At 24.1% G+C, this 57,671-nt stretch carries 54 protein-coding genes and 3 tRNA genes (2 of these 57 cut by a window edge); 20 read left to right on the top strand and 37 right to left on the bottom strand.

All coding sequences use genetic code 11. The annotated features are described in order from the left end of the window. Positions 1–515, top strand: the 3' portion of a protein-coding gene (locus tag RJT32_RS01875) for a DEAD/DEAH family ATP-dependent RNA helicase (RefSeq protein WP_343154063.1). The gene continues 1,255 nt to the left of window position 1, outside the view; the window shows 515 of its 1,770 coding nt (coding positions 1,256–1,770); its start codon lies beyond the left edge, outside the window; it ends in the stop codon at positions 513–515. 53 nt (positions 516–568) lie between these two features. Here RJT32_RS01875 and RJT32_RS01870 read toward each other — a convergent pair whose 3' ends face one another. The 4 genes from RJT32_RS01870 to argF all read right to left on the bottom strand — a co-directional run bounded on the left by RJT32_RS01870 (position 569) and on the right by argF (position 3,517). After that, positions 569–961 (bottom strand): Rid family detoxifying hydrolase, encoded by a 393-nt coding sequence (locus tag RJT32_RS01870; protein WP_343154062.1) that lies wholly within the window; start codon positions 959–961, stop codon positions 569–571. Positions 962–1,002: 41 nt separating this feature from the next. Continuing rightward, positions 1,003–1,458, bottom strand: a complete 456-nt coding sequence (gene pyrI / locus RJT32_RS01865) for an aspartate carbamoyltransferase regulatory subunit (protein ID WP_343154061.1) — start codon at positions 1,456–1,458, stop codon at positions 1,003–1,005. A gap of 12 nt (positions 1,459–1,470) precedes the next feature. Then, complete coding sequence (gene pyrB / locus RJT32_RS01860; RefSeq protein WP_343154060.1) at positions 1,471–2,403, bottom strand: aspartate carbamoyltransferase; 933 nt, start codon at positions 2,401–2,403, stop codon at positions 1,471–1,473. A 97-nt stretch (positions 2,404–2,500) separates the two neighbouring features. Continuing rightward, positions 2,501–3,517 (bottom strand): ornithine carbamoyltransferase, encoded by a 1,017-nt coding sequence (argF, locus tag RJT32_RS01855; RefSeq protein WP_343154059.1) that lies wholly within the window; start codon positions 3,515–3,517, stop codon positions 2,501–2,503. A gap of 225 nt (positions 3,518–3,742) precedes the next feature. Here argF and RJT32_RS01850 point away from each other — a divergent pair, with 225 nt between their 5' ends. From RJT32_RS01850 to RJT32_RS01840, 3 genes are read left to right on the top strand one after another with little or no spacing between them, the layout of a single operon-like run. Beyond that, positions 3,743–5,239: a leucyl aminopeptidase gene (locus tag RJT32_RS01850; RefSeq protein ID WP_343154058.1), complete on the top strand. Its 1,497-nt coding sequence runs from the start codon at positions 3,743–3,745 to the stop codon at positions 5,237–5,239. 59 nt (positions 5,240–5,298) lie between these two features. Beyond that, positions 5,299–8,172, top strand: a complete 2,874-nt coding sequence (locus tag RJT32_RS01845; RefSeq protein ID WP_343154057.1) for a valine--tRNA ligase — start codon at positions 5,299–5,301, stop codon at positions 8,170–8,172. A gap of 56 nt (positions 8,173–8,228) precedes the next feature. Next, a complete protein-coding gene (locus tag RJT32_RS01840) occupies positions 8,229–9,170 on the top strand; it encodes a rhodanese-related sulfurtransferase (RefSeq protein ID WP_343154056.1) in 942 nt (313 codons plus the stop codon). 6 nt (positions 9,171–9,176) lie between these two features. Here RJT32_RS01840 and RJT32_RS01835 read toward each other — a convergent pair whose 3' ends face one another. From RJT32_RS01835 to pyrD, 3 genes are all read right to left on the bottom strand, one after another. Then, the gene (locus RJT32_RS01835) at positions 9,177–10,943 is read right to left on the bottom strand and encodes an ATP-binding cassette domain-containing protein (RefSeq protein ID WP_343154055.1); all 1,767 of its coding nucleotides are present in this window, start codon (positions 10,941–10,943) and stop codon (positions 9,177–9,179) included. A 22-nt stretch (positions 10,944–10,965) separates the two neighbouring features. Beyond that, the gene (gene rlmKL / locus RJT32_RS01830) at positions 10,966–13,062 is read right to left on the bottom strand and encodes a bifunctional 23S rRNA (guanine(2069)-N(7))-methyltransferase RlmK/23S rRNA (guanine(2445)-N(2))-methyltransferase RlmL (protein WP_343154054.1); all 2,097 of its coding nucleotides are present in this window, start codon (positions 13,060–13,062) and stop codon (positions 10,966–10,968) included. 88 nt (positions 13,063–13,150) lie between these two features. Then, on the bottom strand, positions 13,151–14,161 hold the full coding sequence (pyrD, locus tag RJT32_RS01825) for a quinone-dependent dihydroorotate dehydrogenase (RefSeq protein WP_343154053.1): 1,011 nt from the start codon (positions 14,159–14,161) through the stop codon (positions 13,151–13,153). Positions 14,162–14,375: 214 nt separating this feature from the next. Between pyrD and pncB the strand changes: the two genes are divergently transcribed. The 3 genes from pncB (at position 14,376) to RJT32_RS01810 (ending at position 18,232) form a co-directional block, all read left to right on the top strand. Next, positions 14,376–15,578, top strand: coding sequence for a nicotinate phosphoribosyltransferase (gene pncB / locus RJT32_RS01820; RefSeq protein ID WP_343154052.1), 1,203 nt, complete (start codon positions 14,376–14,378; stop codon positions 15,576–15,578). 69 nt (positions 15,579–15,647) lie between these two features. Further along, positions 15,648–17,048: an asparagine--tRNA ligase gene (gene asnS, locus RJT32_RS01815; protein ID WP_343154051.1), complete on the top strand. Its 1,401-nt coding sequence runs from the start codon at positions 15,648–15,650 to the stop codon at positions 17,046–17,048. A 77-nt stretch (positions 17,049–17,125) separates the two neighbouring features. Beyond that, a complete protein-coding gene (locus tag RJT32_RS01810) occupies positions 17,126–18,232 on the top strand; it encodes a porin (protein ID WP_343154050.1) in 1,107 nt (368 codons plus the stop codon). 187 nt (positions 18,233–18,419) lie between these two features. Here the strand turns inward: RJT32_RS01810 and RJT32_RS01805 are convergent, their stop codons facing one another. From RJT32_RS01805 to rluC, 11 genes are all read right to left on the bottom strand, one after another. Continuing rightward, positions 18,420–18,887, bottom strand: coding sequence for a hypothetical protein (locus RJT32_RS01805; protein WP_343154049.1), 468 nt, complete (start codon positions 18,885–18,887; stop codon positions 18,420–18,422). Between the two features lie 107 nt (positions 18,888–18,994). Next, a complete protein-coding gene (locus RJT32_RS01800) occupies positions 18,995–19,339 on the bottom strand; it encodes a histidine triad nucleotide-binding protein (RefSeq protein WP_343154048.1) in 345 nt (114 codons plus the stop codon). A gap of 79 nt (positions 19,340–19,418) precedes the next feature. Further along, positions 19,419–20,852 carry a PTS glucose transporter subunit IIBC gene (gene ptsG / locus RJT32_RS01795; protein ID WP_343154047.1) on the bottom strand — a complete coding sequence of 478 codons (1,434 nt, stop codon included), beginning with the start codon at positions 20,850–20,852 and terminating at the stop codon, positions 19,419–19,421. A 49-nt stretch (positions 20,853–20,901) separates the two neighbouring features. Next, positions 20,902–21,675, bottom strand: a complete 774-nt coding sequence (locus RJT32_RS01790) for a TatD family hydrolase (protein ID WP_343154046.1) — start codon at positions 21,673–21,675, stop codon at positions 20,902–20,904. Positions 21,676–21,716: 41 nt separating this feature from the next. Continuing rightward, a complete protein-coding gene (locus tag RJT32_RS01785; RefSeq protein ID WP_343154045.1) occupies positions 21,717–22,700 on the bottom strand; it encodes a DNA polymerase III subunit delta' C-terminal domain-containing protein in 984 nt (327 codons plus the stop codon). Continuing rightward, a complete protein-coding gene (gene tmk / locus RJT32_RS01780) occupies positions 22,697–23,332 on the bottom strand; it encodes a dTMP kinase (protein WP_343154044.1) in 636 nt (211 codons plus the stop codon). The genes RJT32_RS01785 and tmk overlap by 4 nt, the downstream gene beginning before the upstream one ends. Before the next feature lie 34 nt (positions 23,333–23,366). Then, a complete protein-coding gene (gene acpP / locus RJT32_RS01775; protein WP_343154043.1) occupies positions 23,367–23,609 on the bottom strand; it encodes an acyl carrier protein in 243 nt (80 codons plus the stop codon). Positions 23,610–23,664: 55 nt separating this feature from the next. Next, a complete protein-coding gene (gene fabG / locus RJT32_RS01770) occupies positions 23,665–24,396 on the bottom strand; it encodes a 3-oxoacyl-ACP reductase FabG (RefSeq protein ID WP_343154042.1) in 732 nt (243 codons plus the stop codon). After that, the gene (fabD, locus tag RJT32_RS01765; protein WP_343154041.1) at positions 24,393–25,328 is read right to left on the bottom strand and encodes an ACP S-malonyltransferase; all 936 of its coding nucleotides are present in this window, start codon (positions 25,326–25,328) and stop codon (positions 24,393–24,395) included. Before fabD ends, fabG begins: the two co-directional genes overlap by 4 nt. Positions 25,329–25,435: 107 nt before the next feature. After that, positions 25,436–25,600 carry a 50S ribosomal protein L32 gene (gene rpmF / locus RJT32_RS01760; RefSeq protein ID WP_343154040.1) on the bottom strand — a complete coding sequence of 55 codons (165 nt, stop codon included), beginning with the start codon at positions 25,598–25,600 and terminating at the stop codon, positions 25,436–25,438. Positions 25,601–25,655: 55 nt separating this feature from the next. Then, a complete protein-coding gene (rluC, locus tag RJT32_RS01755) occupies positions 25,656–26,600 on the bottom strand; it encodes a 23S rRNA pseudouridine(955/2504/2580) synthase RluC (protein ID WP_343154039.1) in 945 nt (314 codons plus the stop codon). Between the two features lie 299 nt (positions 26,601–26,899). Here rluC and rne point away from each other — a divergent pair, with 299 nt between their 5' ends. Further along, positions 26,900–29,644: a ribonuclease E gene (gene rne / locus RJT32_RS01750; RefSeq protein ID WP_343154038.1), complete on the top strand. Its 2,745-nt coding sequence runs from the start codon at positions 26,900–26,902 to the stop codon at positions 29,642–29,644. 134 nt (positions 29,645–29,778) lie between these two features. Here the strand turns inward: rne and RJT32_RS01745 are convergent, their stop codons facing one another. The 10 genes from RJT32_RS01745 to flgB form a co-directional block, all read right to left on the bottom strand. Then, a complete protein-coding gene (locus RJT32_RS01745; protein WP_343154036.1) occupies positions 29,779–31,410 on the bottom strand; it encodes a FlgK family flagellar hook-associated protein in 1,632 nt (543 codons plus the stop codon). Positions 31,411–31,439: 29 nt separating this feature from the next. Continuing rightward, positions 31,440–31,754, bottom strand: a complete 315-nt coding sequence (locus RJT32_RS01740; protein WP_343154035.1) for a rod-binding protein — start codon at positions 31,752–31,754, stop codon at positions 31,440–31,442. Beyond that, on the bottom strand, positions 31,754–32,857 hold the full coding sequence (locus tag RJT32_RS01735) for a flagellar basal body P-ring protein FlgI (RefSeq protein WP_343154034.1): 1,104 nt from the start codon (positions 32,855–32,857) through the stop codon (positions 31,754–31,756). Before RJT32_RS01735 ends, RJT32_RS01740 begins: the two co-directional genes overlap by 1 nt. 191 nt (positions 32,858–33,048) lie before the next feature. Further along, positions 33,049–33,765, bottom strand: a complete 717-nt coding sequence (locus tag RJT32_RS01730; RefSeq protein WP_343154032.1) for a flagellar basal body L-ring protein FlgH — start codon at positions 33,763–33,765, stop codon at positions 33,049–33,051. Positions 33,766–33,836: 71 nt separating this feature from the next. Further along, entirely contained in the window at positions 33,837–34,619 is a 783-nt protein-coding gene (gene flgG, locus RJT32_RS01725; protein ID WP_343154031.1) for a flagellar basal-body rod protein FlgG, read from the bottom strand. Between the two features lie 11 nt (positions 34,620–34,630). Then, positions 34,631–35,371 carry a flagellar basal-body rod protein FlgF gene (gene flgF / locus RJT32_RS01720; RefSeq protein WP_343154030.1) on the bottom strand — a complete coding sequence of 247 codons (741 nt, stop codon included), beginning with the start codon at positions 35,369–35,371 and terminating at the stop codon, positions 34,631–34,633. A 20-nt stretch (positions 35,372–35,391) separates the two neighbouring features. After that, positions 35,392–36,603, bottom strand: coding sequence for a flagellar hook protein FlgE (locus RJT32_RS01715; protein WP_343154028.1), 1,212 nt, complete (start codon positions 36,601–36,603; stop codon positions 35,392–35,394). Positions 36,604–36,654: 51 nt separating this feature from the next. Then, positions 36,655–37,335, bottom strand: a complete 681-nt coding sequence (locus RJT32_RS01710) for a flagellar hook assembly protein FlgD (protein ID WP_343154027.1) — start codon at positions 37,333–37,335, stop codon at positions 36,655–36,657. A gap of 10 nt (positions 37,336–37,345) precedes the next feature. Next, positions 37,346–37,756, bottom strand: coding sequence for a flagellar basal body rod protein FlgC (flgC, locus tag RJT32_RS01705; protein ID WP_343154026.1), 411 nt, complete (start codon positions 37,754–37,756; stop codon positions 37,346–37,348). A 4-nt stretch (positions 37,757–37,760) separates the two neighbouring features. Continuing rightward, on the bottom strand, positions 37,761–38,174 hold the full coding sequence (gene flgB / locus RJT32_RS01700) for a flagellar basal body rod protein FlgB (protein ID WP_343154025.1): 414 nt from the start codon (positions 38,172–38,174) through the stop codon (positions 37,761–37,763). Positions 38,175–38,454: 280 nt separating this feature from the next. Here flgB and flgA point away from each other — a divergent pair, with 280 nt between their 5' ends. Both flgA and flgN read left to right on the top strand, forming a co-directional pair. Beyond that, positions 38,455–39,117, top strand: a complete 663-nt coding sequence (gene flgA / locus RJT32_RS01695; protein WP_343154024.1) for a flagellar basal body P-ring formation chaperone FlgA — start codon at positions 38,455–38,457, stop codon at positions 39,115–39,117. A 57-nt stretch (positions 39,118–39,174) separates the two neighbouring features. Beyond that, a complete protein-coding gene (gene flgN, locus RJT32_RS01690; RefSeq protein WP_343154023.1) occupies positions 39,175–39,573 on the top strand; it encodes a flagellar export chaperone FlgN in 399 nt (132 codons plus the stop codon). 63 nt (positions 39,574–39,636) lie between these two features. Here flgN and pyrC read toward each other — a convergent pair whose 3' ends face one another. Beyond that, positions 39,637–40,677 (bottom strand): dihydroorotase, encoded by a 1,041-nt coding sequence (pyrC, locus tag RJT32_RS01685; protein ID WP_343154022.1) that lies wholly within the window; start codon positions 40,675–40,677, stop codon positions 39,637–39,639. Positions 40,678–40,824: 147 nt separating this feature from the next. Between pyrC and murJ the strand changes: the two genes are divergently transcribed. Together murJ and RJT32_RS01675 are read left to right on the top strand one after the other, a co-directional pair. Then, positions 40,825–42,366: a murein biosynthesis integral membrane protein MurJ gene (gene murJ, locus RJT32_RS01680; RefSeq protein ID WP_343154021.1), complete on the top strand. Its 1,542-nt coding sequence runs from the start codon at positions 40,825–40,827 to the stop codon at positions 42,364–42,366. 171 nt (positions 42,367–42,537) lie between these two features. Next, positions 42,538–43,563 carry an OmpA family protein gene (locus RJT32_RS01675; RefSeq protein ID WP_343154020.1) on the top strand — a complete coding sequence of 342 codons (1,026 nt, stop codon included), beginning with the start codon at positions 42,538–42,540 and terminating at the stop codon, positions 43,561–43,563. Between the two features lie 60 nt (positions 43,564–43,623). Here the strand turns inward: RJT32_RS01675 and RJT32_RS01670 are convergent. Then, positions 43,624–43,708 (bottom strand) — tRNA-Ser (locus RJT32_RS01670). A 213-nt stretch (positions 43,709–43,921) separates the two neighbouring features. Between RJT32_RS01670 and RJT32_RS01665 the strand changes: the two genes are divergently transcribed. Both RJT32_RS01665 and RJT32_RS01660 read left to right on the top strand, forming a co-directional pair. Further along, a tRNA-Cys gene (locus RJT32_RS01665) sits at positions 43,922–43,992 on the top strand. A 9-nt stretch (positions 43,993–44,001) separates the two neighbouring features. Continuing rightward, positions 44,002–44,089: transfer RNA gene (locus tag RJT32_RS01660), tRNA-Leu, on the top strand. Here the strand turns inward: RJT32_RS01660 and rsmC are convergent. Further along, complete coding sequence (gene rsmC, locus RJT32_RS01655) at positions 44,090–45,106, bottom strand: 16S rRNA (guanine(1207)-N(2))-methyltransferase RsmC (RefSeq protein WP_343154019.1); 1,017 nt, start codon at positions 45,104–45,106, stop codon at positions 44,090–44,092. Between the two features lie 260 nt (positions 45,107–45,366). On the opposite strand from rsmC, the gene minC reads away from it, so the two are divergent. The 3 genes from minC to minE are packed head-to-tail and all read left to right on the top strand — an operon-like array spanning position 45,367 to position 47,206. After that, the gene (gene minC, locus RJT32_RS01650) at positions 45,367–46,116 is read left to right on the top strand and encodes a septum site-determining protein MinC (RefSeq protein ID WP_343154018.1); all 750 of its coding nucleotides are present in this window, start codon (positions 45,367–45,369) and stop codon (positions 46,114–46,116) included. Positions 46,117–46,139: 23 nt separating this feature from the next. Continuing rightward, positions 46,140–46,952 carry a septum site-determining protein MinD gene (minD, locus tag RJT32_RS01645; RefSeq protein ID WP_343154017.1) on the top strand — a complete coding sequence of 271 codons (813 nt, stop codon included), beginning with the start codon at positions 46,140–46,142 and terminating at the stop codon, positions 46,950–46,952. A gap of 2 nt (positions 46,953–46,954) precedes the next feature. Next, positions 46,955–47,206, top strand: a complete 252-nt coding sequence (minE, locus tag RJT32_RS01640) for a cell division topological specificity factor MinE (RefSeq protein WP_343154016.1) — start codon at positions 46,955–46,957, stop codon at positions 47,204–47,206. Between the two features lie 133 nt (positions 47,207–47,339). Here the strand turns inward: minE and tsaB are convergent, their stop codons facing one another. The 5 genes from tsaB to zwf all read right to left on the bottom strand — a co-directional run bounded on the left by tsaB (position 47,340) and on the right by zwf (position 52,966). Further along, a complete protein-coding gene (gene tsaB, locus RJT32_RS01635; protein ID WP_343154015.1) occupies positions 47,340–48,014 on the bottom strand; it encodes a tRNA (adenosine(37)-N6)-threonylcarbamoyltransferase complex dimerization subunit type 1 TsaB in 675 nt (224 codons plus the stop codon). Positions 48,015–48,092: 78 nt separating this feature from the next. Next, positions 48,093–49,658: a TerC family protein gene (locus RJT32_RS01630; RefSeq protein WP_343154014.1), complete on the bottom strand. Its 1,566-nt coding sequence runs from the start codon at positions 49,656–49,658 to the stop codon at positions 48,093–48,095. Positions 49,659–49,954: 296 nt separating this feature from the next. Next, positions 49,955–50,164: a transcription antiterminator/RNA stability regulator CspE gene (cspE, locus tag RJT32_RS01625; protein ID WP_158340076.1), complete on the bottom strand. Its 210-nt coding sequence runs from the start codon at positions 50,162–50,164 to the stop codon at positions 49,955–49,957. 296 nt (positions 50,165–50,460) lie between these two features. Further along, a complete protein-coding gene (gene htpX / locus RJT32_RS01620; protein WP_343154013.1) occupies positions 50,461–51,345 on the bottom strand; it encodes a protease HtpX in 885 nt (294 codons plus the stop codon). Between the two features lie 145 nt (positions 51,346–51,490). After that, positions 51,491–52,966, bottom strand: a complete 1,476-nt coding sequence (gene zwf / locus RJT32_RS01615; RefSeq protein WP_343154012.1) for a glucose-6-phosphate dehydrogenase — start codon at positions 52,964–52,966, stop codon at positions 51,491–51,493. Positions 52,967–53,247: 281 nt separating this feature from the next. Between zwf and pyk the strand changes: the two genes are divergently transcribed. Further along, positions 53,248–54,693 (top strand): pyruvate kinase, encoded by a 1,446-nt coding sequence (gene pyk / locus RJT32_RS01610; protein WP_343154011.1) that lies wholly within the window; start codon positions 53,248–53,250, stop codon positions 54,691–54,693. A gap of 34 nt (positions 54,694–54,727) precedes the next feature. On the opposite strand, the gene RJT32_RS01605 is transcribed toward pyk, so the two are convergent. Continuing rightward, positions 54,728–55,822, bottom strand: a complete 1,095-nt coding sequence (locus tag RJT32_RS01605; RefSeq protein WP_343154010.1) for a peptidoglycan DD-metalloendopeptidase family protein — start codon at positions 55,820–55,822, stop codon at positions 54,728–54,730. A gap of 594 nt (positions 55,823–56,416) precedes the next feature. On the opposite strand from RJT32_RS01605, the gene znuC reads away from it, so the two are divergent. Beyond that, on the top strand, positions 56,417–57,133 hold the full coding sequence (znuC, locus tag RJT32_RS01600) for a zinc ABC transporter ATP-binding protein ZnuC (protein WP_343154009.1): 717 nt from the start codon (positions 56,417–56,419) through the stop codon (positions 57,131–57,133). 31 nt (positions 57,134–57,164) lie between these two features. Beyond that, on the top strand, positions 57,165–57,671 hold the 5' portion of the coding sequence (gene znuB, locus RJT32_RS01595; protein WP_343154008.1) for a zinc ABC transporter permease subunit ZnuB. Its footprint extends 291 nt past the window's final position; only the first 507 of its 798 coding nucleotides appear in the window; the start codon lies at positions 57,165–57,167; its stop codon lies off the right edge, out of view.

Here is a 57,671-nt window from a genome sequence, read left to right as displayed (position 1 = left end):
CTCTTGCAGCAGCTTTGTTGAAGATGGCTCAAGGCGGTCGTCCTTTAATTGTTAAAAAAGATTTATTAAAACGACCTATTCGAGAAAATTTTTTTAAAGATGATCGTAGACGTGAAGACAATAGAAATTATCGATATCGTCGTGATCGAAAAGATATCAAAGATATAGATGTATATCGTATTGAAATTGGTCGTAATGATGGGATTGAAGTTCGTCATATAGTCGGTGCTATTGCTAATGAAGGAAATATAAATAGTCGAAATATTGGAAATATAAAGTTATTTTCTTCATATTCTACTATTGAATTACCTAAAGGATTATCTAAAGAATTATTACAACATCTTACAAAAACTAGAATTTTAAATAAATCGACAAATATAAAATTATTAAAAGATTTTAAACATTATCAGAATAGATTGTATAATAATCGGCGATTTTCTGAAAATCGTTTGAATAAATCTCATTCGATTAAAAATGAAATAAAATCATCTTTTCCACGTCGTAAAAATGTTTAATTTTTTATGCCGCTTCGCGGCATATTGAATTTTTATAAATTATTGAAATAATTTTAATTTTTATTTTTTTTATATGCAATCGCTTCTATTTCAATTTTAACATTTTTTGGTAATGCTTGTACTTCTACACAAGATCTTGCAGGAAAAGAGGATTTATTTTCTAAAAAAAAATTCTTATATATCTCATTAATAATTTGAATGTTTTTTAAGTTAATTGTAAAAATTGTTATTTTTATGATATCTTTTATTTCATATTTTGATTCTTGAAGAATACATTTAATATTTTTTAATGCTATAAATGTTTGCTTATCAATATTATCTGGTATCATTCCAGATTTTATGTCAATTGGTATTTGTCCAGATGTAATTAAAAAATTATCGAATTGTATAGCTTGTGAATATGGTCCAATGGGATAAGGAGCATTTTTTGTATTAATAATCTTCATAAGTGCACCATGATTTGAATAAAATTTTATTATTACGTTGACTATGATAAAACTATGTTTTTAGAAAATTCTTTTTCACAATATTGGCATTTTAAATTCATGCTATTTAATTTTTTTATAAAAATAAAACTAGAATTAATGCTATTGTTATGACTAACACAATTACTATTTGGACATACTAAAATACGATCTATTTTTTTCGGTAACTTTGGAAATATTTTACCTACTAAATTATATTGATCAATATAGTTTACTGTAGCACAAGGTGAATATATAGCCAATTGATTAATTTGATCTGCACTTAAAAAAGTATTTTCAATTTTAATAATGTCTTTCTTACCTAATTTTTGAGAAGGCAAGTTTAATCCGATAGTAATTCGATTTTCTGTTTCTGTAAATCTAAATAAAGATAAAAGCTTAAAACCTATTTGAGAAGGAATATGATCAATCACGCTTCCACATTTTATAGCTTCTACTTGAAGCTTATTTATTTGCATATTTTTTCTTATTTAAAAATGATTTTCTATTAACACTAATGATAGTATTGCTTGACGTGCATAAATACCATTTGCAGCTTGCTTAAAATACCAAGCATAAGGTGTTTTATCAACATCATAATCAATTTCATCTATGCGAGGAAGAGGATGTAATATTTTTAAATTATTACGAGCATTTTTTAAGGTTTTGGTATGTAATATAAATTTTGATTTCGAATTTGCATATTCAGTAGATTCAAGTCTTTCTTTTTGAACACGTGTCATGTAAAGAATATCAATTTCAGAAATAATTTCTTCTATATTTTGACATCTTGTACAGCTAATTTGATTTTCTAAAAGCATATCATTAATATAACTTGGCATAGTTAATGCATCAGGTGAAATAAAAAAAAACTTGTTTTTTTTATATTTTGCTAATGCTTGCGTTAAAGAATGTACTGTTCTTCCATATTTTAAATCACCTACCATTGCAATATTTAATTCATTAAGTCGATTTTGTGTTTCCTTAATGGTAAATAAGTCTAATAATGTTTGAGTGGGATGTTGATTTGATCCATCTCCAGCATTAAATATTGGTATACTATTAGAAAATTCTGCAGCTAAACGAGCAGAACCTTCTTGTGGATGTCGAATAATAATAGCGTCTACATATGAACTAATTACTGAAATAGTATCTTCTAATGACTCTCCTTTCTGTGATAAAGATATATTGTTTCCATCAGAAAAACCTATTATTGAAGCACCTAGCCGATAAATGGCAGTTTCAAACGATAAACGTGTACGAGTAGATGCTTCAAAAAAACAGCTAGCAATAATTTTATTTTTTAATAAGCCAGGTTCTGGTTTTTTTTTCAGAATAGCAGATTTTTTTAAAACTAATTCTAATTCGTCACGTTTAAGATCATTAATTGAAATTATATTTTTTTTATATAAAGAGTTTCTCAACTTCTAAATTCCTTGATTATAGATAAAAAAGTAGTTGGCATGATTTTTATAAATAAGATGAGAAACAGTTAACAAAGAATTTTGTATAAATCATATTTTATTTTAAATTAATTTTTTTAATAAGACTAGATATAAGAATAGCTTTTATAGTATGCAATCTATTTTCTGCTTGCTCAAAAATAATTTGTTCATTTTTTTGAAAAATATTATCTGTGATTTCTATTCCATCTTGTAAATTATATTCTTTTAATATTGATTTTGCTAGAGTGTTTTTTTTATCGTGTAAAGCAGGTAAACAATGTAATACTTTTACATTTGGATTATTGGTCATATTTATCATATTTTGGTTCACTTGATAATTTTTTAATAATACTATTTTTTCTTTCCACGTTGTTTCTGGTTCTCCCATAGAAACCCAAACATCTGTGTAAATAAAATCTACATCTTTTACACCTTCTTTAATATTCTCAGTGCATGTTATTTTGCTCGTGTTTTTTGCTTTATTTTGACATTCATTTAAAATGTTTTTTTCTGGCCAATATGGTTTAGGAGAAATTAAACGTAAATCTATTCCTAAAATAGATGCAGCTTCTAATAAAGTATTTGCTATATTATTATGAGAGTCTCCTATATATGCACATTTTATTTCAAAAAATTGTTTTTTTTTGAAAACTTCTTTCATTGTCAATAAATCCGCAATTATTTGAGTGGGATGAAATTTGTCTGTCAATCCATTCCATACAGGTACATTAGAGTGTTTTGATAAGGTTTCTATAACACTATGATCATGACCTCTATATTCAATTCCATCATATAATCTAGAAAGCACTTTGGCTGTATCTTCAATTGATTCTTTTGTTCCAAAATGAGTACTACCTGGTCCAAGGTAAGTAACATGTGCACCTTGATCAAAAGCAGCTACTTCAAAAGAACATCTTGTACGAGTTGATTCTTTTTCAAAAATTAAAGCAATATTTTTTTTTTTCAACAATTGAATTTCTTGATTATTTTTTTTTATTTTTTTTAATTTTTCAGATAATATAATAATATTTTCTAATTCTGTATTAGAAAAGTCTAGTAATCTTAAAAAATGACGTTTATAAAGATGCTTCATAACTTAAATTCTCTTTCAAATTAGATAAAAATTTATATATAAATATGATATTAATATAAATTATATTAATATAAATAAAAAAGATATCATGAATATGATTACAATTTAAGACATTAATAGCAAATAGTATATAATATTTGATTATTTTTAAGATTTTTATTTTATTTTTATAAAATTATTTATATTATACACTTTCAAAAAAAAATAAAATTATTGAGATATATTATGAAATTTTTTATTAAAAGTATTGATTTACCGAAAGAAAAAACAGATTGTATAATTTCTGGTATTTTTGAATGTGATCAATTAACAGTTTCTTCTAAAAATTTAGATAATTATAGTAATGGTTATATTAGTAAATTAATTACTCAAGGAGATATTAGTGGAGAAATAGGAAAAACTTTATTATTATATGATGTTCCAAACATTATATCCAAAAGAATATTATTAATAGGATGCGGGAAAAAAAGTAGTTTTAATTCAAATTCTATTAGTGCAATTCTACGAAACAGTATTAAAACACTAAATAAGCGATCTATTAAAAATATTATTTTTTCTTTCACTGAATTAAATTCTTGTAATAATAGTACATATTGGTTTATTCGAAAAATAATCAGTTGTATTAAAAAAGAAATTTTTACAATAAATACGTTTTTAAAAAAAAAGGTATATTTACATTCTATTACGTTTAATATAACAGATAAAAATTTTTTTTCATCAGCTCAAATTGCTCTAAAACACTCTTTAGCTATTGATTTAGGTTTAACTGCTTCAAAAAAAATTGGTAATTTACCTCCTAATATTTGCAATCCATTGTACTTGTCTTTACAAGCGAAAGAACTATCTAATAGTTATAAAAATAATATTAGTGTGAATATTGTTGATATAAATGAAATGAGAAATTTAGGAATGCATGCCTATTTAGCAGTAGGTTCTTCATCTAAAAACAAACCATATATGTCTGTAATTCGATATTCTAGAAAAAATATTGTTGATAAGAAAACTATTGTGTTAGTGGGAAAGGGATTAACATTTGATTCTGGAGGGATTTCTCTTAAGCCATCAAAAAAAATGCATGAAATGAAATATGATATGTGTGGTGCTGCGGCTGTATATGGAACTTTAATTATGGCTGCCGAATTAAATTTACCTTTAAATATTATTGGTGTTTTAGCTGGATGTGAAAATATGCCAGGAAGTTCTGCTTTTAGACCAGGGGATATTTTAACTACTATGTCTGGTAAAACAGTAGAAGTTTTGGATACAGATGCTGAAGGACGTTTAGTTTTATGTGATGTTTTCAAGTATATTGAACGTTTTTCGCCCGATATAGTGATTGATATTGCCACTTTAACTGGTGCATGCGTTGCAGCATTAGGACATTATGTAACTGGGTTATTTTCAAACAATAAAGATTTAGTTGATAATTTAGAAAAAGCTTCTAAAGAAACAAATGATAAAGTATGGAGATTACCTTTATTTCAAGAATACGAAAAAAATATTAATTCTAATGTTGCTGATTTTTCAAATATTGGTAGTGGAGGCGCTGGCGCAATAACAGCCGCTTGTTTTTTATCACAATTTACAAAAAAATACCATTGGGCTCATTTAGATATTGCTGGAACTGCTTGGGAATCTGGTATAAACAAAGGATCTACAGGTCGTCCCGTAGAGCTTTTATCTCAATTTTTATTAAATATATCAAATTATAATAAATATTAAATAATATAAAAATCATTTAACGAGAAATATTACTTTTACATAAAAAGTGATTAAATAAAATGGAAAAAACTTATAACCCTAGAGATATTGAAGAGCCTTTATATAATTTTTGGGAAAAAAATGGATATTTTAAACCTAATAACGATGTAACTAAACCATCGTTTTGTATTATGATGCCACCTCCTAATATTACTGGAAACTTGCATATGGGGCATGCATTTCAACAAACTATTATGGATATATTAATTCGTTACCACAGAATGCAAGGAGAAAATACACTGTGGCAAGTCGGAACAGATCATGCTGGAATTGCAACACAAATTCTAGTTGAACGGCAAATATATCTCGAAGAGCACAAAACTAAAAAAGATTATAAAAGAGATGAATTTATTCAAAAAATATGGTCTTGGAAAAATAAATATAATTTAATTGTTACCAATCAAATAAGACGTTTAGGTAATTCTGTTGATTGGGATCGTGAAAAATTTACTTTAGATCCTGATATCTGTAAATCTGTTAAAGAAGCTTTTATTATTTTTTATAAGAATAATTTAATATATCAAAAAAAAAGATTAGTACATTGGGATTCAGAACTAGAAACAGTTATTTCAGACTTAGAGGTAGAACATCGACCAATAAAAAGTAAAAAATGGTTTATAAGATATCCTATTATTTGTGATCACGAAAAAAATAATAATCAAGTTAAATATTTAATAGTTTCTACTACTCGACCTGAAACTTTATTAGGAGATACAGCGATCGCTGTTAATCCAAAAGATAAAAATTACAATAAGCTTATTGGTCAATTTGCCATATGTCCCTTGGTTGATAGAATTATACCTATTATTGGAGATAAATATGCCGATATAGAAAAAGGAACAGGTTGTGTAAAAATTACACCAGCACATGATTTTAATGATTATAAAGTAGGTTTAACCCATCGATTGCCAATGATAAATATTTTTACTTTTAGTGGAAAAATTAAAATTAATTTTGATGTTTATGATTATGAAGGAAATAAATCAAATATTTATAATTCATTAGTGCCAACTAAATTTCAAAATTTAGATATTCTTTCTGCAAGAATTAAAATTGTGAATGAAATAAAAAAAATAGGACTTTTGGACAAAGTTGAAGAATGTGAGGTAATTACGCCTCATAGTGATCGAAGTGGTGTTATAATTCAACCTATGTTAACTAATCAATGGTATTTAAAAACCTCAAAATTAGCTAATTTAGCAATTTCTGCAGTTAAAGATAAAAGAATTAATTTTATTCCTTCCCAATATGAAACTATGTATTTATCTTGGATGAATAATATTGAAGATTGGTGTATATCACGTCAATTATGGTGGGGACATCGTATTCCAGTTTGGTATGATAATCAAAAAAATATATATGTTGGATATGATGAAGAAAGAATACGAAAAGAATACAATATACCAAATGATGTCATATTGACTCAAGAGCAAGATGTTTTAGATACTTGGTTTTCTTCTGGTTTATGGACTTTTTCTACATTAGGATGGCCTAAAAAAACAGCATTTTTAAAAGTTTTTCATTCTACTAATGTTTTAGTGAGTGGTTTTGATATCATTTTTTTTTGGATTGCTAGAATGATAATGTTAACTATGTCTCTCGTTAAAGACAAATCTGGCGTATCTCAAGTGCCTTTTAAAAATGTTTATATTACAGGTTTAATACGTGATGAAGAAGGTCAAAAAATGTCAAAATCCAAAGGTAATGTAATTGATCCTTTAGATATGATAGATGGTATTTCATTGGCTGAACTAATTAAAAAAAGAACAAATAATTTATTACAACCAAAATTATTAAAAGAAATAAAAGAACGTACTATAAAACAATTCCCTAACGGTATTAGTCCAACAGGTACAGATGCACTACGTTTTACATTTTGCGCTTTAGCTTCTAATACACGTGATATTAAATGGGACATGGGGAGATTAAAAGGATATAGAAATTTTTGTAATAAACTTTGGAATGCTAGTCGATTTGTTTTAATGAATACAAAAAATCATCATTTTTTTGATTTCTCAATAAATAGCAATATGTTATTTATTAATAAATGGATTTTAATAGAGTTTAATAATACAGTAAAATTATACAGAGATGCTTTAGATAGTTATAGATTTGATATTTCAGCAAATATTTTATATGATTTTACATGGAATACTTTTTGTGATTGGTATTTGGAATTTGTTAAATTAATTATTAAATTTGGTTCATTTCAAGATTCATATTTTACAAAAAATGTTTTAATCTATATTTTAGAAAATCTTTTAAAATTATTACATCCAATTATTCCTTTTATTACTGAAACTATTTGGCAACGAGTAAAAAAAATTAAAAATATTAAAGAAAAAACAATTATGCTTCAGTCTTTTCCGGAATATAATGATTCGTTATATGATGAAGCAGTTTTATTTTATATGAGTTGGATAAAAAAAATTATTATTTTTATAAGAAATATTAGATCTGAAATGAATATTAATTCTAAAAAATGTTTATCGTTATTTTTAAAAAATGTTTCTTTAGATCAGAAAAAAATTATTCAAGAAAATTTTTTGTTTTTTAAAAACATGCTGTATTTAGATAAGATTCAAATTGTTTCTAAAGAATATAAAGAACCTTTATTATCGATAAAAAAAATAATTGATAAAGTAGAAGTATTTATTCCTTTAACTAAAGTGATAGATAAACGAACTGAATTAAAAAGATTAAATAAAGAAATAAAACATATAAAGTTGCAAATTTTATTTGTAAAAGAAAAAATTTTAAATAAAAATTTTTTGCGTTATGCTCCCCAACATATTGTACAAAAAGAAAAAGAAAAACTAAAAAATTTAAATTCAATTTATTTAAAATTATTCGATCAAATCAAAATTTTTAATCATTCACTTGATGAGTATTAATAATGATTTATTTGTTATTTAAATATTTTTTTCCCTTAAAATAGTATAGGTTTATTATGTCAATGTTATATAATTGTTTTTCAAAAAAAGAACTAAAAAAAAATATATTATTAACAAACCAACCTCGTTTAATTCTTTCATTTTATAAATATTTTTGTATTCAAAATCTTAAAGAATTTAGAGATAAAATTTATAAAAGTTTTTCTCAATATAATATACTAGGTAGAGTATATATATCGCATGAAGGAATGAATGCTCAAATTAGTATTCCAACTAATATGTATTTAATATTTAAAAAATTTTTATATCAATTGCATCCATTATTAAATAATTTATACATTAATAAAACATTTAATGTTAACAACACAAGTGCATTTTGGCTTCTTTCTGTAAAAATTAAAAAATATATTATAAATGATGGTATTACAGATTCTTTATTTAAATTTGAGAATGTTGGAATCTATATTGATGCAAAAACAGTGAATCTTATGTTGAATGATAAAAAAACAATATTTATTGATATGAGAAATTCTTATGAATATAAAATAGGTCACTTTCCGAATGCATTGGAAATTAAAAGCAAAACATTTCGAGAGCAATTAAGAAATTTAATAAAAATTATGCATGATAACAATAAATATGAAAATATAGTAATGTATTGCACAGGTGGAATTCGATGTGAAAAAGCAACATCTTGGATGATATTTAATAAATTTAAAAATGTTTATCATATTAAAGGTGGAATAATTGGATATGTGAATCAGGCAAAAAAAAACAAATTACCTATTTTATTTAAAGGAAGCATGTTTGTCTTTGATAATCGAATAAGTGAAAAAATATCAAAAGATATTATATCATTTTGTAAACAATGTAATCAACCTTCAGATAATTATGTAAATTGTTGTTTTAGTTTATGTCATTTATTATTTATTCAATGTAATAATTGTTCAATTAATTTTAAAAATTGTTGTTCTATAGATTGTATGAAAAATATATAAAATTTTTTATTTTTTATTTGTGTTGCTTTCTAAATTTTCCCAATATATTATTTGTTTTTCTAGTTTCTTTTCTGCTTCGTTTAATTCATTAATTATCGGTAATTTATGAATAATATTTTGTTTAAAAAAGTTAGGTTGATTTATTTGATTCTGTAGCATTTTAATATTTTTTTCTATATTTTCAATTTGATTTAATGTTTTTTTTATTTCTTTTTGAAGTTGATTTTTATTTAATAAGTCTGTTTTATTATTGAATATTCGTATATTATTTTTCTTTTTATTTTTGTTAACTTTTTTTACAGTTGATGCATTATATTCTCCTAAGTGTTTGGTAATTAATCCATTTTCTTTAAATATCCAATATTTATTCACTGTATTTTTAAGAAAATATCTATCATGACTTACTATAATCACGGTTCCAGAATATTGAATAATAATTTCTTCTAAGATTTTTAATGTATCTAAATCTAAATCATTTGTTGGTTCATCAAAAATTAATACATTATTTTTTTTTAAAAATAGTTTAGCTAAAAGAAGTCTGTTGCATTCTCCACCAGATAAAGTTTTGACTAATCGTTTTATTTCATGGGGTTTAAATAAAAATTTTTTTAAATACCCTATTACATGTTTTTCTTGACCATTAATCAATATTTTATCATATCCTTCATTTACATTATCTACAATAGATTTTTGAGAGTTTAATATCGATCTATTTTGGTCGAAATATGCTATTTTTAATTTTTTTGATGCATAAAAATTTCCTTTTTGAATTTTATTTTCTCCTGTAAGTATTTTAATCATAGTGCTTTTTCCAGAACCATTGTTACCAATTAATCCTATTTTATCACCATATTGTATTATTTCTGAAAAGTTTTGAATAATATTTTTATTGTTTATACTAAAATTTATATTTGTTAATTTAAAAACTATTTTGCCAGAATAATCTTTAATTTCATTAATTTTAATATTATTAAATTTTTCTACTTTTCTATAATCTTCTTTTTCTTTTCTTAATGTTATTAAATTTTTTACTCGTCCTTCATTTCTGGTGGCACGTGCTTTTATTCCTTTTTTAATCCAAATTTCTTCTTTTTCTAATTTTTCATCAAATAATCTTTGTTTAACTTTTTCAATATAATTATTTTGATTTTTAAATTGAATAAATTTTTTATAACTCCCTGAAAAAGATATTAGTTTTCCACGATCAAGATCAATAATTCTTGTGCATATGTTGTCAATAAATGACCTATCATGTGATATAAAAATAATACTACCAGAAAAATTTTTTAAAAAATTTTCTAACCATTGAATAGTATTAATATCTAAATGATTAGTAGGTTCATCAAGTAGCAACACGTCAGGTGTATCTATTAAAGCAGCGCCTAATGCAATTTTTCTTAGAAATCCACCAGATACTTCTGAAAGTAAAGTATTTTCTTTTAGTTGTAACATTGTAATAATTTTTTTTATTTGTATAGTTTCATGAGTATTAATTTCTTTAAATTTTTTTTTAATAAATTCAAAAATAGAAATATTTGTATGATTTAAATTTTCTTGCGATAAATATGATATTTTAATATTTTTTCTATAAACTACAGATCCTTTATCTAGATCTTGTTTTTTATTAATTACTTTTAACAAAGTTGATTTTCCAGCTCCATTTTTCCCAATTAAGCAAACGCGTTCGTTTTCATTAAGATAAAAAGAAGCGTTTTTTAATATGTCTAAATTACTAAATGATAAATAAGCGTCTTGTATGCTAATTAAATTCATATTTTTCTCATTTCATATGTACTTATATATGTTGTATTAACCAAGAATAATATTTTTTATTTAAAAAATCTTTTGATTGTACTAAATTAGTAATATCTTTAACATATAATTGAATTTTTTTAATTTCGTTAAAATTAATTTTAAAATTATTTGTAGAGCTTGAAAAAATAATATAACCATTTCTTCTTAAATTTTTTTTTAAACTACTTAGTAAATTAAGATAATCCTTTTTTAATTCAAAAACTTTTTTCATTTTTTTTGAGTTAGAAAAAGTTGGTGGATTAAGAAATATTAAATCAAATGTTTGATAATTTGAGCGGATCCACTCTAAACAATTTGATTGAATAAAATAATGCTGTTTTCCTTTCAAATTATTAATCGCCATATTTTTTATTGACCATTGTATATATGTGTTAGATATATCTATAGTAGTTGTAGTTTTAGCCCCTCCTAATCCAGCATAAACACTAGCGCTTCCAGTGTATGAAAATAAATTTAAAAAATCTTTATTATAAGACATAGTTTTTATTAAATTTCTTACAAGTCGATGTTCTAAAAATAGTCCTGTATCTAAATAATCAATTAAATTTATTAATAGTTTCACATTATATTCTTTAATCATAAAAAATTTATTACTATTAAAAAGTTTTTGATATTGAAATTGATATTTTTGTTTCTTTCTAATTTTAAAAACTATATTATTAATTGGAATAGATAATATTCTTTTAGTAGAATAAATCGCATTACATAATCTTTCATAAGAATGATATGCATTAATTGTTTTTGGTGCTTGATATTCTTGAATCACTAACCATTTTTTGTAAACATCTACGACAATATTATAATTCGGTATATCTCTATCATATACGCGAAAACATTCAATTTTATGAAAATCATTCCATTTTTTTAATTTTTGAATGTTTTTTTTTAATCTATTTTGATATTCTTCATCATTATTTTTGCATTCTTCTGAAGATATTTCATACTTTTTCAAAAAGCAATTTAATGATCCATTTTGGAAAAATAGTTTTTTATATTCGTTTATTTGTAAAAATTTTGATAAAAATTCTGATGAAGTAAATATCGATATTTTCCAATTTTTAAAATATTGTTTAAATATATAACCCATTTGAATATATACACCGACTAATGTACTTTCAGTATTACATCGCTCTTCACATGATAAATTGCTTAATAACGTTCCTACTTTATGCAATTTACATAGATTTTTAAGGTTGTTTAAATCAGATATTTTAAATTGAATAATATCTAATACATTTGCATTAAACGCGTTTTCTTTAGCTTCTTCTATAATTTTATTACGATAATCACATCCTATAAATAAATTTTTTTTACATTCTTGAATACTAATATCAAACTTTTTATTTGCCTCATTTAAAACGAGATTCCATAAACATTTATTATATCCTTTCCATGATTGAAAACCCCATTGTTTTCTTTTTAATCCAGGGGCTCTATCAGAATATATCATTGCAGCTTCAATTAACAACGTTCCTGATCCACAGAATGGATCTATTAAAGGAATATTTTTTTTCCATGAAGAACTTAATACAATTGCTGCACTTAAGTTTTCTTTAAGTGGTGAAATATTATTATTGGATTTTATATATCCTCTTTCATTTAAAGAAGAGCCGCTTAAATCCAGCATAAGATTTATTGTATTATTAATTAATATTGCTTGAATACGAATATCAGGTTTGGCAAGATTGATGTTTGGTCGTTTTGAATATTTTTCATAAAATTGATTAACAATAGCGTCTTTTATAGTTAAAGCTCCGAATGAACTATTTCGAATGATATTATTATTACCTTTAAATTTGATGAAAAAAGTTTTATCTAAGAATAAAATTTTATTCCAATTAATTTTATAAGTATTAATATATAAATCGCTTGTGCTTTGGATGATAAATTTTTTTATGCATATAAAAATTCTTGAAGCAACTCTACTCCACATTAAGCTTTTGTACAATAATAAATTTTCAGCTTCATAATAAACACCTCCTTTAGTGATATGTATATTTTTTGCTCCTAAAAAAATAAGTTCATTTTCTAATAATTTTTCACATCCTAAATGTGTACTAGCATATAAATAGTTCATCTTATTTGATAGATCTTTATATTTTAAAATTTTTAAAATAATTTATGAGTTTTTTTGTAAATTAAAATTCTAATTAATGTAAAATATTTTATAATTTTTTAATGAGATGTCTAATAAATTTTGGACCATGATATACCAATCCAGAATATATTTGTATTAATTCAGCACCTAATTGAATTTTTTCTTTTGCTGCATTTAATGAGTTAATCCCTCCTACACCAATTATAGGTACTTTTTTTTTTAGTTGCTTATATAGAATTGAAATTACAGTATTACTTTTGCTTTGCAAAGGAAAACCACTTAGTCCTCCTGTTATTCGATTTTCTTGCATTTTATATATTTTTGAGTGATCTAAAGTAGTATTAGTTGCAATAACTGCATCTATTTTAAATTTAATTAACTGATTTGAAATATCAATTATTTCATTTTTGGATAAATCAGGTGAAATTTTAATCGCTATTGGTACATATTTAGAATATTTTTGATGCATTTCTTTTTGTTTTGTTTTAATATTTTCTAATAAATTATTAAATAATATGCCATATTGAAGATTTCTTAAATTTTTTGTATTTGGAGAAGAAATATTAATAGCAATATAATCAGTATAACAATATATTTTTTCAATACATATTAAATAATCATTTATTGAATTTTCAATAGGAGTTTGTGTGTTTTTCCCTATGTTTACTCCAATTATTCCTTTAAATTTTGATTTTTTAATATTACAGATAAGATTTTCTATACCAAGATTGTTAAATCCCATTTTATTAATAATTGCTTCTTTTGAGGGTATTCTAAATATTCTTGGTTTTAGATTACCAACTTGAGGAAGAGGGGTAACTGTTCCTAATTCAATAAAACCAAATCCTAATTTATTAAAAAAATTTATATATTCTCCATTTTTATCCATCCCCGCAGCTAAACCAACTTTATTAGGAAATACTAATCCCATACATTTCACTGGTATTGATGGAATCGGTTTTAAAAATAAATTTATAAATATTTGCATATGTTTAGAATTAAGACATTTTAATGTAAATATATGTGATTTTTCCGGATCCATTAAAAATAAAAGTTTACGGATTAAATAGTAAAACATTATAATTCCTTTTGTAGAATTAAGTAAAAATATAATTATTTTATTATAATTTTAATACATATGAAAAATTTTGTATTCTTAGGTTATAATAAACAGATATTTTGTAAAAAATTGATAACTTTTGTATTTATGTTATATTTTATACATAACTTGACATATAAAATTATATAATAATTGTTTTAATATAAAAAAGTATTATAAAATTAGATACACTATGAAAAAATATAATTATCCAATTATACAAACGTTATTAGATACTGATGCATATAAATTGCATATGCAGCAAGCTGTATTTTTTTGTTATAAAAATGTTCATGTTGTTGCGGAATTGATTTGTAGAGGGCCTAATGTGCTTGGAAATTATTCAAATATTTTATTAGATCAAATTAATATGATGGAATCTTTATCTTTAACTCATGAAGAATATTTATATATGAATTCTTTTCCATTTTTTAAAAAAGAATATTTACATTGGTTAAAAAATTTTCGTTATAATATCACTCAAGTAAAAGTAAATAATTATAATGGTCAGTTACATATTCGAATTACTGGTTTATGGAAAGAAGTTATTTTATGGGAAGTGCCTATTTTATCTTTAATTAGTGAAATTTTTCATAAAAATCATAATCCTGAAATTACCCCAAAAATCGCAATAAATTATTTAAACTTAAAGTTAAAAAAATTTTTTGATTCTACTAAAGGTTTAGATTTATCTCGTTTAAAAATTATTGATTTTGGAACAAGACGCCGATTTTCATATGATGTACAATATTCTATCATCAAAAGATTAAAAGAAACATTTCCCTTTTTAATTGGATCAAGTAATTATCATATTTCTCGTATTTTAAAACTATCTCCAGTAGGAACTCAAGCACATGAATGGTTTCAAGCACATCAGCAAATTAGTTCTAATTTAAGATACAGCCAATCTTTAGCGTTAAAAATATGGTTATGTCAATATAATAATTATTTAAGTATTGCTTTAACAGATTGTATTACCATGGATTCTTTTTTGCGTGATTTTGATTTGTTTTTATCTAAATCATACCAAGGTATTAGACATGATTCAGGTGATCCAATACAGTGGGCTGAAAAAGCTTTAAAACATTATAAACGTTTAGGAATTGATCCGTCCACTAAAACATTATTATTTTCAGACAATTTAAATTTTAAAAAAATTATAACTTTATATAAAAAATTTCAAAGTAAAATTAATGTTATGTTTGGTATTGGCACACAACTAACTTGCGATATTCCAAATGTAAAACCACTAAATATTGTAATTAAATTAGTTAAATGCAATGGAAAACCAGTAGCTAAAATATCTGATAGTCCTGGTAAAAAATTTTGTTTAGACAAAAAATTTATGGAATCTTTATTTCAAACATTTAACTTGCCTTTCAATGGTTCTAAATAATATTAGTCATTTTGATAAAACTTATTTTTTATGGCTATTTTTTAGGAAATAAGGTATAAGGGAAAAATTATGAATACAGTGGTATCAATATCAAAAATATATCAAAATGATATTATGTTAAACAATTTAATTACTATATATGGATGGGTTCGAAGTCGTAGAAGTTCAAAATCTGGATTTTCTTTTATTACAGTATATGATGGATCATGTTTCCATTCTATACAAGTTATTGCTAATAATACTTTATACAATTATAAAGAAATACTACGTTTAACGATTGGATGTTCTGTATCAATTGAAGGTATTCTTATTTTATCTTTAGGTAAACAACAAAAATATGAAATAAAAGCAAAAAAAATTCAAATTTTGGGATGGGTTGAAGATCCAGATACTTATCCAATTTCAGCTAAAAAACATAGTTTGGAATATTTACGAGAAGTAGCGCATTTACGTAGTAGAACAAATTTAATAGGAGTAGTGGTAAGAATAAGGAATTACATATTTCAATTATTACATAAGTTTTTGCATAAAAAAGGATATTATTGGGTTCCTACACCGATTATTACCGGACTTAATACTGAAGGTGCCGGAGAAATGTTTAATGTTTCAACATTGAATATGGAAAATATTCCTAAGAAAAATAATGGTTCCGTTGATTTTAAAAAAGATTTTTTTGGAAAAAAATCTTTTTTAACTGTTTCGGGGCAACTAAATTTAGAAACATATGCTTGCTCTTTATCTAAAGTATATACTTTTGGTCCGACTTTTCGCGCTGAAAATTCAAATACTACTCGTCATTTAGCAGAATTTTGGATGTTAGAAGTTGAGTCATCTTTTTTAAATTTATATGAAATATCTAAATTTTCAGAAGAAATGTTAAAATATGTGTGTAAGTGTGTTTTAAAAAACTGCACTACAGATATTAAATTTCTTAAAAATTATATTGATAGTGATATAATTAAACGTCTTGAAAGATTTTTATTATTAGATTTTATACGTATAAAATATATTGATGCTATAAATATTTTAATAAATTCTCAAAATACATTTAACAAAATTGTCTCGCCGGGTATGGATTTAAATTCTGAACATGAGCGTTTTCTTGTTGAAAAATATTTTAAAAGACCTGTAATAATAACTGATTATCCGAAAGAATTAAAAGCATTTTATATGAGATTAAATGATGACAACAAAACTGTTGCAGCAATGGATCTTTTAGTTCCAGGTATTGGTGAATTAATAGGTGGTTCTCAGCGTGAAGAACGTATTTCTATATTAGATTTACGTTTATCTGAATTAGGTTTAAAAAAAGAAGAATATTGGTGGTATCGAGATCTTAGACGATATGGAACTGTTCAACATTCAGGTTTTGGTATGGGTTTTGAACGTTTTATTTCATATATTACCGGAATTTCTAATGTAAGAGATATTATACCATTTCCTCGTACTTCTAAGTGTTCTTATTTTTAAAAATAAATTTTTTATATTAAATTATTTGTATAATTGTTTAATTTATATTACGTTTCTAATAAGGTAATTTAAAAGTTATGAATAAAAAAAAATCTTTATCAATATTAATACCAATATTGTTAGCTAATAGTAGTGTAGTAACAGCTGCAGAAATTTTTAATAAAAATGGTAACAAATTAGAATTTTATGGGAGTATTAATCCTAATCATGAATTCTCAAATAGTTTTCTATCTACCAAAATTACTTCAAAGGAAGATAATACAAATGCTATTTTAGGGTTATCAGGAAAAATTAATATCACTAAAAAACTTTCTAGTTATGCGAGAATTGAATACAAAACTGATTTTTTTATGCCTGAAGATTTAATGAATCAACAACAATCCAGTACTATACGTTTAGGGTATGCTGGGTTGAAATATGGAAATTTAGGATCTATAGATTATGGTAGAAATTATGGTATAATCCATGATGCAGAATCTTTAACTAATCATGTTCCGTATATTATAAACAATAGTGTTTTTGCATATAATGATAATTATATGGTAGGTAGAAACAGTAGTTTGTTAACTTACAGAAATGATAATGTTTTTGGTTTAATGAAAGGAATTAGTTTTGCATTACAATATCAAGATGCAACTAAAAGTAGAACTCAAAATCAAAAAAATAATTCAGGTTGGGGTGCATCATTAAAATATCAAAGTAATTCAGGGTTAACTGCTATTGGATCTTGTTTTACATCAGATAGACCTAACTCATCATCTGAAACCGATAAAAGTTTAAAACGTGTAAGTTCATATGGATTAGGTTTTAAATATAACGCTGATAATGTATATATTGCTGCTTTTTATGGTGCTGCAAAAAATTTAACACCTCATAATATCCGTAGCAATACTTATATCAATGAAACACAAAATATTGAAGCGATTGCAGAATACAATTTTAAATCTGGATTTCATCCTGCTTTAAGTTATATAGATTCCAAAGGTTATAATATTCATGGTACTGAAAAAAGTGAAGTAGGTTTAGCGAAACAAATTAATATTTCAACTCGTTATGAATTTAATAAAAATATTTCAACTTATATGAATTACAAAATTAATTTATTAAAAGAAAATGATTTTATTAAAACAAATAAAATTCCTACAGATAATATTATTGGTGCTGGATTAGTATATCAATTTTAATTGTTTTTATATTCAGTTATTTTAATTAATTATTTAAAGATATGTATTAATTAAATTAAAGAGTTAGAGCTTTCTACTGATTTATCATCAATAAAATATATCTTTTATTGATATATTTTAAAAATATATTTTATAATATAAATTTTAGTAGAAAGATCTACTCTTAATAATTAATATTTTATATACTTTATAAGAAGTAAAAATTTTTTGTTTTTTGAAATATAATCTCCCCTGTTTGAACGAGTATTAATTTTATTTTTAATAACAATAGTTGATTATTTTGAATAATACTACTATCAATGTAATATATTGCTTGATTATTTCTAGCTAACAACATTGCAGTACTTGTATTAATAAATTCGTTATTTTCAGATAATCCTAATTTTTTTTTAGTTTTATTAATTTGATTTTGATTAATAATACTAAATGTATTTATTTTTTTAGAGATGTGGTGTTTTATAATATTTGTTAATTTTTTATTTTCTAAAAAAATATTGCTTTTATTTCTTAAAGTATTGATATATAACGATATTTTTTTAGAAAAAAAGATATTTTTATCATGAGATATTTCTGTAATAATATTGTCAACAGTATTAGTAAAATTTAACAAAATAATATTTGTATTTTCTTCCGAATTATTATTTTGGTTTAACACACTGTTTATTCTATGAAAAAATGAACAACTATTAGTCAAAAATAAAATCATAAAAAAAAATGCTAATTTTTTTTTCAAGTGTTAACCTTTTTAAAAGAATCATATTTTCAATATAATGTTTCTAATTTTATCCCGCCTAATAAATGCATATGTAAATAATTAATTTCTTGACCTCCGTTTTTGTTGCAGTTAATAATTATTTTATATCCATCTTCGCTAATTTTTTTTTCTTTAGCAATTTGAATAGCAATATAAAACATATGTGCAATAATATTTTTATTTTTTTTATTTATTTCATTTGCTGTTTTTATAAATGTATTTGGAATAATTAATATATGCACAGGAGCCTTTGGGTGTATATCTGAAAAAGCAGTTACTATTTTGTCTTGATATAAAATATTTGCTTTAATTTCTTTTTTTATAATTTTTTGAAAAATTACATGATTATTCATAATAAAATATTCTTATTTATATATTTATAATATAAAATATATTAATTATTGGGCGAGTTGAATTGTACTCACCCCTTTTTTATATTTTGTTTAAATGTTCATCTATTGCTGTTTTAATATTTTCCGATCTAGTCCCAAAAACAGCTTGCACTCCCGAACCTGATATAACTACTCCAGCCGCTCCTAAATTTTTTAAAGAAATTTTATTGACTTTTGATATTTCTAATACTGTAATTCGTAATCTTGTAATACAAGCATCTAAATTTGTAATGTTTTCTTTACCCCCAAGAGCTGCAATAATATGAGGCGCTATTTCAATATTATTTTTCGTAGTAATATTATGATTATTGCTTTCTCTTCCTGGAGTTTTTAAGTTAAATGTTGTTATTAAAAAATAAAATATAATATAATATAAAATACCATATAAAATACCAACAATCGGAAAAAGAAATAGTTGACTGCTGTGACCACTTAATACAATAAAATCTATAAATCCATGAGAAAAACTTGTTCCAGCACGCATATTTAATAAAATACATAGTGGAAAAGATAATCCGGCCAAAAAAGAATGTACAACATATAGTATAGGTGCAACTAATATAAATGAAAATTCGATTGGTTCTGTAATTCCGGTTAAAAAAGCTGTTAAGGCAGCTGATATCATAATGCTACCTATTTTGTTTTTATTTTCTTTTTTTGCTGTATGCCAAATTGCTAAAGCAGCACCTGGAAGTCCATACATTTTAAAAATAAATCCACCTGATAAATTTCCAGCCGTTATGTCGCCGGCTATATATCTTGCAATGTCACCATGAAATACTTGTCCAATAGAATTCGTATATTCTCCAATTTGCATTTGAAATGGAACATTCCATATATGATGCAAACCAAATGGTACTAGCGCTCTTTCTACTAAACCATACAAAGAAAAGGCAAAAATTGGATTTTGATAAGCAGCCCATTGAGAAAATATTTGAATTTTTTTTGCAATAGACGGCCAAATTAAAGATAATATTAATCCTATAAATATTGAAGATAAACCAGAAATAATAGGAACAAACCTTTTCCCTGCAAAAAATCCCAAATATTCAGGTAATTGAATTTTATAGAATTTATTAAACATATATGCAGAAATCGATCCTGCTATAATCCCCCCAAGTATTCCTATATCAGGAAAATTTTTATTTTTTACTATATCGATACCTTTATGTAATATAGTTGGTTCAACTACAGATAATGTTTTAATTAAAATACTATATGCAACAACTGCAGCTAACGCGGCTACACCATCATTTTTAGTGAACCCAAGAGCCACTCCGATCGCAAAGATTAATGGCATATTTGAAAAAACAGAACCTCCTGTTTGAGCCATAATTTCAGAAATAGTATTAGGTATCAAACTAAAATGAGCAGATCCTACACCGAGTAATATTCCTGCAATCGGCAACACTGATACAGGCAACATAAGTGATTTACCAATTTTTTGAAGGCTTGAAAATACATTTTTAAACATATTAAAAAACTCCTAAGTATATAAAATTAATTAAATGATATATTTTATTTTAAAATTTAAATAATGTATAAAAATTATTTTTTATAATTTTAGCAAATTCTTCCAAATGTATTTTTTTTAGTAAACAGATATGTTTTGCTATATCAAGTAAATATGCTGGTTGATTTTCTTTTCCTCTATATGGAATTGGTGATAAATATGGAGAATCTGTTTCTATTAATAAATTTTTTAATGGTATTTTTTTTAATGTATTTTGTAACTGAATTGAATTTTTAAAAGTAATTATTCCAGAAAAAGAAATATAAAATCCCAGATCTAATAACTGAAATGCCATTGCATCATCTTCAGTGAATGAATGTAGAATACCTCCACATTTTTCCGCATGTTCTTCTTTTAATATTTGTATTGTATCGCTTATAGCATTTCTTGTATGTATAATAATTGGTTTATTTAATTTTATCGCAATTTGTATATGTTTTCGGAAAAAATGTTGTTGTATTTTTTTTGTTTCAGGTAAGTAATAATAATCTAAACCAGTTTCTCCTAATGCTATCACACGTTTATTTGTAGATAACAATTCTAGTTCATGAAAATTTTTTGTTTCTTTTTGACAATATAACGGATGTATTCCGCAGGTATAAAAAATACAATTATATTTATCAAATAATTTTTGTATATCATGAAAATTATTAATAGAAGTGGATACTGTTAAAAATTTATTTACGTAATTTGAATATGATTTTTGCAATACATCTTCTATATTTTTATGTACTGAATTGTAATTTAATTGGTCAAGATGACAATGAGAGTCGATTAAAAACATAATTTTATCTCTTTAATTTAAAAATTATGTAAAAATTAAAATTAAACAACAAAACCTAAAATTTTTTCCCATTTAAGTAATTGTTCTAATAATAATAATTCGTTGTTAATACCAGTTATATTTAATAATTTATATCGACATCTATTCCAAGTCTGGATACTTGTATTTAAAGTAAAATAATTATAATTATAAGAAAAAAACTGAATTAATTCTAATTGATCAAAATTAGTTATCTTTTTTTTATAATTAAAATAAATTTGTATAGCATCAAATAATAATAAACAAATCCAATCTATTTTTAATAAAGTTTTACTTACAGATAAAATTGGTAATATTTTTAATAAGTTTTGATGTTTAATAGATTTTAAAAAATACAAAAATAAATTTTTTCTTTCTTTAAAAAGTCCATTTTGAATAAAATTTTTCGCAGATATTGGTGAACCTTGGTTAGTACGTAATGAAATTATATTAAATATTTTATTTGAAATATTTTGATCTTTTAACCAATTTAAACTATTTTTTTCGTTTGGGGGAAATAATTTATATATTAAGCAACGACTGTGTAGTGTAGAATTGATTGTAACATTACTATAATCTAATAAAAAAAACCAAGTTTTTTCTGGTGGTTCTTCTAAATTTTTTAATAATGCATTTATTGCAGATTCGGTTAATTTTTGAACATTAGAAAAAAATATTATTTTATTTTGGCCTTGTTGTGGATATTTAAATATTTTTTCATTCATTTCTCGAATATGATCAATAGTAACGGTTTCGTTTTTATTTTTCATATATTGATGCCAATCTGGATGATTTTCTGATGACATTAATTTACAACTATGACATATATTGCAATATTCAATTCCATTTATTTTATTGCATAATAACCATTTACTAATATGCCAAATTAATTGAAAGACTCCTAATCCTCTTTGAGTTTTTATTAAAAGAGCATGATGTGTGTTTTTTCGTTGATGTTGTTTAATAATTGTTTTGTATGGATTTTTTAACCAAGGATAGAATTTCATATGAATTGTTTATGAAGCCATTTTAATAGTTGTTTTTTAATATTTTTAGTAACATTTGAAATATTTAAATTAGCGTCAATTTTAATAATTTTTTTATCTAATTTAATATTGTTTAAATAACTTTTTCTTGTTTTTTTAAAAAATGTTAAAGATCGATTTTCAATTCTATCTAGTGAACTTCTTTTTAGTGCTCTTTTTAAACCAATTTCAGGTTTTACATCTAAATATAAAGTTAAATCTGGAATAAAATCTTCTAATAATAAATTTTTTAATTTACGAATAATATTTTCATGAATTCCCAAACCACCACCTTGATAGGCAAAAGAAGATAAATCATGGCGATCCGAAATTACCCAACTCCCTTGATTTAATGCTGGCTTAATAATTGTTTTAACTAATTGTATTCTTGCTGCATATATTAATAAAAGCTCTGTTTCTTTTTCTATTTTTTCAATATGATGCCCCTTAATTAATTTTCTAATTTTTTCGGAAATAGGTGTGCTTCCTGGTTGTCGAACCAATATAATATTCTTAATATTATTTTCTTTTAGAATTTTTTTTACATAAATGCATGCGCTTGTTTTTCCGGCGCCTTCTAATCCTTCAATGACAATGAATTTGTTTTTTATCATTTTGTTTAAATATTATATTAATTTCAAATAAAATTTAATTATTGTTAATTTTTTCATTAATTAAATCAACAGCATTTTGAACTGTTCTAATTTTTTCTGCTTCATTGTCAGATATTTCTATATTAAAATCTTCTTCTAATGTCATAATTAACTCTACGATATCTAACGAATCAGCTCCTAAATCTTCTATAAATGAAGAATTATTATTAATTGTTTCTATTTTTATATCTATTTTTTTTGCAATAATACGTTTTATTTTTTTTTCAATATCTTTCATGTTATTTACCCGTTGTTAAATATTTTATTTTATTAAATAATATATTTTTGGTTAACTACATATACATTCCACCATTAATATGCAATGTTTGACCAGTAATATAAGATGCGTTGTTAGAAGATAAAAATATTACTAAATCTGCAATTTCTTCTGCTTGCCCCAGTCTTTTCATTGGGATATTAGATAGATATTTTTTATATTTTACTATATTTAAATCTTTAATAAAATCTGTTTCAACAAGTCCTGGGGCCACTATATTCACGGTAATACCTTTTGAAGCCACTTCGAGTGCTAATGATTTATGAAATCCTATTAGACCTGATTTTGAAGCGCTATAATTAATTTGTCCTTTATTTCCTATGTAACCAATAACTGAGCTAATTGTTATTATACGACCCTCTTTTTTTTTGATCATAGAACGAATTACAGCTTTAGAAATATAAAATATAGATGATAAATTAATCTTTATCGTATCTTCCCATTCTTGTTTATTCATATGTACTAATAATTTATCTGATTTAACTCCAGCATTATTAATTAATATATCAATAGAATACTTTTTCGTATAAATTTCTTTAATTTTCTCTTGAATAGAACTAGTATCTCTTAGATCTAAAATTAAACCGAATCCATTTTTTTTTGTATACTCGTTAATTATTTTTACTCCATTTTTCGTAGTCGATGTTCCAATAACTCTTATTCCTTTTTCTATCAATTTGATAGATATTGCCTTTCCAATTCCTTTATTTGCTCCTGTAACTAAAGCTGTTTTTTGTATGTTTTTCATTGTTTTTTATTGATTATTTTCAAAGCTTGCAAAAAAAATTTTTGATTACTTGTATGAAGAGAAGTTAAATTAATATTATTTTTGTTTAAATTAGTTAAAGTATTATTTGGTCCAATTTCAAGCATTGTAAACACTTTTTTTGATTGTATAAAATCTATTATTTCTTTCCATCTTACAGTTGTATATATTTGTTTTATTAAAGCTTTTTTTATATTTTTACTATTTTTTTCACATTTAACATTTACGTTATTAATAACTGGTATTTGTGGTGTTTTAATCTTAATATTTTTTAATATATATTCAATTTTTTTAGCTACTGGTTTCATTAGATTACTATGTACTGGTATATTAAGATTAATATCAAATATATATTGAGCTCCATTTTTTTTACAATCTAAACTTGCTTCGTGCACATCTTTTTGATCTCCAGAAATAATTATTTGATTATTAGAATTAATACTTGCGATTGATACAGTTTTATATAAATATTTTTGACAAATTTTTTGAATAATATTTTTATTTAACCCAATTATAGCTTTAACTGAACATAATCGATTAAAAGTTATTTGTTGCATATATTGCCCACGAAAGGTAACAATTTTTAACGCATCACTAAATTTTAACGCATTAGAACAAACTAATGCAGAGTACTCCCCTAAACTATGTCCAGACATAAATGATGGATTTTTTCCGTTATATTTTTTCCAAAATTTGTAAATCGCAATAGATGAGGATAATATTATTGGTTGTGCATATTTACTGTTATTTATTTTTTTTAGCGGCCCTTCTTGAGTTAATTTTAATAAATTGCACCCTATATATTCTGATGCTTCTTCAAAAGTATTTTGGAAAATTTTTTCCTTCTTTAAAAAAGAAGATAGCATATTTATATGTTGAACGCCTTGACCTGGAAACAACATAGCAAATAACAAATTAAATTAACCTTTTATTAAATAAGAAATGTTAAAAATAAATAAATGATATTTATAGTTTTTTTATACAACGGTACTTATTTTAAAATACCGTTGTTATATTTTTTTTAAATAACCTTTTTACCTTTATAAAATCCTTTTTGAGTTATATGATGCCGAATATGTGTTTCCCCTGAATATTTATCTATAGATAATGCCATATTTTTTAAAGAGTCATGCGAACGTCGCATACCTCTTTTAGAGCGAGTAGGTTTGTTTTTTTGTACAGCCATATTATTTATCTCTATCAATATTGTTAGATGAAAATAAATTATTTTATTTAATATATCATACAAGAGTTTTTAAAAAATTTCTAATACTCACAGATAATGGCGCTTTTATATATAACATGTTACCACTTTTTGGATGTATAAAATTAATTGAAAAAGCATGCAATAACAGTCTTTTAGGGTTGATTTTATTTTTTATTAATTTATCTAAATTCGAGTTTCCATAACGTTCATCAAAGCAGATTGGATGACCTTCATGTGATGTATGTGCTCGAATTTGATGTGTTCTACCTGTTTTCGGGAAAATAGACATTAATGTTGTAAAAGAATATTGTTTTCTTATTTGAAAATAAGTTTCTGCAGTTTTTCCATGATTATGAATAAACATTTTTTTTTGTTTATTTTTTAAATGAATCTTTAGTAAAGGTTTTGATATTTTTTTTAAACTATGAGGCCATATACCATGTACTAACGCAATATATTCTTTTATTATTTTTTTCTCTCGTATTTGTTGATGCATTGCTATCAAAGCTGTTCTTTTTTTTGCTAATATTAATATTCCTGAAGTCTCTCGATCAATACGATGTACAAGTTCAAGAAATTTTTCTAGTGGACGAATATCTCTTAAATATTCTATTACACCGAAACTAATACCGCTTCCAGCATGCACTGCGATACCAGAAGGTTTATTTATTACTAGCAAATAATTATCTTCATAAAGTATATGATTTAATAAATTTTCTTCATATTTTTTTATACAGAATTGTTTTTTTTCCTCGATTAAAATTTTAATTGGTGGGATTTTAAGATTATCTCCAATTTTTAATTTATAACTAGGTTTGATTCTTTTTTTATTTATTCGAACCTTTCCTGTTCTAATAATACGATAAATCATACTTTTAGGTATATTTTTAAATTTTTTTTTCAAAAAATTATCAATGCGTTGATTTATCATATCTTTATTAATATATATAATAGATGCAGACAATGTTTTATATGTCATTAAAAAAATCTCTTTAATTAAGTAATTTTTTTAATTTTTATTAATTATAATATAATTAATCATATAAATATATTAGTATCAATAATTAAATTATTTATAATTTTCAATTATAAAAAAATAATATTTTTAGTTTTTAAAAATTTTATTTAATTAATTTTTAAGTTATTTTCAAACAACTTATTTTTATATATATTTTAAATAAAAATCATGATTAGATAATAAAATATTATTTTTTTAAAAGTATATATTTCCTGTTGATGTATTTACTTATTTATAAAAATAAGAGAGAAAATGTTATAATGAAAAGAATGTTAATTAACGCAACTCAGCAGGAAGAGTTACGTGTAGCTCTTGTTGATGGTCAGCGTTTATATGATCTTGATATAGAAAATTCTGGATCAGAACAAAAAAAATCCAATATATATAAAGGAAAAATTACTCGCATAGAACCTAGTTTAGAAGCTGCTTTTGTAGATTACGGAATAGAAAAAAACGGTTTTCTACCTTTAAAAGAAATTGCTAAAAAATATTTTCCAAAAAATTATCATAGCAATATACATTTAAATATTAAAAATGTTTTGCAAGAAGGGCAAGAATTAATAGTTCAAATCAATAAAGAAGAAAGAGGAAATAAAGGTGCAGCTTTAACTACTTTTGTTACTTTAGCAGGAAGTTATCTTGTTTTAATGCCTAATAGTCCTAATATTGCGGGTATATCTAGAAGAATTGAAGGAAATGATCGTACTGAATTAAAAGATTTACTTTTATCTTTAAAATTACCGAAAAATATGGGTTTAATTATTCGAACTGCTGGAGTGGGAAAATCAATAAAATCATTGCAGTGGGATTTATCTCTCAGATTAAAACACTGGGATGCTATTCAAAAAGCTTCAGAAAATAAATCTGCACCATTTTTAATTCATCAAGAAAACAATGTTATCTTTCGTGCATTTAGAGATTATTTGCGTCAAGATATTGGTGAAATTTTAATTGATAATCCAAAAATACTTAATATAGCTAGAGAACATATTTCTGCTTTAGGTCGGCCAGATTTTATTAATAAAATAAAATTATACACTGGAGAAGTGCCATTATTTAGTTATTACCAAATTGAATCTCAAATTAATTCTGCTTTTCAAAGAAAAGTGCGTTTACCATCTGGAGGTTCAATTATGGTAGACAGCACAGAAGCTTTAACAGCTATTGATATTAATTCTGCTCGTTCTACAAAAGGATTAGATATTGAATCAACCGCATTTAATACTAATTTGGAAGCAGTTGAAGAAATTTCAAGACAATTAAGATTAAGAGATTTAGGTGGGTTGATAGTAATTGATTTTATAGATATGACTGCTTTAAAAAACCAAAAAGTTATTGAAAATAAACTTCGTGAAATTGTACGAGAAGATCGAGCACGTGTTCAAATTGGTAATATTTCTAAATTTGGTTTATTAGAAATGTCTCGACAAAGATTAAGCTCATCTTTAGGTGAATCTACTCATCATGTTTGCCCCAGATGTACCGGTACAGGTACAATCAGAGATAATGAATCTTTATCTTTATCAATTTTGCGTTTAATTGAAGAAGAAGCTTTAAAAGAAAATACATATGAAGTACATGCTATTGTACCAATAGAAATTGCTTGTTATTTATTAAATGAAAAAAGAGATGCAGTGCATGCTATTGAAAAACGACAAGCTGGTGGAAAAACAATTATCGTTCCCAATAAAAACATGAAAACGCCCCATTACCTTGTGTCTCGGATTAGAAAAGGGGAAAAAATACCATCAATTAGAGACTATCTTTTTAGTATTGAAAAATATCAAAACTCAAAAAATATTAAAAAGGAAATTATAGAAAAAAAAAATAAATCTAAACCATTTTTAAAAAACCATGTGTTATTTAATCAATCTAAACATTCAAGAAATATGATTCGTGGAAAAAAAATAAAAAAAAATATTCAAAATAATTTTTTTATTAATTTTATATCCTGGATAAAAGAATCTTTTTTTATAAAAAATATTTTTTTCAAAAGTTTAATGATCAAAAAAAATATTTTTCAGTATAAAAATAATGTTTTTTTAAAAAAATTAAATATTTTTTCATTTAATAAAAAGAGTATTATATCTACAGACGACAAAATTCAACAAAATATATTAAATAAAAATAATTTTAATAACAAATATAATTTGATCAATCAAAAAAATTATCCTTTATCTTTTAATAATAATTGTTTAAAAAAAAATAATATTATTTGTTATACAAAAAAATTTGATTTGTTTAAATTTCCTTTAAATAACGTTAATAATAACATTTCTTTGAAAAAAGAATTATTATTTAATAAAATTTTTTGTGATATAAATGATTCTTTCTTCAATTATAATCAATATACTAATTTAATTAAAAATAATAATTTTATTATTTGTCAAATTTATAAAACATTTGATATTAAAAATTCAACATCTTTAAAAAATAAATTTGTTGATATATGTTCTACAAAATCTTTTCAGTCAATAAATAATAATTTCGTTTTCTCATTAGAATTAGCATTTGGTAGGGTTTGTTTTAAACATTCGTTAATAAAATTTGATACAATAAAAAAAAATAATAATTTAAATATTAAAAAAAAAATAAATATTTTATCTAATTGCCCAAAGAATGTAACCATTCAAAAAAATACATTGTTTAAAAAATTTAACAATTTTAAAGAAAATAAAAAAAATCATTTTCATATAATTAAAAAAAATTTTAAAAATCTAGAGATAACACAAGAACCAACAAACTTAAAGTTAACTTTTAAAAAAAATTGTATATTAATATTACATCAAAAAAAAAATTTAATCAGTCAAAATTTAAACAAAGAAAGAAAGAAATATCAAGCTTACGCACCTATTACTAAAATTGTTAATAATACACCATCTTCAGAATATAAAAAAACAAAAAAATTTTCAGTTTTTTTAGAACAATCAAATAAAAAAAATAATTCTGCTGGAGCACATTCTGCAAATAATCTTTCCACTTCACCAGTCACAAAAGTTGAATAAAATTGTTTTTTTATAAATCAATTTTACTATATATGATCATGTTAACAACGTATTAATTCTTTAGTTAAATTAAACATAAAAAATAAAAACTTACTTTTATAAAGTAAGTTTTTATTTTAAAATTTATGTAAATATTAGCTATAACAATCGACAATGTCATTGAAAATGCTTTCAGCCATTTTTAATATTTTCACATTTGCAAGATAACATTTTTGTTCATAGCTAAGTTCTTTATAATCTTCACTAATATCGTCAGACATTGATAATTTTTTATTTTCTAATATTTTAATCATTTGACGTTTAAAAGGTACTTTTTCTTCGAGATCATTACATTTATATGATATAGATTTTAAAAATTTAAGATAAGATGTACCTAACGTATCTTTTTTATTTACTAATTTATCTTTATTTAAATTTTGTATAATAATTGCATTATTTTTGTTTTGTTGATTCACATCATTTGTTGAAGAAAATGCAAATGGACTGTCTTCTACAATTAAAAGCTCTAGCTCATCTAAAGTTTTAGCATATGGTTTAATCATATACATGTTTCCTTCGTTATTATTTCCTTCAATTTTTAATTCCATTCCATCAAAGCTAAGATATACATTATTATTGTTTTGATATACCTCTGGCTCAAACATTGTTTGATCACTTAATTTTTGAACTATCCATCGATTATTTTTCATTGATACTATATAATTAGTATCTTGTGCATCGCTAGTTGACATCCATTTGATAGAGGTAAATGGGTTTGTTTTATTGCTTGAACTAGCTATAATTTCAGGTTGACTAATATGAAATACTTGTTTACCGAGATTACCAAGCATATCGTATCCTAACGTATGATTCTCATTAATACTGTCGGCAAAATTTATAGTTAATTGACCAAGCTTGTTTTTAGCGTTTTGTAATTCTTCTCTTCGAAATGAAAAAAGAGCACCTAAAGATCCACTTGGAATCATATGTTCTATTTTTTTTAGTTGTTTATTATTATCATCCCAATACCCGATGCTGATATATTTATCATCAGTTTTCGATGTTACAACAATAAAATTTGTCTTTTTATTATCGTCAATAATAGACATACCATTATTTAATCGAACTTCAAAAGTATGATCATCTTTAATTACTGTAACCCCAATAATATCGTTTAATTCATCAACTAATTTATCTCTTTGATCAATATACTTATAGATACCATTAGGCGCTTGTTTTACTGGAAAATAACGAATATCAATATTAAGGTTATAAATTTTATTAATTAAGATATTTGCTTTTTTTATTTTTTCTGATATAGTATTTTTAACATCATTTTCTAAAAAAGTTAATTTTTCATTAAAATTTTTCAATTCGCCTACAATATGTTTTAAATTATTTTCAATTTCTTCGTTAAATACATTTTGATTTTTATTAATAATGTTTTCTTTTATAGATGAGTTTAATCCCATCATTAAATCATTAAAAATATGTATTTTTTCAACAAATAAATCTTCTAATTTTAAATACTCTTCAATTCTTGTTTGCTCATCTTGTACGCGTTCACTCGTTCTTCGTTTTTCTTCATCAATGAAATTATTATATTCATCATATGCTTTTTGTACCTTTACTCCTGCGTCAATATTAGATTCATCTATGTTATTTTCTATTGAAATACGTTCTGATTTGTTTTGAGAGTTTGGGTTTAAAACTTTTGCTGATGTATTATTAATTAATATTTGTATAGCATCAATACTAGAAATAGTAGAAGTTAATATGGTGCTCATATGTCTTCCTTTATAAATTATTATAATTATTATGTATATAGTTTTTTTTGTTGAATTTGATTTAAAATAATATTTGTTAATCCAATACCTTTTTTAGTTAGTTCTTTCGAGATTTTTTCATCGTATATTTCAGTATATAAACGACTTTGATTATTATCTAATAAATTTTCTTTTGATAAAGAACATCTCATACTTTTTAATAACATGTAAATAAAAATACTTTCTACTTCTTTAGCTGTTTCTAATGCGTATTTATTAGGATGAATTTTTACTTGATATTTTAAATCATCGACTAACTTCGCCGGGTAACTATTTATGTTAAGTAAAGATAAATTGTTTTGCATTAAATGATTTCCAATTTGGCATGAATACAACCTGCAATTTTCATTGATTGAAGAATAGATATTAATTCATCAGGTTTGGTTCCTAACGAATTTAATGCTCGTATTATATCATTTAAATTTTCATTATTAATTACTTCGTTTTCTATATAATTATTATTAATATTTTTTAATAAATTTGATTTATTATTTAAAATCGAGTTTTTTAAATTTGTATTATTTTGATGAATTATTCTATTAATTATTACCGATAAATTTTTATGCGCTATAATACATGTTCCTAATTTGACTTCTTTGTTCATGACAATAGATCCAGTTCTTGGATTTATTATTATTTTAGCTTCCTGAGAAGGCATGGCAATATCTATATCTTGAATATTAGATAGCATGTGAACTTGTATTGTATTATTAGCGTATGTATTTAGTTGTACTGTTTTAGAATTTATTGCTATAGCTGTATCTGGATATTTTAAATTAATCATATCACTTATTTTTTGCGCAATACTAAAATCTTCTTGATTTAGTTGTAAATTAATTATTTTTTTTCTTCCAAAATCAGTACTTATTTCCCTCTCAATTGTTGCTCCATGATTAATTCTACCTGAATTCACTTGATCCAGTCTCATAAAGTGATTTTTTTTTTGAGAATTAATTTTTTCAGATATTAATATGTTTCCTTGAGCGATGGCATAAATTTGATTATCAGCCCCTTTTAGGGGAGTCATTAAAAGTGTGCCTCCCTTTAGACTTTTCGCGTTACCCATAGAAGACACTACGACATCTATTTTTTCCCCTGCATGACTAAACGGAGGTAATTTTGCTGTGACTATTACAGCTGCTACGTTTTTTAAATGCATATTAGTATCTGGAGGAATGGTAACACCTAATTGAGAAAGCATATTGTATAATGATTGATTAGTAAATGGAGCCTGTGTTGACTGGTCACCAGTTCCATCTAAACCTACTATTAAACCATAACCAATTAATTGATTATCTCTGATACCTTCAATACTCGTTAAATCACGTATTTTCTCGGCATGAGCGAAAGAGTAAAAACTTATTAAAATACATATAATAAATTTTAATAGCGATATTATCTTAAACATAAAATACCTTATGCATTTACTTTATTGATTCTTTTTTTTAATATATAAAATATATATTATATACGAAATATATGATATGTCATTTATGAATAATTTTAAATTTTATATAAAATACTTCTCATAAAGGATTTGAAATAATCCTTTATGAGTTCTTAATGATATTAAGAATTTTAGTTTGTTAATTTTTAATATTAAACAGGAGAAAATTTCAATAATAATCGTTGTAGCCAACCCATTTTTTGCACTTCGTTAATCCGATTATTATTTACATATTCAATACGTGTATCTGCAATTTGAGTTGAAGCGACTAAATTATTTTTATTAATGTTATGAGGATTGACTACACCTGAAAATCGAATAAATTCTATGCCTTCATTTATAGCGACTTGTTTTTCACCCACAACTTGTAAATTTCCATTAGGAAACACTCTTTTTACAGTAACAGTAATAAGACCTGTAAATGTGTTTTTAGCTGAATGACTACCTTTTCCATAAAAATCATTTTTTCCTATACTATCAAATCCTGTTTTACTTTCATTAATATTAAATCCTAATATAGGATTTAACTGTCCTGGTGTGATTGTCATACCTAAATTTGCTGTACCATTTCGACTCATATTAGAGCTAGAACTATTACTCGCACTTATATTTTCTTGTAATACAATAGTAATTGTATCTCCAATATTATGAGATCGATGGTCTTCAAATAGTGGTTGATAACCATAATTGATAGGTGTGGTTTCTTGAAATATAGAACCATTTGTAGTTTTGGGAAAAATATTTGGAGCTATAGATGTAGTAATTCCACTAACTAAAGACTTATGTTCAATAGAAGAACAACTTTGAATGGATAATAAAGCGAGAATAGTTAAATAATATTTAATTTTATAACTAAATAACTTTACCACGGAAAAATGATCCTTAATAAAAAATTTTAATATATAAATTTTAAATTTATTTTAAGTATAAAGATCAATTGTTATAGTTGAGATAATTTTTGCAACATTTGATCTGAAGTATTTATAGATTTACTATTAATTTCATAAGCTCGTTGAGTTTGAATCATATTTACTAATTCTTCAGCAACGTTAACATTTGAAGTCTCGACATACCCTTGATACAGTAAACCTGTTCCATTTAAGCCTGGTGTAGTATCTATTGGTCCTCCTGATGCTTGTGTTTCTTGATATAAGTTTTCTCCTAAACTTTCCAATCCTGAGTCATTAATAAAATTTGTTAAATTTAATTGTCCAATTGAAATCGGTTGTGTTTGACCTTGTATTGTAACACTAACAATACCATCTCTTGCGATATTAATATTGGTTGAATTAGGAGGAATGTTTATTTCAGGTATAACTGTAAATCCACTATTTGTTACTAATTGACCATTTTGATCTAGTTGAAATGAACCATCTCTTGTATATGCTATATTACCATCTGGTAATTGTACTTGAAAAAATCCGGGACCATTAATAGCTACGTCTTTTGAAGATTCTGTTTTAGATAAGTTTCCTTGGCTATGAATTCTTTCAGTAGCAACTGGTCTTACACCTGTACCTATCTGCAATCCTGAAGGTAAGGTTGTATCAATAGATGAATTTGTTCCAGCTTGTCGTATTGTTTGATACATTAAATCTTCAAAAACTGCTCTGGATCGTTTAAATCCATTAGTACTAACATTTGCTAAATTATTCGAAATAACATTCATATTAATTTGTTGTGCATCAAGACCTGTTTTAGAAATCCATAAGGAAGGAATCATACTTTTATCCTTTAATTGTTAACATTAAATAATTGATTTGCATGTTCTTCATTTTGATCATACATTGATATCATTTTCATATTCATTTCAAATTGTCTAGCGTTTGATATCATATCAACCATATTTTTAGTTGGATTAACATTACTTGCTTCTAATATTTCTGATTGTATACGTATAGTCTTATCATGTGGTATTTTTATATTTTTATTTAATATATTATTTTTGTAATAAAATAATCCATTATTTTTTTGGATTAGATCATTTTTTTTAAAGTGTACTAATTTTAATGATCCTATTTCTTTTTCAAAAATATTTTTTTCTTTTTCTTGTATTGTTTTAATTGTGCCATCAGACATAATTTTTATATTTGCATTATTTGGTATTTTTATATCACCTTTTAGTCCGACTACGTTACAATTTTGAATTGTAATTTTTCCTTTTGCATTTATTTGTAAATGTCCATTTTTTGTATATGCTTCTTTACCATTATTATCTTTTATTACCAACCATCCGTTATTTTTTACAACTAGATCTAGTTTTCTTTGTGTATTAGTTAGTATACCTTCTGAAAAATTATAATATTTTTGTGTTTGAGTTTTATATAAATTATTTATATTTTTATCTTTTATTATAAGATTAAATGCTTCTTTAAAACCATTTGTAGATATATTTGCTAAATTATTTGAAATAGTATTTTGATTTTCTAATAATCTAACAGCAGCTTTCATTGATTGATAAATCGTATTATCCATTGAAATACCTAATTTTGAATTTATCTTAAATTAACTAATGTGCTAATTATTTTATCTTCTGTTTTAAATGCTTGTGCACTAGATTGATAATTACGTTGTGCTACAATCATATTAATTAATTCTTTGTTTAAATCAACATTAGATGATTCTAACGTTTTTGAAATAACCATTCCAAATCCTTTATCTCCTGCTATACCAATGTTTTCATCACCGGATTCCTGAGTTGATGACCAAATATTTCCGCTTTCAGGTTTAAGTTTTTCTGGATTAATAAATTTTGATAAAAGTATTTGTCCAATTTTTTCTGATCTTTGGTTACTATATTCCCCAATAATTTCACCATTATTTAAAATTTCAAAAGATTTTAAAAAACCTTCTGGATAACCATTTTGAGAAAGTTGAATTAAATTTGTATTTGCTTCTGATTTTTTCAGTGTACAATCTATATTTAAAGTAAGATTTTTAAAGTTTTTTGATTTAATTTCTATAGGTGTATCGGAAATTAATTTACCTTTAGAATCAAATTTTAAATGAATAGTACTATCAATTTTATTCTCATTCGAATCATTCATTTCATTTGATTTAACATGTATAGTCCAATCATTTTCATTTTTTTCAAAAGTAATATTTATAGTTTGAGCATTTCCATTTTGATCATAAATAGTAACAGTACTTATCTCTGAGTTTGATATATCATCATCAGAACCTGTTATAACATTAGTAGAATTAGTATTTTCAGATAAATCTGCATTTACTTTAATCACATTAGTTGGTTTTGATTTAAGAATATCAGCATTTTTTAAATTAATAGGTTCTAATTTAGATATGTTATTTAGATTATTATTTAAGTCGCATTTATTTTGACCAGTTAAATACATTCCTTTCATATTTATAATATTTTTATCTTTATCTAATAAAAATTGACCGTTTCTTGTATAATATACATAACCTTTCGAATTTAACAATCTAAAAAAACCATCTTGTACAATACCCAAATCTAAATCTCTTCCTGTCTGAAGTAATACTCCATTACTAAAATTTTGTCTTAAGTTAGCAGTTCCTACACCAGATCTGATCATTTGATTGGAGTGTAATGAAGTAGATACTATATCAAAAAAAGAAATAGTGTTCGACTTAAATCCAATAGTAGAAGCATTTGCGATGTTATTAGATACAACATCTATATTATTGCTATTTGCCATTAATCCACTAATAGCTTCAATAGTTGACATTTTAAACTCCTTATACTAGTTAATTTTTAAATTTTTTAAATAGATGAAAATTTATTTAAAAATTTTACGAATTTTTGATAATGTTGTCGTTCCCATAGCACCTAAATCTATTATAGGATCTCTATTGGAAGTAATAATACTATTAACCAATGCTTCACATAAAGTTTCTACTGGAATATCTTTATCTTTATTTTTAGCAGTTACACTAATATTGTATTTACCTGTAGGAATGATTTTATTATCTAAATCTACACCATTCCATATAAAGCTGTATATTCCTGGTTCAGCATTTTCCATTTTGTTTACATGTAAAACTTTACCCTTCCCGTCTAATATTTTTATTTCCACTGATGTTGCATGACTAATTAAATTTATTCCAAATTCTGTATTGATATTTTTAGTATGTACAATTTGAGAGCTAGGTATCATAACGCGATGACCAATCAAAGAGGAAATTTGAATATTTTGATTTTGATTGATTTTATCAGAAAATCTACCCACTGAATTATTCAGCCTTTCAATTCCAGTTGCTGTATTAATTTGAGCTAATTGTGATGTAAGTTCAGTATTTTTTATAGGATCAGTAGGATCTTGATTTTTAATTTGAGCAATTAATAAGCTTAAAAAATTATTTTGTAAATCTAACGGATTACTATAAGAATTATTTAACTCATTAGTGTTTGTATCCACAACATTGCTTGGGGTAGAAGCATTCACGTTAATATCACTCATTTTTTCTTCCTTATTCTCCAATAGATAATGTTTTTAATATCATATTTTTAGCAGTTTTTAAGACTTCTATATTAGCTTGGTAAGCTCTTGAAGCGGAAATATTTTCTATTGTTTCTGTAATTGGATTAATGTTTGATTTTAAAATATATCCTTTTGAATTAGATAAAGGATTATCAGGATCATATACCATTTGTATTGGATTTTTTTTATGAATTATTTTTTTAACTTGAACTCCTGCTACACCTTTTTCGTTTAAATTATAAGATTCAAAAAGAACTTTTTTACCAATATATGGATAATATTTTCCATTTTTATGTATAATACTTTCTGCATTTGCTAAATTAGTAGCAATAATGTTCATTTTTTCTGATTGTGCAGTCATTGCAGAACCTGCAATATTTAATATATTAAACAAAGACATATTTTTATCCTTTTAATACAAGCATCATATTTTTAATTTCATTTTTGATAAATATTAAATTTTCTTCATATTTTAAAGTGTTTTTTATGAATTCAATTCGTTCACGATTCATATCTACTGTATTTCCATTAATTTTAATATTTTTAGTTTTTATGGGTTGAATAGAAAATAAAGTATGATTATTATTTTCCTTGGTTTTTGATGTTAAGTGATTTTTTGAAGTGTTTTTTAAAGTTATTCTAAAGTTTTTATTATTTCTTAACATTTTTTGAAATGTATCTTTAAAATTAATATCCATTGCTTTGTAGTGAGGTGTTTCAGAATTAGCTATGTTTGATGATAAAATTTCTTCTCTTTTAGCATACAAATTTAATAAATGTGCATTTAAATTAAACATTGCATTTATTTTTTCAAACATTTTATACCCTTTATGTTTTTTAATGAAACTTTTATTTTTTTTAATAATATTATCTATTTTAATTTTTTAGAATCAAATATTTTAGTTGTTTAAGTTTTTAATTAATTTAAAATTTAAATTTTTAAAGTTAATTATTATAGAAATTTTTAAAAATTTTAAATTTTAGGTGGATAATACTTTTATTAAATTTTTTAAAAATCAAATTTTCAATATATTATACTTGTAAATTACTCTTAATAAATGAATATTATTAGTTTAGTACAGTTTAGTAAGGAAAAAAATGAAATTGGTAAAGTTTTTTTTTATTTTGTTGTTTTTTTTATCTTTTAAAGTTAATGCTAACAATTTAATAGCTCATTTACGTGAATTTTTTCAATTACAATATTCTCTTAATACAAGTGATTTTACAGAATTAATACATACTCCATTTAAAATAAAACAAATTTTTAAAAAACCATGTTTTTTATTAAAAGATAATTTAAATAATTTTCATTTATTTAATATTTTATATGCTTATAAGAAACAACACGAGTGTTTTGATGCTAAAGTTCAAATCAAAGGAAAATATATTATAGCAAAGAAAAAAATTTTACGTGGAACCAAAATAAAAGAATCAGATTTAAAAGTTATAACAGGACGTTTAGATAAATTGCCTCATGGTGCTTATTTACGAAAACAAGATGTTATAGATAGAGTGAATTTACGTGATATCTTACCTTTTCAACCAATTACATCTTTTATGACACGTGCATTTTGGATAATTAAAGTGAATCAAGAAGTAACCATTAAATTTAAAGGAATTAATTTTGAAATTATTACTACTGGTAAAGCTTTAGGTAACGGTGTTATTGATGAAAAAGTACGTGCACAAATTAAAAACAATAAAATTGTAACTGGAATAATTAATAAACATGGAGAAGTAGTGGTTATTTTGTTAAGTTAATAATTTGTATTTTATTTTACTTCAAAAAATATACTTAACAAAGTAGGAGCGTAATCGATGAAAAAATTAGTGAAAATTTTGAAAGAAATAGATGATACTTTGTTATCATTAGACGAAATAATACGAAAAGAGTATATAATTTTATTAAACAGTAAAACTGATGTAAAAAAATTATCAGATATAATATCAAAAAAACATGATTTTTTAAATAAGTTAAACAATTTAAAAAAAACACAGCTATATCTTGAAAAAACTTATAATGTTTTTCCTCCTTATGCCCAACACACTGAATTAAACTATTTTCTAAAAAAAATAATAAATAAATGTATATTGTTAAACAAAAGAAACTATAAAAATAAAATACTAATAAAACATAAATTTTATTTAAATCAAACTTTTTTAAATTTTTATAAATCTTTTAATAAAAAAGTTACTTATGATCTGCATGGAAATTAAAAAAGACATTAAAAAAAAATAAACATTTTCTCAATCATGTTAATTTTAAAGAACAAATCAAATTTAAAGAATAGACCAGTGTAATATTTCACCAGATAAAAAAGGTGAAATAAAATTTTTTCCAATATTGATTTTTTCTAAAATTTTAGATGGTTTTTTAATTAATGTAATACTTTCTTTATTTATAGGGATATTATAAAAATTTGCTCCGTTTTTTGAGCAAAAAGATTCCAAATATTTTAATGCTTTCATTTCTTCAAATATAGTCACATAACATAATAGAGATGATGGGGCATTAAATATTCCTGCGCATCCTAACGGATTAATTTTATTCGTGTAAAGATGTGGAGCACTATCACTGCCTAAAAAAAAATTTTTATTTCCATCAGATATAGCTTTTTTAAGAGAATTTTGGTGTATTTTTCTTTTTAAAATAGGTAAACAATATAAATGAGGCTGAATTCCACCAAAAAACATATTGTTTCTATTTAGCATTAAATGATGTGGTGTAATTGTTCCTGCTAAATACGATGAATTAGCTTCTTTAATATAAGACACTGCTTCTTTAGTGGTAATATGTTCTAATATTATTTTTAATTCTGGAAATATTTTTCTTAACGGCACTAAAGTTTTATCAATAAATTGAGCTTCTCGATCATAAATATCAATATTAAAGTGATTTTCTTCTCCATGAATTAGTAATGGCATTTTTATTTTTTGCATTAGTTCTAATATATGAAAAATTTCACTAAGATTATTTATATTTGTTTTAGAGTTTGTAGTGGATTGATTGGGATATAATTTTGCTCCTATAAATATTTTGTTAAAAAAACCATTTTTTAGTTCATTTAAAGAAGTATCTTTTGTTAAATAACAAGTCATTAATGGTTCAAATTTAGTATTTTTAGATAAATCCATAATTCTACTTTTATAAGCGATAGCTTTTTTACAATCTATGATAGGTTTATCAAGATTAGGCATGATGATTGCTCGTTGATAAAATCTTTCAGTATATCTTAAAACTTTTTTTAAAATTTTTTCATCTCGAAGATGAACATGGCAATCATCAGGTTTAATTATTTTTATTTTTTTAAAAGAAGACATTTGTTTAGTAAGTAGTTGTTTAATAGTAAATAAAAACTTTTATAGCATGTGAAATATTTGATACGCAAGAAAATTTTATTAATTTTTTAAACAAATAATCTTTATCAATTGAGATTATAATATTCAATCTATTTAGGTTAATTTAAGATGAATCTTTTGAAATCTTTATTTTCTCTTAGTTTTATGACATTAATATCACGTATATTAGGTTTTTTAAGAGATCTTACAATTGCACATAGTTTTGGTGTTTCTATTTATACCGATGCTTTTTTCGTAGCTTTTAAAATTCCGAATTTATTACGTAGATTATTTTTTGAAGGTGCTTTTTCACAGTCTTTTATTCCTATTTTAATACGTTATAAATCAACTAAAGAAATAAAATATCTTAAAAATTTTATTTCATCTTTATTAGGTTTAATTATTGTTTTTTTAATTATTATTACAATATTAGGAATAATATTTTCTCATTATTTAATTAAATTTAGTGCTCCTGGTTTTATTCAATCACCTCAAAAATTTCAAGTATCTTGCACTTTATTGAAAATTATGTTTCCTTATATTTTATTGGTTTCTTTATCTTCATTAAGTTCTTGTATTTTAAATAGTTGGGGCTACTTTTCTATTCCTGCATTTGCATCAAGTATTTTGAACATTACCATTGTTATTTTTTCTTTTTTTTTGAACGATTTTTTAAAACCTCCAATTTTAATATTGGCCTGGTCTGTTATTATAGGTGGAATTTTTCAATTTCTATATCAACTTCCATATTTATCAAAAATAAATATGTTAGTAATACCAAAATTAAATTTTAAAAACATTGGTTTTTTAAAATTTTTAAAAAAAATATGGCCATCTCTTATTGGTTCTTGTGCAAATCAAATTTCTTTGATTTTTAATACTATTTTTAATTCACTATTAAGTGTTGGTTCTATATCTTGGATGTATTACGCTGATAGATTAATTGAATTTCCTATAGGTATTCTAGGTGTTTCTTTAAGTACAGTTTTATTTCCATCTCTATCAAAAAGCTATTCAAAAAATAAGTTAATAGAATACAAACAACTAATTCAATGGGGATTGAAGATTGGTTTAATTTTATCTTTTCCTAGCGCTATTATATTATTTATTCTTTCTAAACCATTAGTTATTATATTATTCCAATATGGAAAATTTACAAATTTTGATGTTTTAATGACGCAAAAAGCATTAGAATTATACGCTCTTGGCTTGGTTGCTGTTATTTTAGTTAAAATTTTGTCTACAGCTTTTTATGCATCTCAAGAAGTAAAGATTCCAACACGTATTTCATTATTTACTTTACTTATTACACAAATTTTAAATCCATGTTTAATCTTTTATTTTCAGCATGCAGGTTTAGCTTTATCTTTTAGTATATCTGCGTGGGTAAATTTTTTTTTATTATATTGGAAGTTATATCAAAAAAAGCTAATTTATTTCAAGTTGAATGAATTAATTTTTATTTTACGTTTATTAATTGCTATATTTTCTATGACATTTGTTTTAATTTTTATGCTATATTTTATACCTTTGTATGATATTAGTTCTTTATTTAATAAAATCGCACGTTTGTTTATAATTTTATTTGTTACTGGAATAATTTATTTAACTAGTTTATATTTTTTAGGGATATCTTTTTTAAATAATTTTAATAACATTAAAAAAAAATAAAATTTTACATAATCGTAGAAAATATTATATAAATAATATAAATAAATATAATGATATTATGATTTATATTATTAATATAATATTTATTATATGATAAAATAGATTCTGATTTATTTTAAAAATTATTTACATTTTAATTATTGTCAATTTATTTCAAAATGGAGTTTTCAAATGAAAAAAAGAGCTCTTACTATTTTAGTTTTATTAGTAAGCTTAGTTAGTAGTGTACAATCAAAAAGTAATGATGGATGGTATTTAGGTACAAAAATTGGATGGTCTAATTTTAATCTTTTAAAATATAAAGAACTTCAATCTTTAAAAGATGATCAAAATATCAATGTTCCTGTTTTCGGATTGTTTTTAGGCTATGAATTCAATCCATATTTTGGTGTAGAAATTGAAAATGATACAACTGGATTTTATCCATATTTAATGTTTCAAAAATCCAAAGAAAATACACAGGCTAATCATGTCCAGATTTCAACAAAATTCTCATATCCTATCACAAACGATTTTAGATTATATACTCGATTAGGTGGAATGATGTTTTGGGAAAATCTAGCTTCTAAAGAGGATTTAAAAAATATTTTTAGTAAAAATAGCTTGTTATTTCCTAGTTTATCTTTAGGTGCTGAATATATTTTTAATGATCAATTTATTACTAGATTTGATTATACTTGGAAAAGTAGTGTTGAAAAAATTATGAGTTTATCAAAACCTACCTTAGGGGATGCAGTGATTTCCTTTGCATGGAAATTTGGAAATTCTAATATTAATGATATGTTTGCATCGTATTCTCCTGAAACACCTAACAAACAATATGTTGCACTTAATGAAAATATTAATTTTCCTTTTAATAGCACAGAATTAAGACCTGTATCTTACGATAAATTAAAAAAAATCGATGATGAAATAAATAATATTAAATCAAAAAATATTTATATTACACTTTCAGGTCATTCAGATAGAATAGGTAATAAAGAATACAACCAAAAATTATCGGAAGATCGTGCTTATAGTATTAAAAATTACTTTACTTCTCATGGAATATCTAGAGATAAAATAAATATTCAAGGTATGGGGAATCAATATCCTTTAACTGATCAAGTATGTAAAGATATAGATAGTAGATCTTTGTTAATTAGTTGTTTAGCACCTGATCGTCGTGTAGAAATTGAGGTTTCTGCTGATCAATAAGTTTTTTTAGAGATGTTTTTTAAGGAGATATTATTCGTTAATTTATATATTTAATATTTTCGGAGAGAGAGAGATTCGAACTCTCGGATGATTTCTCATCGGCGGTTTTCAAGACCGCTGCCTTAAACCACTCGGCCACCTCTCCAAGCTATCGATATAATAATTTTTGAATATATTTTTTTTATTAATTATTTCGAATTTACATTAAAATATTTCAATTAATGATTTTAAAACATTCTCTTACCGAATGTAAAGACAATTTTTTTATTTTATTCAAACTTTTTTATATAAATATTTTTATATTTATAAAATTTTATTTGTAATTTTATGTTTTTTTTTCTATAATGAACACTATAACGGCGTGTTGACAGATTGGCTATGTAGCGGATTGCAAATCCGTATAACCCGGTTCGATTCCGGGATACGCCTATAAAAAAAGCCCGGATGGTGAAATTGGTAGACACAAGGGACTTAAAATCCCTCGGCTTTAAAAGCTTTGCGGGTTCAAGTCCCGCTCCGGGTACCATTAAAATAAACCTTGATAAACTTTAAATAAATTTGTTTTTTTAATAATATTAAATTTCTTAAATTTTTTTCTTAAAAGATCATCATAATTAAAACAGTTATTTACAACAAATCTTAGTTCCCCTCTTTTTTTTAAATATTTTGAAGAATCACTTATAATATTTTTAATTATATTAAAATTTAATTTTAAATCATTATGAAATGGTGGATTTGATATGATTAAATCAAATTTATTAGATATATTTGAGTAAATATTACTTAAAAAAACTTTAGCTGTTAGTTTATTAGAAAGCAACGTTTCTTGAGTTGATATTATTGAGGATACTTGATTATCCACCATAGTGAGAAAAGAGTTTTTTGATTTTTTTAATATACATGTTGATAAAAATCCTGATCCGCATCCTAAATCTAGGATTTCACCGTTAATATTTTTAGAAAAAGTAGAAGCAAGTAATTGACTGCCTATATCTATTTTTTTATAACCAAAAACTCCTGGTAAACATTTGATATATAAATTTTTCCAAATATGTGTTTTAAAAAAATCTTGTAATATAAACTTTGTTTTATATTTAAGAAATCCTGAAAATAAAACAGAATGTTTTGCACTTTCTATTTTTTTTAAATTCACCCATTTTTTTAATATTTTTGGTGCACTTTTTACACCGCTTGAATTTTTTCCCACAATAAAAATTTCAGTGCCAATAGAACAGCAAGATAATAGATTATATAGTTGGAATTTTGCTTCGGATTTATTTTTGGGCCAATAGTAAATCATCGTATTATAATTTTTTACGATTTTTTCTGAAATCAGTAAATCATAATATATATGAAATTTATCGATTGCATTTTTTTTATTTTCATAAAAATTATTATTTATATTACTAAGATGTAGACTGGTTTCTATACTAGATAAATATTGAGGTAATGTATCTTGTATATTTCCTGAAAAAAAAATTTTTTTATTTTTAAAAATATTTTGATAACGTAGTATTATTTGGCTATTTTGAGAAAATAACAAGATTTTGATTTTCCTTATTAATTTTTATAAAAATATTTAATATTTTTTATTAATTAGAACTTTAATAAAAATTTATATTATATACTATATTATATAATAGTAGTTAAATATTGCTAATTATCTAAAAACTGTAAAAAATAGAAATTGTTATAAAATGATATTTATATTATAATTCAATTGAATTTATCATTATTAGTTTTTTAAAAGATCATACATGTAAATGTAATATGCATATAAATATAAATTATTGAGCAATATATATGCAAAAAACGTCTATTGAAATAAAAGGTAGTAATTTCACATTATTAGTATTATACCTAAAGAGTAATAATATAGACTTAATTAATAAGTCATTATATAAAAAAGTTCAAGAATATCCTCAATTTTTTAAAAATGCACCTATTATTCTTAATGTATCACATTTATCATTAAATCAAACAAGTTGGGGAAGAATACAAGAAGTTATTATTTCACATAGTTTGTTTATTGTAGGTGTCACTGGTTGTTCAGATGACTATATGAAAAAAATTATTATTAATTCAGGTTTACCTATTTTGTTAGAAGGAGAAAAGATAAAAAATATAACAAATAATATTAATCAAAATATTAGTTTTTTTTATAAAAAATATAATTGCGAAAATAAAAATGATAAAACAACAAAAAAAACAATAAAAAAAATAGAAAAAACACATATTATAAATACTCCTGTTCGTTCAGGTCAAAAAATATATGCTAAATATTCTGATTTAATAGTTACTAATAATGTAAGTGCTGGAGCTGAATTAGTTGCTGATGGAAATATTCATATTTATGGATCAGTTCGAGGAAGAGTGCTTGCAGGAGCTAATGGAGATATAACTAGTAATATATTTTGCACAGCATTGTTTGCTGAATTATTATCAATATCTGGTGAATATTGGTTATCAGATCAAATACCATTAAAATTTATTGGAAAATCTGCTCAAATTTATTTAAGTAATAAAGTTTTAACTATAAATTCTCTTAGTTAAGTGTATTTTTAGGAACTGTTTATATGACACGGATTATTGTAGTTACTTCAGGGAAGGGAGGTGTAGGTAAAACTACTTCAAGTGCTGCTATTGCAACTGGTTTGGCAAAAAAAGGGAAAAAAACTGTTGTTATAGATTTTGATATAGGTTTAAGAAATTTAGATTTGATTATGGGATGTGAACGTAGAGTAGTATATGATTTTGTTAATGTAATTCAAGGTGAAGCAAAAATTAATCAAGCTTTGATTAAAGATAAAAAAACAAAAAATTTATTTATTTTACCAGCATCTCAAACTCGAGATAAAGAAGCTCTAACGTATGTTGGAGTTGAAAAAGTTTTAAATGAATTAATAAAAATGGATTTTGATTTTATTATTTGTGATTCGCCAGCTGGAATTGAGAAAGGCGCTATTTTATCATTATATTTTGCAGATGAAGCGATTATTACTACAAATCCAGAAGTTTCTTCAGTACGCGATTCCGATCGAATATTAGGAATTATATCATCTAAATCCAAAAGATCTGAGCAGAATAATACTCCTATTAAAGAGCATCTTTTATTAACACGTTACAATCCAACACGCGTAAAAAATGGTGAAATGTTAAGTATGAACGATGTTTTAGAAATACTTCGAATACCTATTATTGGTGTGATTCCTGAAGATACTTCTGTATTACGAGCATCAAATCAAGGAGAATCTGTGATTTTAGATAATACCTCTAATGCAGGGCATGCTTATTTTGATACAGTAAATCGATTATTAGGTGAAACTCATAAATTTCGCTTTATTGAAGAAGAAAAAAAAAGTTTTTTACGACGTTTATTCTGGAGATAGACATGGCTTTATTAGATTTTTTTTTATCCCGGAACAAAAATACTGCTCATGTGGCTAAAGAAAGATTACAAATTATTGTGGCAGAACGAAGAAAATTTCAAAATGAACCAGATTATTTTCCACAATTAAAACGTGAAATACTTTCTGTAATTTGTAAATATGTAAATATAGAACCTAATATGGTAACCATACAATTAGAACAAAAAAATGAAGAAATTTCTATATTAGAGTTAAATGTTGTTTTGCCAGAATGATAATTTAAAACAATTATATAAAAATTAAAATAATTTATCAAATTCAATCTATATTATATATTATAATAGCTAGATCAATACTGAAGTATCTTTAGTATTTCAGTATTGAGTTTTATTTATATTTGAACGTTTTTTATTTATTAAAAAAAATATTATTTAAATAGTTAGGAGTCACTTCCGTAGCGTGGACAAAAGCATTATTTTTTATATTAAACAAAGCGAATGGAATTATATCTTTTGCATTAGGTGATATAATTTTATTTTGTTTAAATTTGAATAGGTTTTGATAATAAATTTTTTCCCATCCATCACCAACAAGTAGCCATTCACTTGTTAAGTGTTGTATTTTTTCTTTAATTTTATTACATTGAATTAAAGATTCTGTTTGTTCTCCGGTCCATAAAAATTTATTATTTTTAATATATTGCGCCCAATATATTTGATTAGACCCAGCATGTATAGCAATAAGTATTTTTTTTTGATGATATTTTCGCCATGCTTTTTCCGCTATAATAGCTAGAGTTGAAATTCCTAAAATTGGAATTTTCAAACTAAATGACAAACTTTGCGCGATTCCCATTGAAATTCGTATTCCAGTAAAATTACCTGGTCCCTTTGAAAAAGCTATATAATTAAGTTCTTTAAGTTTTATATTTGAAAGTAATAATATTTTTTGAATCATTGGTAATATTTTAATATTATGTTCTTTATTAGACCGATCTGATAATTCATGTATTTTTTTTTTATTATATATAGCTACCGAACAATAATTAATTGAAGTATCAATCGCTAAAATTATATTAGGCATACTTTTCTCAATATTTAAAAATTTATTTGTTTTAAAATAGATTGTTTTAAAAAATTGAAATTATTTTAATGTATTAGTTTAATTAATATTATCATGTTTAATAATTCGAACTAAATCAATACGATACTCTGTCGCTTGAACAATATGGAAAGAAAATAAATTAATATTAATAATTTCTCCTGGAATAGGTAATCGACCATTTTGAGCGATTAATAAACCTCCTAAAGAAGCACAATCATTTTCTTTAATGAGTTCTCTTGTATTTAATAATTGTTGCAATGAATGTAAGTCTGTTTCACCTTTAACTAGCCAGCTATTTTTTTCTTTTATAATATCAGGTGTTTCATCTGCATCTGGAAATTCTCCAGCTATAGCTTCTAAAACATCTAAAGGAGTAATGAGACCTTGTACTACACCAAATTCATTACTAATAATTACAAAACTTCCTTGAGCTCTTCGAAGTACTCCTAGCAAATTAATAGGATCAAGAGTATCAGGGATAATTATTGGTGGTATTTGAGAAGCAAACTTGCAAACATCGATATTTTTTTCAATAGCAACTAATAATTCTTTAGCACGAACAATACCGATAATTTCATCTAGTTCACCTTTACAAACTGGAAATAAACTATGAGGTGTATCTAACAACTGAGTACGAATTTCATTAGTGTTTTTTTCTGTATTCACCCAAGATATATTACTTCTTGGTGTCATAATACTTTTAATTGAACGTCCTGCTAAAGTAAGGACTCCATTAATCATATATTTTTCTTCATCTTTAAATGTTTCTGTTTCTAGCGCAGGTTTTATCGAAATTTTCGTGTTTTTGTTTGATGGTTTATTTGATTGATTTTTATGTTTATTTTTTTCTCTTACCATTAGTCGTAAAATTGCTTCAGCAGCTCTTTGTCTCATAGGTTTTCTAGATTGATTTTTCATAAAATTATGTCGAGCTATTTGATTAAATATTTCAATTAAAATTGAAAATCCTATTGCTGCATATAAATATCCTTTAGGAATATAAAATTTTAGCGCTTCTGAAACTAAACTAAAACCAATCATTAATAAAAAACTAAGACATAAAACTACAACAGTTTGGTGTAGATTAATAAAATTAGTTAATGCTTTTGAAGCAAATAACATAAGTATTGCAGCTAATATTACTGCGATCATCATAATAAACAACTGATTAACGATACCCACCGCTGTAATAATAGCATCTAGTGAAAAAACTGCGTCTAATACAACGATTTGAATTACTACAGCCCAAAAACTCGCATAATTCTTATTTTCTGAATTTTCATGATCTTTATTTTCTAATCTCTCATGAAGTTCAATTGTTGCTTTAAATAATAAAAACAACCCGCCCATAAGCAAAATTAAATCACGTACTGATAAAGTAAATAATCTGTTATTAACAATAGGACTCGTTAAAGTGACAATCCAAGATATGAATGATAACAAACCTAATCTCATTATTAATGCAAGCCCTAAACCAATTAAACGTGCTTTATCTCTTTGATTAGGTGGTAATTTTTCTGATAAAATAGCTACAAAAATTAAGTTATCAATTCCTAAAACTACTTCTAAAACAACTAGTGTTAATAAGCCGGCCCAAGTTGACGGTTCTAAAAAAAAATCCATCAGAAAAACTCCGTAGAAAAAATAGGACAGCGTAGTATTTAATTTATCTACATATTAATATTATATTTTATTTTCAAGAAGATTAAAAAACAGTCTAGATATAACTAGATCATATATTTGGATGAACAGATTTTGAGAGAATTTATCTTCGAAGTTAAAATAATTGATTTATTTAAGTATATTTAACTTGATGAATTATTAATTTTAAATGTTAGTAATGTTAGTATACAAAAAAAATAAGCCTCTGATTTTTATAAGCCCTCTGATTTTTAACAGAGGTCTTTTTTAAATATTTTTTATATAGAACATACGTTAATTGCAGAAGGACCTTTTTGTCCATCTTGAATTTCAAATTCTACATTTTGTCCTTCCGATAGAGTCTTAAAACCATTCCCTTGAATAGATGAAAAATGAACGAAAACATCTTTACTTCCATTAGACGGCGTAATAAAACCAAAACCTTTAGATTCGTTAAACCACTTAACTTGACCTTTAATCTTACTCATTTTTTTTCCTTTAAAAGTATTAATTTTTCATTATTTTCAGAAATTAGAAACATTACTGCATGAGGCATGAATTTAAGATTTTTCAAGAAAAGTTTTAACATCTTCTACTCTAAAATTGTTTAATTTTAAAATGCCATTCATAAACAGAACTGTTGCTTTTTTCAACTATATTTTTCTCAAATGATTATAAACGTTTTTTTATAAAAACACAAGTTTAAAAGAATTTCATAAAATTTTTTTAATGTAATGTTCTCTTAATAGATATGTTTCTACTAAGAGAATTTGTTGTGATCTAGTTACATATATTTTTTATTATTTAAAGCTTGTATTCTTTTTTCTATAGAAGGGTGGGATGCAAACAATGCCAGTTTTGATTTAGATTTACCATTAATACAAAAAGCAATAATACTATCAGATTCTTGAGGTGCTTCTTCATAACTTGATTTTATTTTATTTAATGCAGCAATCATTTTTTCACGACCTACTAATTTTGCTGAACTAGCATCAGCATAAAATTCTCGATGTCTAGAAAACCACATAATTACAATACTTGCTAACATACCAAAGATTATTTCTAATATTGTAGAAATAATAAATAAAATAAATGGATGTTTTTCACTTTCATCATTTTCATCATTATTTCCTGAAAATATGCTATTTAATATCTGCGAAACAATACGCGATATAAAAATCACAAAAGTATTTATTACCCCTTGTATTAATCCCATTGTTATCATATCACCATTCGAGATATGACTAATTTCATGCCCGATCACTGCTTCGGCTTCGTTTCGAGTCATTTTTTCTAACAATCCTGAAGATACTGCAATTAATGCAGAATTTCTTCGAGGACCTGTTGCAAAAGCATTAATATTAATAGCATCGTATATCGCAATTTGAGGTATTTTTATTCCTTTTTTTTCTGATTGTTTTTTTACAGTTTCCATTAGCCATTTTTCTGTATCATTACTAGCAAATTTAATAATTCTACCATTGACTGACCGCAATGCAATCCATTTAGATATAAGCAGTGAAACAAGAGATCCGCTAAAACCAAATAAAGTAGAAATAATTAATATGCCATAAATACTATCTGCATTAATTCCTGTCAAAGCAAGAATTAAAGCAAATGTTGATGTAACTGCTAAGTTAGTTAACAAGAAAAGAATAATACGTATCATAAGATATTATCTTCCTCAATTCAGTCGAAATTAGTGTTTTTTTTGAAATTAATTTTAAAAATCTGGCGATATAAGTAATTTATTTAAATATTTAAAAAAATATTTTTATATTAACATAATTTTTTAATTAATTCAAAATTTTAAATTATTTTGAATCAAACTCATGCCAATACCTTCCATCTTTCATAATTATTTTATCTGAATTTTTTGGCCCCCATGTTCCTGCGGGATATAATTTTAAGTTATTTTGTTTAGTTTTTTTCCAACTATCGATAATTGGATCAATCCATTTCCATGCTTCTTCTGTTTCTTCTCGACATACAAACAAAGATTGAGATCCTTTCATACTTTCTAACAATAATCTTTCATAAGCATCGATTCGATTTGAAGTTGTTTTAGTAGAAGAAGATAATTCAATTCTATCGCTTGTTAATTGACATATTTCATTAAATCCTGGTGTTTTTTTGAAAAAATCTATTTTAATATTTTCATTAGGATCTAATCGTATAATTAATTTGTTTCGAGATAAATTATTAGGTTTATTAAATAAATTTATTGGCATTTCTTTAAAAACAACTACTATTTCTGAATATTTATATGCTAGTCTTTTTCCTGTTCTTAAATAAAAAGGTACACCTAACCATTGATCATTTTTTAAATCTACTCGAATACATACAAACGTTTCAGTTTGACTATTTGGATTAGCTCCATTTTCTTCTATATATGAAGGTACTTTTTTACCTCGAATATTACCCGAAGTATATTGACCTCTTACAGTTTTTTCATTTATATTATCTATATTAATAGTGTCAAGTGTACGTAAAATTTTGATTTTTTCGTTTCTGATATTTGTGGGTGAAATATTTTTAGGTTGATCCATTGAAATTATAGTTAATATTTGTAAAAGATGATTTTGAACCATATCTCTTGTTTGACCCATTTCATCGAAATAATTCCATCGATTTTCAATTCCCACTTCTTCAGATACAGTTATTTGAATATGGTCAATCATTTTCCTATTCCAATTATTAAAAAATAATGAATTAGCAAAACGTAAAGAAATAAGATTTAATATTGATTCTTTTCCTAAATAATGATCAATTCTAAAAATTTGAGATTCTAAAAAATATTTAGCTATTTGATCGTTAATTTTTTTGCATGTTTTTAAAGATACTCCTAATGGTTTTTCTATAATTATTCTTGATGGAAATAAATTTAAATTGACTTTCCCTAATCCTTCAAAAATAGCATGAAATGCACTTGGTGGAACCGCGCAATAATAAATAATTATATTGTTTGTTTGGTTGAGTATTTTTTTTAGTTTGGTAAAATAATGTTCTTTGAAAACATCAATATTAAAAAAATGTACACGAAAAATTAATTTATCCCAAATATGTTCATCAATATCTTCTCTTAAAAAAGTTTTTGTTGTTTTTTTTATTGTTTCTATATATTCTTCTTTAGTCCAATTAGCACGACCTGCACCAATAATACGTGTATTTGGATGTATTTGATTACATTTTTCTAGTTGATATAATGCAGGTAATAACTTTCTTCGTGCTAAATCTCCTTTAGCTCCAAAAATAACTAAATCACAAGCTTGAGCTATATCTATGATCATAAATTTTCTCTTTAATTTGAAATATGATATTTTATAATAATTGTAAAAATATTTAAAAATTAATAAATTACTTTAAAAAGCATGAATTAAAATAAATATTCTTTAAGATTTTTATTTTAATATCAGGTATTATTAATACTATATGTTATGCATTAATTTTACTAAATAAACATATATAAATAAATGATTGATATTTTATATTATATGTTTTTAACAAAGATAGTTTTACAATATGCAAAGATATTAAATATATATTAACTTAAATAAATTTTGAGGTGTTTATGTTGACTCGTTTAAGAAGAACCAAAATTGTTGCTACTTTAGGGCCAGCTACAGATAAAGATGATAATTTAAAAAAACTTATTCAGTCTGGAGTGAATGTTCTTCGTTTAAATTTTTCTCATGGTTCATATCAAGAACATAAAGAAAGAGCAAAAAAAGCAAGAGAGATAATGTTAGAATTGAGTTGTAATTTTGCTTTATTAGGTGATTTGCAAGGCCCTAAAATTAGAATTTCTAAATTTAAAAAAAATAGTGTTTTACTACATAAAAATGATATTTTTATATTAGACTCTAATTTACAAGATAGCGAGGGAAATGAAGAGCGGGTTGGCATTGATTATAAAAAATTACCAAATGATTTAAATATTAATGATATTTTATTATTAGATGATGGAAAAATACAATTAAAAGTATTTAGAGTGACAGGTTCTGAGATCTTTACTAAAGTTATTATTGGAGGTATTTTATCAAATAATAAAGGCATTAATAAATTAGGTGGTGGATTGTCTGCTAATACTTTAACAGAAAAAGATAAAAAAGATATAGTATTGGCGTCCCAAATAGATGTAGATTATTTAGCTGTATCCTTTCCCAGATGTGGAGAAGACTTAAAAAAAGCAAGATTTTTATTAAATAAAGCTGGAAGTCAAGCTAAAATTATAGCAAAAATAGAACGCGCAGAAGCTGTTAGAACTCAAGAATCTATAGAAGATATAATATTATGTTCAGATGCTATTATGATAGCTAGAGGAGATTTAGGTGTAGAAATTGGAGATGCAGAACTTGTGGGTATTCAAAAAAATTTAATTAGAAGTGCTAGAAAATTAAATAAAGTAGTTATTACTGCTACTCAGATGATGGAATCAATGATTTTCAATCCATTACCTACTCGAGCAGAAGTAATGGATGTTGCAAATGCTGTTTTGGATGGAAGTGATGCAGTTATGTTATCTGCTGAAACCGCTTCTGGAAAATATCCATCCGAAACAGTTTTAAATATGGCAAAAGTATGTATAGGAGCTGAAAAAATACCCAGTATTAATGTTTCTAGGCATCGAATTGATATGAAGTTTAATGATATAGAAGAGGCTATTGCAATGTCAGCTATGTATGCAGCCAATCATTTAAATGGAATTACAGCAATTGTTACTATGACAGAATCTGGAAAAACTGCTTTGATGACTTCTCGAATTACATCCGGGCTTCCTATTTTTGCTTTATCAAAAAACAAAAAAACATTAAATTTATCAACTCTTTACAGAGGTGTAGTTCCTATTTATTTTGATAGTAAATATGATGGGGTTCAAGCCGCTCATGAAGCTATAATATTACTATGTAAAAAAGGTTTTTTATTTAATAATGATTTAGTTATTGTAACACAAGGAGATATAATGGGAAAAACAGGAAAAACAAATACTAGTAGAATCTTGAAAGTCGTTTACTAACTATATTTTACTTAAAAAGTATATTTTAAATATGCTATTTTAATTTTGATAAAACTATTTTAGATATTTTGAAATATGCAATTAATTCTTTTTTGGTCAATGGTTCTATAAAATAAGAGTGAGCATGTATTGGGTTAATCGCATGATTGTTAATCCAAATTTCATAATGTAAATGCGCTCCAGTTGTTCGACCGGTATTACCAGATAATGCAATTTTTTGATGTATTTTGATGTTTTGACCTACTTTTACAAAAATCTTTTTAAGATGCATATATTTAGTTAAAAATTGGTTTTTATTATTTAAAACTATATATAAACCTGAAATTTTATTAAATCCTGTTTTTACTATTTTACCGTTAGTGGTGGCTAGTACTGAAGTTCCTTGTAGCATTGCTAAATCAACACCTAAATGACGACTTTCATAATGTGTAACAGGATGAATACGATGTAAATTAAAATGAGAGGAAATTCGATATTTTTTTAGCAGTGAAAAATCCATAATCATAGGTGATTGATTACAACCATTTATGTCATAAAAATTACCATTAAACGCTTTAATAGCATAATAGGTTTTGTTTAAGTTATTTATTTTTATACCTAATAATATATTTTTGTTTTTTAAGTTAATTTTTTCTTTTAAAAAAACTAAATCAAACTGACTATTAATATTGAGTTTATGAAAATTTATATTCCATTCTAAAGCTTTAATAATGCTATTAATATCAAATAAATTCAATCCAGATTCACAAGCACTTTTAAAAAAGTTAGAATTTTTTTTAATATAAATAGTTTTTTTTATAAGCATATTTTTTGATAATTTCGATGTTACATAATTTTCATTTTTATGTATATCTTGTCTCAAGGTAATATGTATATTTTTATTTTTTTTTAACTTATTTTTTACAATTTCTGGTGTATAATTTTCTTTTTCTTGAAGGTGAATTTTGCATTGATTGTTTTTTTTCGTATTAGTAACTTGATTAAAAAATATTTTTTGATCTTCCGATAGAATACTACAACTTAATAATACCAAAGAAGTAATGATAGTTTTTATAAAAAATATAAAAATATTATAAAAATTGGAAAGATAATTAAAATATAGAAAAATTTTTTTATAAATATTTTTCACTTGTTCAACCCTTAAATTTCAATATTGAAATAATTATTAAGCATGATTAACTGTATTTTTGTTTATGTACTTTTTAGTATCTAAAATTTTATTTTATTTTTTGTAATATTTTTAATAAAATTTAATTGCATTGAAGATTTATTATTATTTTTAATAAGATAAAATAAATATTTTTATTTTTTTTAGAAATATATAACATCTGAAAAGTTAATCTTGATAAGTGATTTTTGAATGTATCATTAATAATTCTGTATTTATTCGTTTTTTTATTTTCAATTTTATTTTAGTTGTAAATATAATATGAATTTTATCATTCTTGTGTAAAGTATTTTTTTAATTAATTAAGTTGTATCAAACAATACAGTTTTGTTGAAGATATTTTTTTTAAGTTTTTTGAATCTCATAATTGATATAATTTTTAAAATCATATTTAATTATAATATTCAGCAAAATTATTGAATAATAAAAATTCAATTTAATTATATATTATATTGTTAATCAAGTTTTTTATTTTTAAAAATAAAATTTATATTAATTTTAAAAAAAATATTTTATAATTTAAGAAACTAATAATACTTAAAAGTCTACTTACTTATGATAGAATTTGTTTCTCTAAAAAATATTTATGTTAATTTTTCTGAACGCTCTATTCTTCATAATATATCATTATCTTTAAATTCTAATCGTATTGTTACATTAATTGGTCCTAATGGAGCTGGTAAATCTACTTTAATACGTGTCATTTTAGGTTTAATAAAACCTACATCAGGAATAGTTTATCGCTCTCCATATACATCTATTGGATATGTTCCACAAAAATTATATTTGAATAATTTATTACCTATTACGGTTAAACGATTTATGCAGTTATCTCAACATAAAAAAACTACAAATATTTTCCAAATATTAAAACGAGTGAAAGCAGAATCACTGATAAATTTACCTTTACAAAAATTGTCTAGTGGCGAAATACAACGTATTTTATTAGCTAGAGCGTTACTAAATGATCCTAATTTACTTGTTCTGGATGAACCAGCACAAGGAGTTGATGTGATGGGTCAATTAGATTTATATAACTTGATTCATTGTATACGCAATGAATTAAATTGTACTATCTTGATAGTTTCTCACGATTTAAATTTTGTAATGGCTCGAACTGATTATGTAATTTGTTTAAATAAGCATATATGTTGTTCTGGCAGCCCAAAAAAAGTACTTAAAAATTTAGAATTTATTTCGATATTTGGTTTGGAACGCATTCAAGAGATAGCGATTTATCATCATAGACATAATCATATACATCAATATTAAGCTTTATAAAATAAAATTTTAGAGTATTATTATGTTTAAACTAATATTTGCAGGATGGTTATCTGGAATTTTTCTTTCCCTTGCCACAGGACTTCTAGGTTCGTTTATGGTATGGCGTCGTATGTCATCTTTTGGTGATACACTATCACATTCATCTTTGCTTGGATTATCGATATCTATAATATTTCATACTAATTCATTTTATATTATTTTGATTTTTATAAGTTTACTTGCTATTTTTTTAACATGGCTTGAAAGAATGCTTCCTATTGCATTAGAAACTATATTAACTATAATATCACATACTTCAATTTCTTTAGGAATAGTATTAATTAGTTTTGCTTCTACTTCAAAAAAAATTGATTTTAATAACTATTTATTTGGTGATTTATTATCTGTAACAACATCTGATTTAATTACTATTGTCTTGGGTAGTATAATAGTCTTAATTATTTTAATTATTCGTTGGAATTCGATTTTATTGGTTACTATTAATCCAGAATTAGCTCAAATTGATGGAATAAATATTTTTTATGCA

This window comes from Buchnera aphidicola (Aphis aurantii) (genome assembly GCF_039388985.1).
Lineage (GTDB): Bacteria > Pseudomonadota > Gammaproteobacteria > Enterobacterales > Enterobacteriaceae > Buchnera > Buchnera aphidicola_BL.
The sequence above is the reverse complement of the archived record's forward strand: the minus strand, read 5'-3'. Positions and strand labels throughout refer to the sequence as shown.

Coding starts and splice junctions, on each gene's coding strand:
- RJT32_RS01870 (WP_343154062.1), bottom strand. CDS start 961: ATGAAGATTATTAATACAAAAAATGCTCCTTATCCCATTGGACCATAT.
- pyrI (WP_343154061.1), bottom strand. CDS start 1,458: ATGCAAATAAATAAGCTTCAAGTAGAAGCTATAAAATGTGGAAGCGTG.
- argF (WP_343154059.1), bottom strand. CDS start 3,517: ATGAAGCATCTTTATAAACGTCATTTTTTAAGATTACTAGACTTTTCT.
- RJT32_RS01850 (WP_343154058.1), top strand. CDS start 3,743: ATGAAATTTTTTATTAAAAGTATTGATTTACCGAAAGAAAAAACAGAT.
- RJT32_RS01845 (WP_343154057.1), top strand. CDS start 5,299: ATGGAAAAAACTTATAACCCTAGAGATATTGAAGAGCCTTTATATAAT.
- RJT32_RS01840 (WP_343154056.1), top strand. CDS start 8,229: ATGTCAATGTTATATAATTGTTTTTCAAAAAAAGAACTAAAAAAAAAT.
- RJT32_RS01835 (WP_343154055.1), bottom strand. CDS start 10,943: ATGAATTTAATTAGCATACAAGACGCTTATTTATCATTTAGTAATTTA.
- rlmKL (WP_343154054.1), bottom strand. CDS start 13,062: ATGAACTATTTATATGCTAGTACACATTTAGGATGTGAAAAATTATTA.
- pyrD (WP_343154053.1), bottom strand. CDS start 14,161: ATGTTTTACTATTTAATCCGTAAACTTTTATTTTTAATGGATCCGGAA.
- pncB (WP_343154052.1), top strand. CDS start 14,376: ATGAAAAAATATAATTATCCAATTATACAAACGTTATTAGATACTGAT.
- asnS (WP_343154051.1), top strand. CDS start 15,648: ATGAATACAGTGGTATCAATATCAAAAATATATCAAAATGATATTATG.
- RJT32_RS01810 (WP_343154050.1), top strand. CDS start 17,126: ATGAATAAAAAAAAATCTTTATCAATATTAATACCAATATTGTTAGCT.
- RJT32_RS01800 (WP_343154048.1), bottom strand. CDS start 19,339: ATGAATAATCATGTAATTTTTCAAAAAATTATAAAAAAAGAAATTAAA.
- ptsG (WP_343154047.1), bottom strand. CDS start 20,852: ATGTTTAAAAATGTATTTTCAAGCCTTCAAAAAATTGGTAAATCACTT.
- RJT32_RS01790 (WP_343154046.1), bottom strand. CDS start 21,675: ATGTTTTTAATCGACTCTCATTGTCATCTTGACCAATTAAATTACAAT.
- RJT32_RS01785 (WP_343154045.1), bottom strand. CDS start 22,700: ATGAAATTCTATCCTTGGTTAAAAAATCCATACAAAACAATTATTAAA.
- tmk (WP_343154044.1), bottom strand. CDS start 23,332: ATGATAAAAAACAAATTCATTGTCATTGAAGGATTAGAAGGCGCCGGA.
- acpP (WP_343154043.1), bottom strand. CDS start 23,609: ATGAAAGATATTGAAAAAAAAATAAAACGTATTATTGCAAAAAAAATA.
- fabG (WP_343154042.1), bottom strand. CDS start 24,396: ATGAAAAACATACAAAAAACAGCTTTAGTTACAGGAGCAAATAAAGGA.
- rpmF (WP_343154040.1), bottom strand. CDS start 25,600: ATGGCTGTACAAAAAAACAAACCTACTCGCTCTAAAAGAGGTATGCGA.
- rluC (WP_343154039.1), bottom strand. CDS start 26,600: ATGACATATAAAACATTGTCTGCATCTATTATATATATTAATAAAGAT.
- rne (WP_343154038.1), top strand. CDS start 26,900: ATGAAAAGAATGTTAATTAACGCAACTCAGCAGGAAGAGTTACGTGTA.
- RJT32_RS01745 (WP_343154036.1), bottom strand. CDS start 31,410: ATGAGCACCATATTAACTTCTACTATTTCTAGTATTGATGCTATACAA.
- RJT32_RS01740 (WP_343154035.1), bottom strand. CDS start 31,754: ATGCAAAACAATTTATCTTTACTTAACATAAATAGTTACCCGGCGAAG.
- RJT32_RS01735 (WP_343154034.1), bottom strand. CDS start 32,857: ATGTTTAAGATAATATCGCTATTAAAATTTATTATATGTATTTTAATA.
- flgG (WP_343154031.1), bottom strand. CDS start 34,619: ATGATTCCTTCCTTATGGATTTCTAAAACAGGTCTTGATGCACAACAA.
- flgF (WP_343154030.1), bottom strand. CDS start 35,371: ATGGATAATACGATTTATCAATCAATGAAAGCTGCTGTTAGATTATTA.
- RJT32_RS01715 (WP_343154028.1), bottom strand. CDS start 36,603: ATGTCAACTATTGAAGCTATTAGTGGATTAATGGCAAATAGCAATAAT.
- RJT32_RS01710 (WP_343154027.1), bottom strand. CDS start 37,335: ATGAGTGATATTAACGTGAATGCTTCTACCCCAAGCAATGTTGTGGAT.
- flgC (WP_343154026.1), bottom strand. CDS start 37,756: ATGTCTTTGTTTAATATATTAAATATTGCAGGTTCTGCAATGACTGCA.
- flgB (WP_343154025.1), bottom strand. CDS start 38,174: ATGTTTGAAAAAATAAATGCAATGTTTAATTTAAATGCACATTTATTA.
- flgA (WP_343154024.1), top strand. CDS start 38,455: ATGAAATTGGTAAAGTTTTTTTTTATTTTGTTGTTTTTTTTATCTTTT.
- flgN (WP_343154023.1), top strand. CDS start 39,175: ATGAAAAAATTAGTGAAAATTTTGAAAGAAATAGATGATACTTTGTTA.
- pyrC (WP_343154022.1), bottom strand. CDS start 40,677: ATGTCTTCTTTTAAAAAAATAAAAATAATTAAACCTGATGATTGCCAT.
- murJ (WP_343154021.1), top strand. CDS start 40,825: ATGAATCTTTTGAAATCTTTATTTTCTCTTAGTTTTATGACATTAATA.
- RJT32_RS01675 (WP_343154020.1), top strand. CDS start 42,538: ATGAAAAAAAGAGCTCTTACTATTTTAGTTTTATTAGTAAGCTTAGTT.
- minC (WP_343154018.1), top strand. CDS start 45,367: ATGCAAAAAACGTCTATTGAAATAAAAGGTAGTAATTTCACATTATTA.
- minD (WP_343154017.1), top strand. CDS start 46,140: ATGACACGGATTATTGTAGTTACTTCAGGGAAGGGAGGTGTAGGTAAA.
- minE (WP_343154016.1), top strand. CDS start 46,955: ATGGCTTTATTAGATTTTTTTTTATCCCGGAACAAAAATACTGCTCAT.
- tsaB (WP_343154015.1), bottom strand. CDS start 48,014: ATGCCTAATATAATTTTAGCGATTGATACTTCAATTAATTATTGTTCG.
- RJT32_RS01630 (WP_343154014.1), bottom strand. CDS start 49,658: ATGGATTTTTTTTTAGAACCGTCAACTTGGGCCGGCTTATTAACACTA.
- cspE (WP_158340076.1), bottom strand. CDS start 50,164: ATGAGTAAGATTAAAGGTCAAGTTAAGTGGTTTAACGAATCTAAAGGT.
- htpX (WP_343154013.1), bottom strand. CDS start 51,345: ATGATACGTATTATTCTTTTCTTGTTAACTAACTTAGCAGTTACATCA.
- zwf (WP_343154012.1), bottom strand. CDS start 52,966: ATGATCATAGATATAGCTCAAGCTTGTGATTTAGTTATTTTTGGAGCT.
- pyk (WP_343154011.1), top strand. CDS start 53,248: ATGTTGACTCGTTTAAGAAGAACCAAAATTGTTGCTACTTTAGGGCCA.
- znuC (WP_343154009.1), top strand. CDS start 56,417: ATGATAGAATTTGTTTCTCTAAAAAATATTTATGTTAATTTTTCTGAA.